55 protein-coding genes (1 of these 55 only partly in view) are annotated in these 57671 nt (G+C 47.3%); 25 read left to right on the top strand and 30 right to left on the bottom strand.

The window, feature by feature from the left end; translation table 11 throughout:
• The 6 genes in view from D8Y20_RS03170 to miaB are tightly spaced (at most 24 nt apart) and all read right to left on the bottom strand, a layout consistent with a single transcriptional unit that may run on beyond the window.
• A protein-coding gene (locus D8Y20_RS03170; RefSeq protein WP_121541584.1) for an NAD(P)H-dependent glycerol-3-phosphate dehydrogenase crosses the window boundary here: on the bottom strand, positions 1 to 839 show its 5' portion. Its footprint begins 151 nt before the window's first position; 839 of the gene's 990 nt are visible here — the first part of the coding sequence; it begins with the start codon at positions 837 to 839; the stop codon falls past the left edge of the window.
• Positions 840 to 847: 8 nt separating this feature from the next.
• On the bottom strand, positions 848 to 2341 hold the full coding sequence (gene lnt / locus D8Y20_RS03165) for an apolipoprotein N-acyltransferase (protein WP_236075217.1): 1494 nt from the start codon (positions 2339 to 2341) through the stop codon (positions 848 to 850).
• Positions 2342 to 2346: 5 nt separating this feature from the next.
• Positions 2347 to 3264 (bottom strand): hemolysin family protein, encoded by a 918-nt coding sequence (locus D8Y20_RS03160; RefSeq protein ID WP_121541583.1) that lies wholly within the window; start codon positions 3262 to 3264, stop codon positions 2347 to 2349.
• Positions 3261 to 3740 carry an rRNA maturation RNase YbeY gene (gene ybeY, locus D8Y20_RS03155; protein WP_236075216.1) on the bottom strand — a complete coding sequence of 160 codons (480 nt, stop codon included), beginning with the start codon at positions 3738 to 3740 and terminating at the stop codon, positions 3261 to 3263. Before ybeY ends, D8Y20_RS03160 begins: the two co-directional genes overlap by 4 nt.
• Positions 3718 to 4680: a PhoH family protein gene (locus tag D8Y20_RS03150; protein ID WP_121541582.1), complete on the bottom strand. Its 963-nt coding sequence runs from the start codon at positions 4678 to 4680 to the stop codon at positions 3718 to 3720. The genes ybeY and D8Y20_RS03150 overlap by 23 nt, the downstream gene beginning before the upstream one ends.
• Before the next feature lie 24 nt (positions 4681 to 4704).
• Positions 4705 to 6063, bottom strand: a complete 1359-nt coding sequence (gene miaB, locus D8Y20_RS03145) for a tRNA (N6-isopentenyl adenosine(37)-C2)-methylthiotransferase MiaB (protein WP_121541581.1) — start codon at positions 6061 to 6063, stop codon at positions 4705 to 4707.
• 200 nt (positions 6064 to 6263) lie between these two features.
• Here miaB and D8Y20_RS03140 point away from each other — a divergent pair, with 200 nt between their 5' ends.
• Entirely contained in the window at positions 6264 to 7478 is a 1215-nt protein-coding gene (locus D8Y20_RS03140; protein WP_121541580.1) for an HDOD domain-containing protein, read from the top strand.
• A gap of 11 nt (positions 7479 to 7489) precedes the next feature.
• Here D8Y20_RS03140 and D8Y20_RS03135 read toward each other — a convergent pair whose 3' ends face one another.
• The 5 genes from D8Y20_RS03135 to D8Y20_RS03115 all read right to left on the bottom strand — a co-directional run bounded on the left by D8Y20_RS03135 (position 7490) and on the right by D8Y20_RS03115 (position 15429).
• The gene (locus tag D8Y20_RS03135) at positions 7490 to 8350 is read right to left on the bottom strand and encodes an HDOD domain-containing protein (RefSeq protein WP_121541579.1); all 861 of its coding nucleotides are present in this window, start codon (positions 8348 to 8350) and stop codon (positions 7490 to 7492) included.
• Complete coding sequence (locus D8Y20_RS03130) at positions 8347 to 10257, bottom strand: GspE/PulE family protein (protein ID WP_161957564.1); 1911 nt, start codon at positions 10255 to 10257, stop codon at positions 8347 to 8349. Before D8Y20_RS03130 ends, D8Y20_RS03135 begins: the two co-directional genes overlap by 4 nt.
• Before the next feature lie 52 nt (positions 10258 to 10309).
• Entirely contained in the window at positions 10310 to 13849 is a 3540-nt protein-coding gene (smc, locus tag D8Y20_RS03125) for a chromosome segregation protein SMC (RefSeq protein ID WP_121541577.1), read from the bottom strand.
• A 124-nt stretch (positions 13850 to 13973) separates the two neighbouring features.
• The gene (locus D8Y20_RS03120) at positions 13974 to 14660 is read right to left on the bottom strand and encodes an ABC transporter permease (RefSeq protein ID WP_121541576.1); all 687 of its coding nucleotides are present in this window, start codon (positions 14658 to 14660) and stop codon (positions 13974 to 13976) included.
• A gap of 28 nt (positions 14661 to 14688) precedes the next feature.
• Positions 14689 to 15429 carry a class I SAM-dependent methyltransferase gene (locus D8Y20_RS03115; protein ID WP_121541575.1) on the bottom strand — a complete coding sequence of 247 codons (741 nt, stop codon included), beginning with the start codon at positions 15427 to 15429 and terminating at the stop codon, positions 14689 to 14691.
• A gap of 117 nt (positions 15430 to 15546) precedes the next feature.
• Here D8Y20_RS03115 and D8Y20_RS03110 point away from each other — a divergent pair, with 117 nt between their 5' ends.
• Positions 15547 to 16623: a cyclic nucleotide-binding domain-containing protein gene (locus D8Y20_RS03110; RefSeq protein WP_121541574.1), complete on the top strand. Its 1077-nt coding sequence runs from the start codon at positions 15547 to 15549 to the stop codon at positions 16621 to 16623.
• 32 nt (positions 16624 to 16655) lie between these two features.
• Here the strand turns inward: D8Y20_RS03110 and D8Y20_RS03105 are convergent, their stop codons facing one another.
• The gene (locus D8Y20_RS03105) at positions 16656 to 17627 is read right to left on the bottom strand and encodes an oxidoreductase family protein (protein WP_121541604.1); all 972 of its coding nucleotides are present in this window, start codon (positions 17625 to 17627) and stop codon (positions 16656 to 16658) included.
• Positions 17628 to 17738: 111 nt separating this feature from the next.
• On the opposite strand from D8Y20_RS03105, the gene D8Y20_RS03100 reads away from it, so the two are divergent.
• The gene (locus tag D8Y20_RS03100; RefSeq protein ID WP_121541573.1) at positions 17739 to 18290 is read left to right on the top strand and encodes a hypothetical protein; all 552 of its coding nucleotides are present in this window, start codon (positions 17739 to 17741) and stop codon (positions 18288 to 18290) included.
• Between the two features lie 61 nt (positions 18291 to 18351).
• Here D8Y20_RS03100 and D8Y20_RS03095 read toward each other — a convergent pair whose 3' ends face one another.
• Complete coding sequence (locus tag D8Y20_RS03095; RefSeq protein WP_121541572.1) at positions 18352 to 19185, bottom strand: thymidylate synthase; 834 nt, start codon at positions 19183 to 19185, stop codon at positions 18352 to 18354.
• Positions 19186 to 19284: 99 nt separating this feature from the next.
• Between D8Y20_RS03095 and D8Y20_RS03090 the strand changes: the two genes are divergently transcribed.
• The 6 genes from D8Y20_RS03090 (at position 19285) to nirK (ending at position 25064) form a co-directional block, all read left to right on the top strand.
• Entirely contained in the window at positions 19285 to 19581 is a 297-nt protein-coding gene (locus tag D8Y20_RS03090; RefSeq protein ID WP_121541571.1) for an EF-hand domain-containing protein, read from the top strand.
• A 96-nt stretch (positions 19582 to 19677) separates the two neighbouring features.
• Positions 19678 to 21078: a hypothetical protein gene (locus tag D8Y20_RS03085; protein WP_121541570.1), complete on the top strand. Its 1401-nt coding sequence runs from the start codon at positions 19678 to 19680 to the stop codon at positions 21076 to 21078.
• 365 nt (positions 21079 to 21443) lie between these two features.
• Positions 21444 to 21815 (top strand): hypothetical protein, encoded by a 372-nt coding sequence (locus tag D8Y20_RS03080; protein ID WP_121541569.1) that lies wholly within the window; start codon positions 21444 to 21446, stop codon positions 21813 to 21815.
• Positions 21812 to 22411: a cytochrome c gene (locus tag D8Y20_RS03075; RefSeq protein WP_121541568.1), complete on the top strand. Its 600-nt coding sequence runs from the start codon at positions 21812 to 21814 to the stop codon at positions 22409 to 22411. Before D8Y20_RS03080 ends, D8Y20_RS03075 begins: the two co-directional genes overlap by 4 nt.
• 3 nt (positions 22412 to 22414) lie before the next feature.
• A complete protein-coding gene (locus D8Y20_RS03070; protein WP_121541567.1) occupies positions 22415 to 23842 on the top strand; it encodes a cbb3-type cytochrome c oxidase subunit I in 1428 nt (475 codons plus the stop codon).
• Positions 23843 to 24032: 190 nt separating this feature from the next.
• Positions 24033 to 25064, top strand: a complete 1032-nt coding sequence (nirK, locus tag D8Y20_RS03065; protein WP_370050490.1) for a copper-containing nitrite reductase — start codon at positions 24033 to 24035, stop codon at positions 25062 to 25064.
• A gap of 588 nt (positions 25065 to 25652) precedes the next feature.
• Here nirK and D8Y20_RS03060 read toward each other — a convergent pair.
• The 13 genes from D8Y20_RS03060 to D8Y20_RS03000 form a co-directional block, all read right to left on the bottom strand.
• Complete coding sequence (locus tag D8Y20_RS03060) at positions 25653 to 26369, bottom strand: 1-acyl-sn-glycerol-3-phosphate acyltransferase (RefSeq protein ID WP_121541565.1); 717 nt, start codon at positions 26367 to 26369, stop codon at positions 25653 to 25655.
• Positions 26363 to 26944, bottom strand: a complete 582-nt coding sequence (gmhB, locus tag D8Y20_RS03055) for a D-glycero-beta-D-manno-heptose 1,7-bisphosphate 7-phosphatase (protein WP_121541564.1) — start codon at positions 26942 to 26944, stop codon at positions 26363 to 26365. Before gmhB ends, D8Y20_RS03060 begins: the two co-directional genes overlap by 7 nt.
• A gap of 6 nt (positions 26945 to 26950) precedes the next feature.
• Complete coding sequence (gene trxB, locus D8Y20_RS03050) at positions 26951 to 27886, bottom strand: thioredoxin-disulfide reductase (RefSeq protein ID WP_121541563.1); 936 nt, start codon at positions 27884 to 27886, stop codon at positions 26951 to 26953.
• Positions 27887 to 28093: 207 nt separating this feature from the next.
• Positions 28094 to 29455 carry a magnesium transporter gene (gene mgtE, locus D8Y20_RS03045; protein WP_121541562.1) on the bottom strand — a complete coding sequence of 454 codons (1362 nt, stop codon included), beginning with the start codon at positions 29453 to 29455 and terminating at the stop codon, positions 28094 to 28096.
• Positions 29456 to 29561: 106 nt separating this feature from the next.
• The gene (gene arsC, locus D8Y20_RS03040) at positions 29562 to 29972 is read right to left on the bottom strand and encodes an arsenate reductase (thioredoxin) (RefSeq protein WP_121541561.1); all 411 of its coding nucleotides are present in this window, start codon (positions 29970 to 29972) and stop codon (positions 29562 to 29564) included.
• A gap of 169 nt (positions 29973 to 30141) precedes the next feature.
• A complete protein-coding gene (gene atpC / locus D8Y20_RS03035; protein WP_161957563.1) occupies positions 30142 to 30576 on the bottom strand; it encodes an ATP synthase F1 subunit epsilon in 435 nt (144 codons plus the stop codon).
• Between the two features lie 87 nt (positions 30577 to 30663).
• A complete protein-coding gene (locus tag D8Y20_RS03030) occupies positions 30664 to 30894 on the bottom strand; it encodes a thioredoxin family protein (protein ID WP_121541559.1) in 231 nt (76 codons plus the stop codon).
• A gap of 57 nt (positions 30895 to 30951) precedes the next feature.
• Complete coding sequence (locus tag D8Y20_RS03025; protein WP_236075215.1) at positions 30952 to 32028, bottom strand: permease; 1077 nt, start codon at positions 32026 to 32028, stop codon at positions 30952 to 30954.
• 165 nt (positions 32029 to 32193) lie between these two features.
• Positions 32194 to 32742, bottom strand: coding sequence for an RNA polymerase sigma factor SigZ (gene sigZ, locus D8Y20_RS03020; RefSeq protein ID WP_121541558.1), 549 nt, complete (start codon positions 32740 to 32742; stop codon positions 32194 to 32196).
• Positions 32743 to 33957 (bottom strand): organoarsenical effux MFS transporter ArsJ, encoded by a 1215-nt coding sequence (gene arsJ, locus D8Y20_RS03015; RefSeq protein WP_121541557.1) that lies wholly within the window; start codon positions 33955 to 33957, stop codon positions 32743 to 32745.
• Between the two features lie 33 nt (positions 33958 to 33990).
• On the bottom strand, positions 33991 to 34998 hold the full coding sequence (locus D8Y20_RS03010) for an ArsJ-associated glyceraldehyde-3-phosphate dehydrogenase (protein ID WP_121541556.1): 1008 nt from the start codon (positions 34996 to 34998) through the stop codon (positions 33991 to 33993).
• 169 nt (positions 34999 to 35167) lie between these two features.
• The gene (arsB, locus tag D8Y20_RS03005; protein WP_201265508.1) at positions 35168 to 36220 is read right to left on the bottom strand and encodes an ACR3 family arsenite efflux transporter; all 1053 of its coding nucleotides are present in this window, start codon (positions 36218 to 36220) and stop codon (positions 35168 to 35170) included.
• 72 nt (positions 36221 to 36292) lie between these two features.
• Positions 36293 to 36613 carry a metalloregulator ArsR/SmtB family transcription factor gene (locus D8Y20_RS03000; protein ID WP_121541555.1) on the bottom strand — a complete coding sequence of 107 codons (321 nt, stop codon included), beginning with the start codon at positions 36611 to 36613 and terminating at the stop codon, positions 36293 to 36295.
• A gap of 203 nt (positions 36614 to 36816) precedes the next feature.
• Here D8Y20_RS03000 and D8Y20_RS02995 point away from each other — a divergent pair, with 203 nt between their 5' ends.
• The 7 genes from D8Y20_RS02995 (at position 36817) to D8Y20_RS02965 (ending at position 45286) form a co-directional block, all read left to right on the top strand.
• On the top strand, positions 36817 to 37656 hold the full coding sequence (locus D8Y20_RS02995; RefSeq protein ID WP_121541554.1) for a metal-dependent phosphohydrolase: 840 nt from the start codon (positions 36817 to 36819) through the stop codon (positions 37654 to 37656).
• Between the two features lie 315 nt (positions 37657 to 37971).
• Complete coding sequence (locus tag D8Y20_RS02990; RefSeq protein WP_121541553.1) at positions 37972 to 39933, top strand: PAS domain-containing protein; 1962 nt, start codon at positions 37972 to 37974, stop codon at positions 39931 to 39933.
• Positions 39934 to 39956: 23 nt separating this feature from the next.
• The gene (locus tag D8Y20_RS02985) at positions 39957 to 40532 is read left to right on the top strand and encodes a hypothetical protein (protein ID WP_121541552.1); all 576 of its coding nucleotides are present in this window, start codon (positions 39957 to 39959) and stop codon (positions 40530 to 40532) included.
• A 26-nt stretch (positions 40533 to 40558) separates the two neighbouring features.
• The gene (locus D8Y20_RS02980) at positions 40559 to 43042 is read left to right on the top strand and encodes a hypothetical protein (protein WP_121541551.1); all 2484 of its coding nucleotides are present in this window, start codon (positions 40559 to 40561) and stop codon (positions 43040 to 43042) included.
• Positions 43039 to 43542 (top strand): Rab family GTPase, encoded by a 504-nt coding sequence (locus D8Y20_RS02975; protein ID WP_121541550.1) that lies wholly within the window; start codon positions 43039 to 43041, stop codon positions 43540 to 43542. Before D8Y20_RS02980 ends, D8Y20_RS02975 begins: the two co-directional genes overlap by 4 nt.
• Before the next feature lie 11 nt (positions 43543 to 43553).
• Positions 43554 to 44570, top strand: coding sequence for an adenylate/guanylate cyclase domain-containing protein (locus tag D8Y20_RS02970; RefSeq protein WP_161957562.1), 1017 nt, complete (start codon positions 43554 to 43556; stop codon positions 44568 to 44570).
• Positions 44571 to 44872: 302 nt separating this feature from the next.
• A complete protein-coding gene (locus D8Y20_RS02965) occupies positions 44873 to 45286 on the top strand; it encodes a PilZ domain-containing protein (protein WP_121541548.1) in 414 nt (137 codons plus the stop codon).
• 55 nt (positions 45287 to 45341) lie between these two features.
• On the opposite strand, the gene D8Y20_RS02960 is transcribed toward D8Y20_RS02965, so the two are convergent.
• Both D8Y20_RS02960 and D8Y20_RS02955 read right to left on the bottom strand, forming a co-directional pair.
• Entirely contained in the window at positions 45342 to 45578 is a 237-nt protein-coding gene (locus tag D8Y20_RS02960; protein WP_121541547.1) for a DUF1059 domain-containing protein, read from the bottom strand.
• A 42-nt stretch (positions 45579 to 45620) separates the two neighbouring features.
• Entirely contained in the window at positions 45621 to 46190 is a 570-nt protein-coding gene (locus D8Y20_RS02955) for a heme-binding beta-barrel domain-containing protein (RefSeq protein WP_121541546.1), read from the bottom strand.
• 171 nt (positions 46191 to 46361) lie between these two features.
• Here D8Y20_RS02955 and D8Y20_RS02950 point away from each other — a divergent pair, with 171 nt between their 5' ends.
• The 8 genes from D8Y20_RS02950 (at position 46362) to D8Y20_RS02920 (ending at position 53430) form a co-directional block, all read left to right on the top strand.
• On the top strand, positions 46362 to 46826 hold the full coding sequence (locus D8Y20_RS02950; protein WP_121541545.1) for a MarR family winged helix-turn-helix transcriptional regulator: 465 nt from the start codon (positions 46362 to 46364) through the stop codon (positions 46824 to 46826).
• The gene (locus tag D8Y20_RS02945; RefSeq protein ID WP_121541544.1) at positions 46826 to 47626 is read left to right on the top strand and encodes an outer membrane lipoprotein-sorting protein; all 801 of its coding nucleotides are present in this window, start codon (positions 46826 to 46828) and stop codon (positions 47624 to 47626) included. Before D8Y20_RS02950 ends, D8Y20_RS02945 begins: the two co-directional genes overlap by 1 nt.
• A 26-nt stretch (positions 47627 to 47652) precedes the next feature.
• Positions 47653 to 49959, top strand: coding sequence for an RND family transporter (locus D8Y20_RS02940; protein WP_121541543.1), 2307 nt, complete (start codon positions 47653 to 47655; stop codon positions 49957 to 49959).
• Positions 49956 to 51242, top strand: a complete 1287-nt coding sequence (locus D8Y20_RS02935) for a DUF1302 family protein (protein ID WP_201265507.1) — start codon at positions 49956 to 49958, stop codon at positions 51240 to 51242. The genes D8Y20_RS02940 and D8Y20_RS02935 overlap by 4 nt, the downstream gene beginning before the upstream one ends.
• A gap of 120 nt (positions 51243 to 51362) precedes the next feature.
• Positions 51363 to 52220: a cytochrome c gene (locus D8Y20_RS02930; protein ID WP_121541542.1), complete on the top strand. Its 858-nt coding sequence runs from the start codon at positions 51363 to 51365 to the stop codon at positions 52218 to 52220.
• Positions 52221 to 52239: 19 nt separating this feature from the next.
• Positions 52240 to 52410 carry a hypothetical protein gene (locus tag D8Y20_RS13575; protein WP_153232652.1) on the top strand — a complete coding sequence of 57 codons (171 nt, stop codon included), beginning with the start codon at positions 52240 to 52242 and terminating at the stop codon, positions 52408 to 52410.
• Between the two features lie 90 nt (positions 52411 to 52500).
• A complete protein-coding gene (locus tag D8Y20_RS02925) occupies positions 52501 to 52989 on the top strand; it encodes a DsrE/DsrF/DrsH-like family protein (RefSeq protein ID WP_121541541.1) in 489 nt (162 codons plus the stop codon).
• A gap of 219 nt (positions 52990 to 53208) precedes the next feature.
• Entirely contained in the window at positions 53209 to 53430 is a 222-nt protein-coding gene (locus D8Y20_RS02920) for a sulfurtransferase TusA family protein (RefSeq protein WP_121541540.1), read from the top strand.
• A gap of 31 nt (positions 53431 to 53461) precedes the next feature.
• Here the strand turns inward: D8Y20_RS02920 and D8Y20_RS02915 are convergent, their stop codons facing one another.
• Together D8Y20_RS02915 and D8Y20_RS02910 are read right to left on the bottom strand one after the other, a co-directional pair.
• On the bottom strand, positions 53462 to 54004 hold the full coding sequence (locus D8Y20_RS02915) for a response regulator transcription factor (RefSeq protein ID WP_201265506.1): 543 nt from the start codon (positions 54002 to 54004) through the stop codon (positions 53462 to 53464).
• Positions 54001 to 55269, bottom strand: coding sequence for an ATP-binding protein (locus tag D8Y20_RS02910; RefSeq protein WP_236075214.1), 1269 nt, complete (start codon positions 55267 to 55269; stop codon positions 54001 to 54003). The genes D8Y20_RS02915 and D8Y20_RS02910 overlap by 4 nt, the downstream gene beginning before the upstream one ends.
• Positions 55270 to 55457: 188 nt before the next feature.
• On the opposite strand from D8Y20_RS02910, the gene D8Y20_RS02905 reads away from it, so the two are divergent.
• On the top strand, positions 55458 to 57653 hold the full coding sequence (locus D8Y20_RS02905; RefSeq protein ID WP_121541539.1) for a TonB-dependent siderophore receptor: 2196 nt from the start codon (positions 55458 to 55460) through the stop codon (positions 57651 to 57653).
• Positions 57654 to 57671: the final 18 nt, after the last annotated feature.

Genomic DNA, 57671 nt, shown 5'->3' with positions numbered 1-57671 from the left:
CCTTCAACCACCTGACCAATTTCAATTTTAGCTTCATCAATCGTTTTTCCTGTTGCAATGGCCATACCGAAGCGTCGGTTACGTGACAGGCTTCCAGTGCATGTGAGCACCAGATCTCCCAGACCTGATAGCCCCATCAGAGTTTCAGTGCGGCCACCGCAAGCCTCGGTCAAACGGGCAATTTCTGCTAAACCACGGGTAACGGCTGCTGCGACAGCATTATGACCAAAACCCAATCCATCAGCCATACCTGCGGCGATTGCAATAACATTTTTCAGTGCGCCACCCATGGCAACCCCGATCACATCATCACTGAGATAAACACGGAAATTGGTATCATCAAAAAAGGTGGCGGCCTGTTGAGCCAACGCAAGTGTTTCAGCAGCCATGGTGATAGCTGTAGGCTGATTTTGTGCGACTTCCATCGCAAAGGAGGGGCCGGACAAAATGGCGATACGTGAACGATCTATATATTGGGCCAGCATTTCATCATTGCGGGTCATATGATCTGGATGCAAACCCTTACAGGCAGCTATAACCGGATAATTTCCATCGGCTAACTGGGGCAAATAATCATCAACGGCGATGCACGGCAAGGCATAAATACAGGCATCGATATCGGCAATAGCAGTTTCTAGGGATGAAGTGAGTTGAATGTTATCGGGTAAGCTTATACCGGGCAGATAATCGCTGTTTTCCCGCGTTTGGTTAATCTGGGTAACCTGATCCTGTTCGCGTGTGTATAGACGAACCTGACGCTTTCCGGAACGAGCCAGAACCAGAGCCAATGCGGTTCCCCAGGAGCCTGCCCCCAGCACACATACATGTTCTCCTCTCATCTCTTCTCCTATCGCTCGCGATTGATGATTGCTGGCATGAGCAGCAGCATTAAGACAATGAGCAATGGCCAGTCACCCCAGCGTACATAAGGTGTGATCATATTGGAACTGACAAATGAACCTTGCAACACTGCCGCAGTCCACCACGGCAGTTGATGGCTGACTACGCCATTGGGTTCAATAATGGCGGTAACGCCGGTATTGGCTGCACGCAGCACATAGCGTCCTGTCTCCACGGCCCGCATGCGGGCTGCCTGAAAGTGCTGCCATGCGGCCGGTGTTTTTGCATACCATGCATCATTGGTCACATTCACAAGCACTTCTGCCCCAGCCAACACCCGGCCTCTGGCTTCTTCAGGAAATAGCGACTCATAACAGATCAAAGAGCCGTAGGAGATACCACGCACCTGCACTACACCGAGATCATCAGCCGCTTTGAAATCTGCAATCTCCGGTACCAGGGTATGTAAAAAAGGAATCCATGCCGGCACATATTCACCGAAAGGCACAAGATGGTGTTTGCCGACAAAGGATTGTTCGGGCACCGCTGGATCATGGGCAAACAAACCGTTTTGAGCGGCATTCCCCCCCATTAATTTTAGACCACCATATAACAGAGGTGTATGCCAAGTTTGCATCTGTTCGTTTAACCACTGATTCCAACCCGGAGCACGTTCCAAGAAGAAAGGGATAGCGGCTTCTGGCCAGATAATGAGATCCACTGCCTCTGCGACACCAGCAGAGAGTGAGCCATATCGATGCATGGTTTCGCCGACAAATGCCGCATCCCACTTTTGATCCTGCGGAATATTACCTTGCACCAGCGCTACCGAATGTTGCTTACCTTGTGCGACTGGAGGAGTGGGAGCCAATGCAAAGAGCAGTAGCGTGATACTCAAACCGACTGCTCCAATACGCTGATTGCGCTTGTTATCACATTTTTCAGCTGGATCTGATCCAGACTGCGGGATGAGCAAGACAATGGATGCAGCCAACATGGCAGGAATGAGCGCTAATCCATACACGCCGAACCAGGAGGCCCAGCCAATGGCTGGCGTATCAAGCAGCAGGTTACCAAGCGCTGTCCACGGCAGTCCTGTGAGCAAATGTCCTCTTAGCCACTCTTCAAGCACTGCTATGGCTGGAAACACCAACAACAGCCAGCCTCCTTTTTTAGCAATACGCCACGTTAACCAGCTCCATAACATGGGAAATAATGCCAATACGGCACCAAGTAGCAGCACGCAAAAAGCAGCAGCTATCCAGGGAATATTTCCATAAGTGTGCAAGGTTGGAGCGACCCACCATGCTCCACATGCAAACCAGCCTAAACCAAAGGAGAAGCCTGCAATCAGCGGGCATTCTCCCCGCCGGATAAGCCACAACCAACCGGTAAGGGCAGGAATTGCCAACCATGCGTGATCGAACGGCGAGAAAGAGAATGGCATAAGCGCGCCAAACAGGAATGATACAAACGCGTAAAACCTCTTGCTCTCAAACATGATCGTTATGCTTTTGTATCTAGATCGGATTGGCGCGCTGTTGTGATGACCTGATCAGCTTTGAACCGATAAGAATCAGTGCTCTTCGTGTTGAGCTCCTTAGCACTACTCTTGGTCAGCTGTTGAATACGCAGTTTACTGATGCGGCGTGGATCTGCTTCGATGATTTGAATCTGCAAGCCTCGCACTTTGAGCTGTTCTCCAACCTTGGGTATTCGGCCAAGATGAGCGGTCAGCCACCCACCGACGGTATCATAGTCTCCCTGTGGCAGTTGTATGCCCAGTGCTTCAGCCAACTCTTCGATGTGCATACGTGCCAGCACCATATAACTGCCATCGGCAAGCGTCTCCAGTTCACTTTCTTCATCTTCACCATCTTCACCAATTTCACCGATAATTTCGACAAGCAAATCAGCCAGTGAAATAAGCCCTGCCGTGCCTCCATATTCGTCCAGTACGATAGCAATCCGGCATGAGTGTTGACGCATTTCAGACAGTAGCCCGGATACCTGTTCAAGCTCAAGGACACGCAAACAGGGGCGCAGGAGTGTTGCCAGGGCTGGCGCTTCACCACTGAGGCGAGCTTTGACCACATCCTGAACATGCACAACGCCCAATACGTGATCAATATCGCCATCCATCACCGGTAAACGGCTGATGCCATGTGTAAGCATCACCTGTTCGATATCTGCAAGGCTATCCTGAGCTTCAACCGCATGGATTTCTGAGCGAGGCACCATCACTTCCCGCACACGTGTATCATGGAACTCGATCAGTTGCTCCAGCATGCTACGTTGCGCATCAGACTGCACCGCTTCGGCGCGCCCCAATACAGCCAACAACTCTTGTTCATCGCGTCCGGGACGAATGTGATCAATGATCTGTTTGCGTATGTGTTTCATCCAGCCTTGAATAACACTCATAGCTGTTCCGCATCCATCGGATAGGGATCATACAAACCCAAGTTATGCATAGCTTGTTGCTCAAGATTTTGCATCTTTTGCGCATCATCATCATCAATATGATCAAAACCAAGCAGGTGTAGAGTGGCATGAATGATCAGATGCCGGATATGATCGGCTTCCGGTAATTTTAAGCGTGCTGCTTCAAGCAGAATAAACGGCACCGCCAGTGCAATATCTCCCAATGATTCAGATGTATCGCAAGGGGGCTCCTGCATCGGAAAGGACAGTACATCGGTAACCTTATCTTTACCGCGCCACTGCTTATTCATGCTTTGTATGCTCTGATCACTGGTAAAACGAACACATAAATCGATCTGTTCTGTATCCACACCGGCACTTTCACAGGCTACACGCACAGCTTTATCCATGTCAGCAGGAGGTTCGAAAGCGATATCTTCATCAATGACAATATCAATCATGGCTAGGGTCATCATCACGGTCTTCATAGGCATTGACGATTTTTTCGACCAGTCGATGACGTACCACATCGCTACTACTCAGGCGGCACAGACCAATATCACTGACATGTTCGAGTACCTGCAGGGCATGTAAAAGCCCACTTTTTTGATGTCTCGGCAGATCCACTTGGGTGATATCGCCAGTCACGACCATTTTTGAACCAAAACCCAAACGTGTGAGAAACATCTTCATCTGTTCGCGCGTTGTATTTTGCGCTTCATCCAGTATCACAAAGGCATCATTGAGGGTACGGCCGCGCATATAGGCCAATGGAGCCACTTCAATGCGACTTTGCTCGATCAACGCTTGCATCTTCTCTACACCCAGCATATCAGCCATCGCATCATAAAGCGGGCGTAGATAGGGATCGACTTTTTGCTGCATGTCTCCAGGCAAAAATCCCAAACGCTCACCGGCCTCTACCGCAGGGCGGGTGAGAATGATGCGTTCCACCTGATTGGTGTTCATCGCGGCGACTGCCGCAGCTACGGCCAGATAGGTTTTACCGGAACCGGCAGGGCCTACAGCCAGCGTCAGCGTTTTTTGCTGAATAGCTTTTAAATAACTGCGCTGGTTGACTGTTTTCCCACGGATACGCCGCCGACCTGCAATGAGTACATCAGCATGTATTGCATCACTGCTGTCCTCTGCTGTATCCGCATCGTTATCGCGCAGGACGCCTTCCACATCAACATCGGTAAGTTCACATGCTTCCCTGGACAGCTGTTGTTGCAGCCTGTGCATGGCTTGTCTGGCAGCGCCAGGGCGGTCGCCTTCAATTTTCCAATTGCCCGGCTGACCGATAAAGCGCACCTGAAAAAATTGCTCTACCCGGCTCAGAACCCAGTTGTCTGCGCCGCATAGATTACGTAAAGAAACTGTATCAAGCGTATCAAGACGCAGAGAGATAGTCATATATAAAAGCCTGTTGAGATAGCGTTATTCACCCGTAAGAACCAACTCGCCACGTAGCGACTGGCCGTATGCTTCTGTGATGCGCACGGGCATGATTTGACCTATTTGGCGTGGATTACCCTTGAAATGCACAATTTTGAAATCTGATGTCCGACCTTGCATATCGCCTTCATCACGGCTGTTTTTTTCCACCAACACATCCACGGTTTTACCCACGGAAGACTCCATCGCACTGCGTGTTTGTTCCCGCATCAGGGTAAACAGCTGTTGCAAGCGCGCATCTTTCACTTCGGTGGGCACATCATCTGCTGATTTGCCAGCCGGCGTACCGGGGCGAGGGCTATATTTGAAGCAATAGGCCGTGTCATATCCAACACGTCGTATCAGATCGAGAGTCGCCTCAAAATCAGCATCGGTTTCTCCCGGATATCCAACAATGAAATCTGATGATAAAGCCAGATCAGGACAATGTTGGCGCAATTCATCAATAATGCGAAAATAATGTTCACGATCATGTCCGCGATGCATCGCTTTTAGTATTTGATCTGAGCCGCTTTGAACGGGCAGGTGCAGATATGGCATCAATTGCGGTATCTCGCCGAATGCAACGCATAACTCTGAAGTCATTTCCATGGGGTGGCTGGTCGAGAAACGCAGGCGTTTCAACCCTTCCAATTCAGCGACAGCATATAGCAGCATGGTAAAATCCCACTCGTCACCATCAGGTCCTATACCGCGATATGCATTGACATTCTGACCTAACAGGCTGATCTCAAGGGCATCACCAGCCAGCAATTGTGTGCACTCTTCTAAAATGTCAGCAACAGGACGAGAGAGTTCAGGTCCACGCGTATAAGGCACCACACAGAAGGTGCAGAATTTGTCACATCCTTCCATGATCGTGACACAATCTACGAAACCATGGCTTTTTGCTTTAGGCAGATGATCAAACTTTTCAATTTCAGGCATATCAACTTCAGTGAGGCAGACACGATCACGACGAATCTCTTTTACCATTTCGGGTAAGCGGTGATAGGTCTGAGGGCCAAACACAATATCTACATATGGTGCACGTTGCTGAATACGTTCACCTTCCTGTTGGCCAACACATCCACCTACACCAATAATCATATCGGGACGTTTATCTTTGAGTTTCTTGTAACGTCCCAGTTCAGAATAGACCTTTTCTTCTGACTTTTCGCGTATTGAACAGGTGTTCATTAAAATAACATCGGCATCGGCAGGTGCGGCGACCAAACGAAGTCCGTATGCTTCTTTCATCATATCGGCCATGCGCGTTGAATCATATTCATTCATTTGGCAGCCGTAAGTTTTGATAAAGAGGGTATCGAGGCTTTTCGGGGTATTGGCTTGTTTACTCATGTGATGGCCAACGCTAAATGGGTATATCGGTGCAAGCAAACCCTGTTGATTCAGACCTATGGCAGAATACTTGCTCAAGTGTCATGAAACGCGATAAAAGCACGACAGAATTAAAATAAAATGAATAAGCTAAATGTAAATGAGGATCACGATTTTTATGCCGGCGTGTATGTTTTCATTTACGATAATTGGAGGTTGATGTGTCCTGGTTGCGTAGTTTTTTCGATAATCTCTTTGGCCGCCAGAGTGAACCTCTTCCAATAGAGAAATCATCTAAAAATAGCAGTAAGGGCAACAAAACAACAACTCCTAAACGTAAGTTTGATAACAATGTTCCCTATAGTGAAGAATCTGTGGCTTATGTGCTCAAGCATAGTGCGCAGCTTAAGCCGGACATGCATCTATATGATTTGAATGCTCCACCTGCGCTGGATAAAACAACACGTGAACATCTGTTAGCACGCATCACTAAAATACCACCCATGCCAGAAATTTGGCACAGAATACAACAGGTTTTGCAGCAAGATGACGCTTCTACCAGTGAACTGGGCCAATGTGTGGCGCAAGATCCGGTGCTGACCGCACATATTTTGAAAATGTGTAACTCAGCAGCCTACGTTGTGCCAGGTGGTGTAGAGATCAGTAATATTCGGCTGGCTATTGCGCGACTTGGATTGGATGAGGCCAGTAGCATTATTTTCCGTGTGCTGGCCCCTGATTTGGGAGCGAGTGAGCAAAGTAAAAGAGAAGTTCGCCATGTCTGGTTCCATAGTCAGGCTATTTCCATATTATCAAGGATATTGGTTGAACCTGCCCGACAGGTAAGCCGCCATGACGCTACCTTGATCGGGATGCTGCATGATATTGGTAAGTTAGTGATCTTGCATATTGAGGATGAGCACACCTTGGATCAACTCAAGGCATTGATTGATCAGGGCATGCCTACGCTCGCTGCTGAGCAAAAAGCGCTGGCTTATACGCATATTGATGCGGGTATGATGCTGGCTCTGCATTGGAAACTACCCGCATTGGTTCGTAATGCGATCTCTTTTCACCATCATCCGACGGTACAGAAAGCCGAGTGTTTACCACAGGATCTCCAGCATACCATGCTGAGTTTGCATACTGCGCACCTGATTTTACAGCATGTGCTTCAACAAGAACTGATGACAGAGGGAGAAGCTGCTGCAGCTTATATTGAAGCAGGCAATGCCGAAACAGACCAAAGTGAAGCAGATATACTGCATGATTCTATCTGGCTATCAGCTCGACGATCCTGTTTGCATGAAACACCGCAGTTTGTACAACAGGAGATGTCTATCCCTCTTGAAAGTGAATCACTGTATAGGCAAATAGTGGCAGAAATCAAACGCTTAAAGTTATCATTCCCCGACCTTTTTGCATCTAAACCGTGATGATGAATGAGTTATGATGAAAGGCTGAAAATGCTCTGCAGTTCTTCAAACCCATCTTCCAGCTCAACTTCAACAGCAGCAAGATGTGTTTCGTTAATGCCAAGCCGTTGCATGGGAGGATAATGCAGGGCATCAACACCTTCCGGGATATCATCAAAGGGTGATTTATAATCACTATCGGCAAGCATGAATTGTACGGCATCAATCAGGTCAATAAGGTTTTCACGTGGGCGGTCATCGGATTCAACGCCGTGATGTGAAGCCAGTGAAATGAATGAATCAGGCATCTCCCAATAGGTGAGCAGACGCCCTCCCATTTCCCTGTGCAATTGGCTCAGAATATGGTGGCTCTCTTCAATATTACAACTGGCGAGCTCTTTGGGTACAGCGCAGACAATGGCTGACACACCGACATCAAATAGCATCCCGGCCATGAAGGCCTCTTCAGGATCAACACTGCCGATCAGTTTAGCCATATGTTGGGCTGCGGTTGCGACCAGCAGTGAATGTTGCGTGCTTTCTCGCAGCAGTGCTTGCAAGCCTTTGTCTTTCACGGCCAGATGCAATTGCGCTGAAATAGCCGTCATTAACTGCAATGTTCGGCGTCCGCCAAGGCGTTGAATGGCCATCGAGAGATTGCGAATTTCATGTGAGCCCGTTTTAAAACGCGCACTGTTGGCAATCCGCAATACAGTAGTGGAAAAGGTGGTATCGTTGCCGATCACGCGCGCGATATCTGCAGCTCCCTTCTCTTCATCTTGAACTATTTTACGTACCTCAATGACGGCTTCCGGTAAAATAGGCAAACGGGCATCACCTTCGCGAAAGCGACGCCGTATTTCTGTAGCCAGTGCAAAGATATCGTGACTCATGTCTCATGCCCCATCAATGTATAAATTTCTTCTACGCTACGATGAGATGGTGAACGCGGTGCAATGCGATACACTTCTTCAGCAGTGGTTAAGCCCAACAATACTTTGTACAAGCCATCTTCCATCAGCGATAAGAGATCGGTGCTATTGCAACTGATCTGGCGCACTTCCTGAGATGATTTATGGGCAATAATGGCTTCGCGGACATCTTCATTGAGCACGAGCAATTCATGCAGCGCCGTACGCCCATGATAGCCTGTGCCATAACACGTTCCGCAACCGGTGCCGCGATAAAAGGTGTGCTCACGCAGGGTGACATCATCAATGCCGATTAAATTGGCAATCCGTTTATTGGGCATATACGCCTGACGACAATCCGGACAGATGGTTCGAATCAGGCGCTGGGCCAAAATACTGACAACGGTGGATGAGATGAGAAATGTTTCCACACCCATATCGATCAATCGCAACAGACCACCGATCGAGTCTTCTGTATGAAATGTGGTTAATACTTTATGCCCTGTCAGTGCCGCTTGCACGGCTACCTGTGCAGACTTTTTATCGCGCACCTCACCGAGCACAATAATGTCCGGATCCTGGCGCACGACTGATTTCAATGATTCATCAAAAGAGCGGCCAGCCGTGTTATCGACTGAACATTGAATAATGCCGGGCACAATATATTCCACCGGATCTTCCACCGTAATGATTTTTGTAGTGGGACGGTTCAGATAATCAATCGCGGCATACAGGGTGGTTGTTTTTCCCGAGCCGGTTGGTCCGGTAATCAGAATAACGCCCGTTGGTACATCGAGCGCTTCATGTTTAAAACGCTCAAGCAAGCCTCTGCTCATACTGATCTGTTCAATACTTTTTAGCCCGCCGCTACTGCGTAAAACACGCATTACGAGGTTCTCACCATAGATAGTCACATAGGTCGAGACACGATAATCGGCCGTAACATGACCAACCTCGCGACTGAATCGACCATCCTGATGGCGGCGGCTATCTGAAATATCCATTTCAGCCAATACCTTGATACGAGCGATGGTACGTTGAGCCAATTCAGGCGGTAGATCCATTTTATGAATCAATACACCATCGAGACGCAAACGAATGCGTGTTTTATCATCCATAGGTTCTATATGAATGTCACTGGCACCCTCGCGAATAGCCGATAGTAAGATGCTATCTACGACCTCTGCGACCTGATCATGTGCTTCACCCTTATTGCCCGCCGCTTCTAGTTTGCCCAGCATGGATAACAGGGCACTTTCAGCCGCAATCGAGATGACGGCTTTTTTTCTGAGTTGGCGCTCTATTTCTTCAATAGCATTATTATTAATGGGGTTGGCCGTAGCAATGGATACCTTGGTTTCGCTGGCCTCATATGGCACAGTCAAATGCATACGCATAAATTTGACGGGGAATTTACGCAACAGTTGTCGGTCTGCGGTATCAATATCGACATGCACCAAGGGCAGGTTTAATTGCTCCGACAGTGCTTGTGCCAATTGCCTGTCATCAATAAGCCCCAGTTCGCGAATCACTTCACCCATCCGTTTGCCAGGTGATACTGCGAGCTTCTGTTCAGCCTGTTGCAATTGCTCTAGCGAGATATAACCAAGTTCACAGATCAATTCACCGATACGGAAGCTTGTGCCATGTTTACGAATCAGTCGGCGCTGGTCACTTTCAGTAAGCATGCCAAGCTCAACGAAAATGGTAGAGAGCAACTTATTGTTGCCCAGTTTGTGCTGAACACGCATAGCTTTTTTAACATCGGTATCGCACAAGACCGATTCAGAAATAAGCATTGCTGCAAAATAGCCACCGGGGCAGGGTGCCAGGGCGTCCATTAAGGCTTGATGTGTTGGGTCGGTGGCGGAATTGTTCTCCTGGCTCATCTTTTCTCCTGGCATACTCGGCAGAGGACTCCAGCAGGATTCATGCCAGTTTCTACGTGTTCGGAGGGAGCTGTTTCAGATCAACTGAAATAATCTTTGAAACGCCGGGTTCAGGCATCGAAATACCAATCAGGCGATCGGCTTTTTGCATACTTATTTTATTATGCGAAATGGATAGAAACTGTACCCGATCAGAGAGCTCTCGCACCATGTCCCCAAAGCGTCCGACATTGGCATCATCGAGTGGCGCATCGACTTCATCGAGTACACAGAAAGGTGCCGGTTTGATTTTGAAAATGGAAAAAACCAGCGCTACTGCAGTCAGTGCTTTTTCACCGCCGGAAAGTAGCCCGACAGCCTGTAATCGTTTACCCGGAGGCTGTGCAATAACCTCTACACCGGCTGTTAAAATATCGTCGCTATCTAGTTTTAATTCGGCCCTGCCACCACCAAACAGCTGAGGAAATGTCTGTTTAAAATTGGCATTGGTTTGTTCAAACAGGTCTTTAAAGCGTTCTTTGGTGGTGCGATCAATGCTGGCAATCGTGTTCTCCAGCGTAGTTAAGCTATCTTCAAGATCAGAAACCTGTGTGCTCAAAAATCCTTCGCGTTGACTGGCTTGTTCAAACTCGTCAATGGCCAACAAATTCACTGGCCCAAAACGATGAATTTGCTCTTCAAGCGTATTGACGCGCTGCATGATTACATCGGCATTTTTACATTGTTCCATTTCAGCAGTGCCACTTGCATCGTCATTCTCATCTGTATGCTCAAGATCGTGTAATAGTTGTTGCGCCGAGGTTTGAAAACGCTGCCGAATCTCACTGTCTGTATCCTCTAGCCGTGCAGCATATTTAGCCTGCTCCACTTCAATATTTTGACGCTGAGTCGCAGTAAGTTGCAACACCTGCTGCGCCTGCCGCTCGCTACGTTCGGACTCATGTAGCAGCTGTTGTAGTGCATGACCTGTGCTGCGCACTGCATTCAGCCTTTGATGGGCGGCATCCACAGCGCTTATAGAACGCGCCAGTTGTTGATCCAGATCACTCCGATTGTGGGCTTGTTTGAGCTCGGCTTCGACCTGCTGTAAGCGTGTGTGATCGGTTTCCATGCGCGATGTCAGGCGCGCCTCTTCCTGAGACAAACGCTCACACTGCTGGCTTAAACTGTCACAGGCCTGTGTAAACAGAGCCAATGCCTGATCTGCTTGTGCCTTGCATTGGCGGGCATGATTGAGCGTTTCATCGGCTTGACTCATAGCCTCCTGTTGCTGGCTTAACACATCCTTAGCCTGTTGCTGTAATGCAGATAGTCGATTGATGTCAGTAGCTTGTGTGAGTTGCTCTTGCCAATATTGATGTTCTTTTTCCTGCTCGGCTACATCAGCCTTCAGACGTTGTTGTTGTTCCTGTAACGAAGATAGCTCGGCTTTTGCGCGCAACACGCCAGCATCAGCATTTTGCACTTGGCTTTGGGCCTGTGTGGATTGCAGATGCGCCTGCTGCCACCTCTCTTGCATCTGTTGCAGTGCTTTTTCAGCGCTTTCAAACTGCTGCTTATGTTGCTTGAGTGTTATTTCTACCTGACTGACTTTGCGCTCAGATGCACGCAATGATCGTTGAGCTGCCAGGCGCCGTGCCGTACGATTACCCGATGGAGGGATAAGCCAGCCGCCCGCTTCCCGACGCCATCCATCCCGGCTCACACAACAGGCATTTGTAGCGCTTTTTCCAATAATGGCATCTTCGATCTTTTCGACCAGCTGAATAGGGGCAAATAACGCGTATAGCGGGTGTGAGACGTCGATACCGATGGCTGTCGCCAGTGATGTTGACTGGCTATCTGTCGTGCTTGTCGATGCATGCTGGCATTGAAACAAAGCGACCGGTTCTGCACTGGCCTGCTTTAAAAGTTGCTGCAGATCAGTAGTGCTTGTGTTGCTTGATAAACATACATCCGCAGAACGGCCGCGCAGAGCTGCTGCAACGGCCGCTTCTAAACCTTCCGGCACATGCAGCACTTCATCCATCCATAGGCAGCCCTTTTCTCTAAAAGCACTGCGCAGATCATCCGATACATCCTGACTTTTACAGCGTTCACGCAGCTCCTGCATGACCCCATTACATGCATACAGCTCTGATTCCTGGCTATGATATAGCTGGGCTGATGCTTCCCTTGCCTGGCGACAACACTCCAGTTCATTTTGCGCTTCATGCAGTGCTAATTCAGCATCCTGCTGTTGCTGATGTGCCGATGTTTGTTGTTGTGCTGACGCCTGTGCATGCCCTTCCTGCATGTTGAGTTGATCGCTCAAGGCACTCTGGCGGGCACTTAACTGAATCTCACGCTGTTGTAGCCTGCTCAGTGCCTGTTCTGCATTGTTGCGCTGTTGTACAGCTTGTTCATTGGCAAGACGCAGACGTTCAAACTCGGCAAGTAAACGATCACGGCGATTACTTTGAGAGCGGTAACGTATGGTGGACGCTTCCACCACTGCCGCAGCGGATCGTTGTTGTGCCAATAGCTCTGCATCGTTTTGTTTGGCGATCTGTTGCTCGATGTCATCACGTTCAGAGGCAATTGCTTGTTGCTGATTTGTGCTTTCCTGCAAGCGCAGTTGCAGAGCTTCTTTGCGTTCAGTGAGTAGCCTTCGTTGTCCTGATGCACGTTCAGCCTGTTGTTGCAAATCAGACCGCTGTTGCTCCGCACTACGCAAAGCATCCTGAACAGCTTGGGCTTCATGTTCATGTGCAACCAACCGATCACGCGCTTCGGCCACGCTCTTTTCACAGGCTGTTAATTGCTGAGCGCTGCTGTTTTCTTCGCTGTTGGCGCTGACAAGTGCTGTTTCAATTTGCTGATAATGCTCTTGCAACGCCCTATAACGCAGAGCAAGGCTGAGCGACTGCAATCGACTGAATTCATACTGTAATGTTTTGAAACGTTCCGCCCGTGAGGCTTGCTGTTTTAAGCTTCGACATTGGCTGCGCACTTCTTCGAGCAGATCCAGCACACGATCAAGATTCTGGCGTGTCTCTTTCATGCGCCGTTCAGCTTCACGGCGACGGGAACGGTATTTCATGACGCCAGCGGCCTCTTCGAATATCACCCGCCTCTCTTCTGGTTTGGCCGTTACCATACGTGCAATCGATCCCTGCTCAACAATGGCATAGGCACGCGTGGAAATGCCGGTATCGAGAAACAGATCTACGATATCTTTGATACGAACCATTTTGCCATTGATGAAGGCATCGGAATTACCATCACGCGTCAGGCGTCGTCGAACACGGATTTCATCGGTGTCGTGATAAGGAGTGGATAAGGAGCCTTTTTCAATATTAAAGGTTAATTCAACATCACAAATGGCAACCGGCGCGCGACTGTCAGAACCCTGAAAAATAAGGTCGTCCATGACGCCCCCGCGCAAATGTCGGGCCGAATGTTCGCCGAGCACCCAGCGCAGAGCATCAACAATATTGGATTTTCCACATCCATTGGGGCCGACAATAGCGGTAATGCCCTGATCCAGCTCAATCCGGGTTGGATCAACGAAGGATTTGAAGCCGGCCAGCTCAATACGCTTTAGTCGCAAGAGCGCCTTATGGTAAAAGAGATGAAATCATTGTGAGCCATTAGCTAATAATCGCAGGAAAACAGCTGTAGTTCAAGGTAAAGAGCGATGGTGAAGCTGGCGGAGCGGATTGCTTCCCGGCTGATCAGGCTTCGCGTTTCTTCAAATGATTCAGACATAAAAAGCTGATAAGGCAGGCGGTAAAACTGGAGGCGGTTATCATGTAGAGCACAGTCAGTTGTGCTGCTGCTGCATCAAAGGCTGTAGCGCCAGCCAGTACCATGCCGACAAAAATGCCGGGCATATGCACAAGCCCAACCAGACGCAAAGTATCAATGTTGGGTATCAGGGCTATTTTCACACCTTCACCGACATCACCGCCTGATTTCATGCGGGTAAACATAATGGACATCGCGTTCATACCGTTGGCTGCAATCATACTGCCGAGCGGTACCAATGTGCGTGTATCATCAGTGATTGAGCCAGTCATGGTTAACCATGGCAGTGTAACCAGACAGGCACAAACCAGGCCGGCACTACAGGCTAGCCATGTACTGATTGCACCATTGTAGTGGCTGGCGCTGTTATGGCCGGCCAGCAGGCAAAAGCCGATAATTAACATCGCTTGTGCCCAATGTGATTGGAGATCAAAAATCCAGTGCAGTACAAATGCAAGCGCAAGTAACTGCAACAGGCCGCGCCCGGACGCGAGCAGCATGCGGCGTGACAGACCAAGCTGTTCACGGTGAGCCCAAAAAGCAACGCCAGCGATTAACAACCATGCCGCAAACAGCTTGATTAAGGTGTCGGTGATGTGGGCATCAATATGCATGCTTACGGCTTACATCTCATCGTCACACCTAGTCGATGATACGCACTGCAACCTGATTGAAACCACGAATTTTACCAATATATTCAATATTCAAGCCGGATTCAGCCAAAAACTCCATCAATGCTTTGTATTCACAATCACCATCGACTGGCATGGATAGATATTCATCGAATAAGATCACTGTGCCCGGTTTAATCAGATGGCCCAGGGATTCGAAAATGGTTTTGGTTGACGAGTAGAGATCACAATCCACATGCATAAAGGCAATCGTCTCATTTTCATGCTGCTTGGCAAATTCAGGTAGGGTCTGATCAAACCAGCCTTTGACCGGGTGAATGTTCGGGCGGATATCAGGGATGTTACCTTCAATACCAAACGTGCCCTTATCTACGCCAACATGCCAATCTTCAGGCAAGCCTTCAAACGAATCGAAGCAATAGAACTGGGTGTTAGGGCTTATGCTGCCCATAATATTCATCGATTTACCTTTGTAGGTGCCAAACTCAAGGTATAAGCCATCAGCCGCAGCTTGATTCAGACCATGTGCGTAATGCTGCATGATAGTGTTAAATTCCGGGCAGTCAGGCATATGTTCTTGCTCAAACTTTGCAAATGCCGTAGCTATTTCGATGGCTTTGATAGAGTCCTTATGTGCCAGACCAAGGATAATCATACGCTGCAGCATTTTACGGAATTTACGTCGAACAGTTTCTTCCGCTTTGATATAAATAAGTTTTGATTCTAAACGAATAGTTTTCATCAATGACATTGAGAACTCCTGAAAAAAGTGGGATTGTGGACGCACTGGTTAATATTTCAATCTTAATTGACAACGTCTATGAAAACAGTTTTCAAAACAGCTAGTTATGATTAGCGTCGGCTAACGATGAATAAAAAAGAGCCTCTAAAGCAAAAGTCGGTATTGTTAAAGGTTTATGCCGATATGGTGAAGCTTCATCCGAATAATGAAGCCCATGTCAGGCAATATGCCGAACTGCTTATGGACATGGGGAAAGAGACAACAGGCCTTGATATGTTGCGGCATTTGCATGCTCTGTTGGTGAAAAGGGGAGACTTGCGTAATGCCGATGCGTTGACCAAACAGTATCCGATGATTGGTCGGGTTTGCGAGCCCCGGCATTGGCAAGAAGATATTCAAAATCTGTTACCATCATTTGTGCGCAGTCGACTCTGGATCAAGCTCAATCAGCAACGCTTACGCGAAGGTCAGCATCTATTCCTCCATGGCGATAAACTGGATACAATTTACCTGCTCTGCGAGGGGGAGTTGGCTGAATATTCAGAAGGTGAAAGCGGGGCTCCAGTTTTACTCAGTTTGATTAAACCGGGTGATGTTGTGGCTGAAAATAAGCTGCTCAATCCGGGCCCACACAAAAGTAATGTAGTGGCCAATAAAAAAAGCATTGTAGTAAGACTGCCGCGCAAAAAAATATTGGAAGCACTGATATCGACACCGGTGCTAAAAAAAGTAATGGCGCGCAAAGTTGAACGTCGTGCCCTGATTCGCATGATTTCAGAAAGCCCTGTTTTACAAATTATTCCATTGGATATGCGTCAGCATTTGGTCGAAGATAGCTATATCAGAGAGTATGCTAAGGGAACCACGATTCATGAAGCGGGCAAAAAATTGAATCATATTGATCTGATTGTTAAGGGTGAAGCGCATTATCAGTTGCAAAATAAAGACGGCGTTGAACACCTGAAAACACTGCGCCCGGGAGCGCTTGTTGGCGAATCAACAGCCATTCATGATACCGGCTGTCCTGCCAATCTGGTTACCAAGACTGGTGTTACCATTGTGCATATTTCCTATGCGGCATTTATTAATGTTACTGAAGCCTATCCCCCACTGCGGAAAAAATTAACAGCTTACACAGCCGCGCAACGCGCCCAATGGATGAGTCGCTTGAATGAACTGCAAACACAGGAAGTGGGTCAATAACGGTAGCATATATTCGATGCATGTGCTACTGATCACAGGCTCTTCAAGACTTCCATCGCGATGCGCTTATTATAATCATTGATCTTCCAATGGGTCGGCATCCAGCCAACCAGAAAGCGGTAAAAGTCTGCTTGGGCGACTGGGAATAGAGACCTCCATTCATGCTCTAATAGATCAACATCGACGCTATGACCGTGTTGGATTATGGCTACCTTCAGAGTGTCAAAATAGTGACTCAACAGAACCTCTTCATATTGCTCATGATCGCGATCAGAAAGGCAGCTACTTAGAAAATAAGCCACATCCTTCATGCCACAGCCACCGCCGACATATTGGAAATCAACGGCAGCAACGCGCTCACCATCCGTGGAGAAGCAGAAGTTGGCAAGCTTAGCATCACCATGAATGATGGTTTTGTAATGACAATTGCTTAGCATGGAATCAATGATTGGCGCCGCATCGCGCAGTGCATCATCATCCATCACCGCCAGTTCATCCGGACGCGTAGCCAGATGCCAGTAACTGCCAACAGGCCAGAGACCGGATGGGTTATCACCCAGAAAAGTCGCATGGAAACTAGCCAGCCAGCTCAGACACAATTGAATGCCATGCAGATCGAGCTGGTTTTGACGGGCAGGAAAACCGGCTGCATCCAGATCTTCCAGAATCATGATATGTTCATCACCATGCGCCTGTGAGGCATAACTGTGCGGAATCCTGCAAGCGTCATCACAACGCTTTGCCCAGTCGTGATACCAGTGCATCTCCACCTCATATGATTTTACTTTACGCTGATGTGCATGATCATTATGCCAGCCGCGCGGATGATTCACGGCAGAGGGAAATTTTACGTGTTTGATGACCACACTTGGTACATCTGCACCTGAGAGTGAATAACGCACGATTTCACCATAACCACTCCAAAGCGATTGAATCACTTCGCCGCGCTCAGTGCTGCTGGCACCACTGGCTTGTATAATCATGTTGTTCCATTGTCTGTTCATGTTGATGCGATTACCTGCCTTTCTCAGTCTGCGTGAATCTGACAGCATAAGCCGTGCTGACTCAAGGCATTCATATCCGCTGCAGCGTAAGCACAAAAGGGGAACGCGCCAATGAAACGAATCATATCCATGTTTTTTGTAAGCTGTATGCTGCTATCGGCATGCTCTCAGCAGCAACATGCAGATGCGAATGATACACAAATGCTACAACTGCAAATGCTATTAACGCAGTCGGCCTCTTTCGCTGTTCTGCCGGGTGATACAGCAAGAAAGTCGGCCCTTGATCTGGCTCGCAGAGGCATGTCAGGCCCTGAAATGAATGCCATGCACCATGGTGGAGGCAGTCAAATGCCGATGATGAAGACAACACATGATCTCGGTGATGCCGTTTTTGAAGTGCTTGAAGCCGCATCACAGGCAGGCAATAAAGATAAAGCCTTACAAAACCAGGTTCTGATTGCTGCACAAGCGGCACTTATGCGATTAAATGGCAAGCTACTTGAAAATGACGTTGGTTTATTCATGCAGAAGCAAGGACAGGGTATGATTGATGTTTCATTCCATGCAGATGCCGATAGTCCTTATGATAAAGCCGCCATCCATTTGTTGGAACTGTTAAATAAAACAGCTACGCATCAGGCCACCCACGCAAACCAGCACTAATCTTCGGGGTCATCAATGTAGCCATAGTTTAGAAAATAGTGCTCGCGTTCAATGATCTGTATCAGATTGCAATCGGGGCACGGATGCCCGGATGGCATTCGTAGTTGCTCAATTCAAAATCATCAATTTTGAAATCGAAAATACTTTTTACATCAGGATTGATCTGCATGGTTGGCAGAGGGAATGTCTCACGCGCCAGCTGGGTTTCTACCTGTTCACTATGATTGGAGTAGAGATGGGCATCACCAAAGGTGTGGACAAAGTCTCCCACTTCAAGGTCGCAGACCTGAGCAATCATCATGGTAAGCAGCGCGTAGGATGCGATATTGAATGGTACACCAAGGAAAATATCGGCACTGCGCTGATAAAGTTGGCAGGATAGTTTGCCATCAGCCACATAAAATTGGAAAAAAGCATGGCATGGGGCCAGCGCCATTTTACCATTGGCTACATTGGCTTGCGGACTGATCGACTCATCCGGTAGATCGGCCACATTCCAGGCCGATACAATCAAACGCCGTGAATTGGGTTTGCTTTTAATCTGTTGAATAAGCTCATCAATTTGATCAATCAGTTGACCATTCGGAGCAGGCCAATTGCGCCACTGAAATCCATATACAGGACCGAGCGAACCATCTTCTGTGGCCCATTCATTCCATATCTTCACACCATTCTCTGTGAGGTATCTGGTGTTAGTATCGCCTTTGAGAAACCAAAGAAGCTCATGGATAATGGATTTTAGATGCACTTTCTTGGTGGTGACTAGCGGAAAACCCTGGGTCAGATCAAAACGGATTTGGTGGCCGAACACAGATTGTGTGCCGGTACCGGTACGGTCGCCCTTTTGTGTGCCGTTGTTGCGCACATGACGCATTAAATCTAGATATGCCTTCATGTTTCCCTCGCCCTGATGAGTTTAATGGTGTGAACAGACTCTAATTTGGATATGATGCCGTCTGCTGTTTGTTACGGCAATTGTGGATGCGAGGTGCGTATGTTTTTTCGATGGTTTGCTACTGTTCTATTGAGTTCTATGGTGTTCGTGATGGCGAGTGCTCCAGCAATGGCTGAGGTGAAATCGAGCACGGATAAAATTGTCGGTGCATTTATGGAGCTCGATGCCGATGCATCTGAATCCATTTCGTTTGAAGAGTATAAAGCCATGGTTGATCAACGGGCCAAGACCCGTTTTAAAGAGATGGATGCCAACAGAGATGGTCAGGTCACCGACGAAGAGTACCGGAGATTCTGGGCAGAAAATAAAGCCCGATGGTATCGCCTGCAGCGCTAGTTTTCTCTGTGATCGGTAAATAACGCGTAACGTGCATTATTTGCGCGTTGCTCATGAGCCTGATCTGTTTACTTTTTCACCAATCAGGAGCCTCACATGATGATTCGCAATAGTTTGATAAGACCTATGATCAGCAAGGGTTTAGCGCTGCTTTTATTGTCACTACTGCTTTCTGCCTGTGTATCTGCGTCCAATAAACAATTTAATCTATCTCAGGATAGTTTAAAACGCGGTGATTATAACAGTGCCTTTAATCATGCAGCACAGTCGCTTGAGCATGAAATCAACAACAAAAAAACGCTGGCGATCTTTCCCGGCATTAGCCAAGCCGCATTCAACTACCATCTCTCCCAAGCCAAAAGTAGTGCTATGAATAAACAATGGGATCAAACCGTGCAGCACTACAATGCGATTGCATCCATGCAGGGTAGAATCGAAGCCATTCAAGTAAGATTGAACGCCTATATTGCGCTTGAGCAAAAAAACAGCGCCAGAGAGATGGATCTGATTCAACCTGTTCTGATGATCACTTCACCGGATGTGAGAGCAGCGAACAGAGGTGCAAAAAAATCAGCCGCAGATGATCATTATCAACGTGCTCTGTCCCTTGCACAATCAAAACAATATCGTGATGCAATAGCTGAATTTAAGCATACAAATTCGTTTATCAGCTGTTATCTGAATGCCTGTATCCTATCAAAGAAATATCAACAGCTAGCCGATAAAGCAGATGCATTGCGCTATTATAATCAGGGACAGACCGCTGCCAGCCACGGTGAATATCGCAATGCACAGCATGCATTTAGTGAATCGATCAAGTATATCCCTGGTTTTCGTGATGCAGATAAACTGGCTGCCCACTATAGGCAGTTAGCTAATATGCAGGATGCAGACGTCCACTATCAACGAGGACTGGCCCAAGCCGAAGCGGGGCATTACCGCCTTGCTGCCAATGCTTTTTCTCGGGCTATCGATTTTGTAACGAACTATAAAAATAGCCAGCAGCTATTTCGTCACTATCAAAGATTAGCGAATGAAGATGATGCAGCAGCGCATTATAATCATGCTTTGAGTCATCTGGATCAGGATGAATTTCTTCTCGCGGCCGCTGAGTTCAGAAGAGCAGATCAATTTGTGCCGGGGTTCAGGGATGCCTTGCAGCAAGCCCGCTGGGCCGATGCTTTTGTTCCTCCTGATCTGTACCAGGTAAAGGAACTGGTGATTCATGAAATTCAGGATCATGGTATGCAGGCGCGCTGGTATGGCAATTACACCCGTAAAGATTTTGTCAGCATGAGCCTTGGCCATGTGGTTGTAAAAGAGGGCCATTTCAAACGCCATCGTGGTGTATGGGTTTATCCCGTCTATATCGAGATGTCTGGAGTGCTGCAGAGTCATGATGGTGTGCGGCGCCCAATCGCTACCTCAACAACGGAACGATTTATACTCCATCGAAATAAACACGGTCAGTGGGAAGCAGAGTTTAGACATCGGTAATATGTAAAAATTAAGCCTGCTTCAGCCTAGGAAAAACCGAGCTATATTGCGACAGAGTGAGTCTCACCTGACTAAGACTTCGAATCACCAACTTTGTTCGTTTCTTTTCCACAAGAGTTATCAAAATAGTACATACACTCTTGATCACCCCTACATCGAAAGCTACGAACACCCAAAGTTATTGATCATCCAGATAGATTAAGCTTTTAAGTAATAGCTCCAATGGTCTGAAGAGCAACTCTCGGCCAAGGTTAGACATGCTATTTAAATCTTAGTAAAGGCAGTCGCTAAGATATCGTATTCTTGCAATACAATTTTCAGGCTCTACAATCCTACGTATTAAAGATGCATTAGGAATACTTGTTATGATTGAGCCTGTTGAACTGCAAGATTTTTTTATCGTTTTTTTCTCGGGAGCAATGATCATTATGACTGGTGCTCTGTATGCGCTTTTTTTTGCTTGGTCCAGACTTCAGGCCAAGCCTTGGCTGATGAGCCTTGCCTACATTTCTTACGCTGCACTTTTTGTCTCAGTGCTCACACTTGCAGCAGCAGCCCACCTTTATGGCTTCTGGTGGTGGCTAGTTGTCATTATGCTTGTTGGTTACCTATTCGCCCCGCATGGCATTTGGAAGCTATGTGTAGGTACGCACAGCACCCATCAAGGTGATAATCCACCGATACCACTCAGTTCAGAACAAACCCCAAACAAAATAGCAGAGGAGAAAGGCATATGAATAACATAACACCTTGGTGGTCCAGTGAATCCTACTGGAAGAAAATGGCTATATGGGTGACAGCTTTCATGTTTATTGTCCTGATTGGCCTCACTATTGATACCATACCTCAAATTACAGCGGGTAGCGAACGTGTGCCTGCATATTCAGTGATCAACAAACATATTGGTTATGAGTTTAATGATGAACGTAATATCCAAGTGCCAGTGATTGGTGCTGAAGACCCTCTGTTTGGCAAGGTACTTAGTGAAGAAGAAGCCGAAGCACTCGTATCGCATGGCAAAAAGATAACGCAGGGTCGAAATTGCATGGGGTGTCATACGTTGCTAGGTAACGGCTCTTATTTTGCACCAGACCTGACCAAAGCATGGTTGGATCCAGGTTGGAGCTCGGAGCCTGAACGAGAAAACTTGATGATTGAATTCCTAATGGATCCAATAGCCAACGCACGCTCTTTCGGATCAGATCGAATGATGCCCAACCTTGATATAAGCAGAGATGAAGCTAAGGCGGTGATTGCATTCTTGAAATGGATGTCATCCATCGATACCAATGGCTTCCCGTACAATTTCACTGTTATTGATAAGGAGAGCTGAGTAATGAATATCAATCATTTAAATGGTGGCCAGAAACTGGCTGTTAAATATTACATCGTCGCGATGGTGCTCTTTGGCGCACAAATTCTTTTCGGCCTACTCTCTGGTATGCAATACTTATATCCAAAACTTCTTTTTGGCATATTGGACTTTAATGTGACACGTACAGTTCATATCAATGCCATGATCGTTTGGATGCTTTATGGTTTTATAGGCTCCGTTTACTGGCTACTCGAAGAAGAGAGTGAAACCGAGGTTGTCGGGCTCAAGCTTGGTACGCTTGGTTTTTGGGTACTTACTTCTGCTGTAACTGTCGTGGTCTTGGTGTTTCTACTGGTTCAAGGTGGTCCTGGCGACGATTTCACACGCTGGTTTATCAATGAAGGTCGTGAATATATCGAGGCACCACGTTGGGCTGACATTGGTATTGTTGTCTGTATGTTGATATTTTTCTACAACGTATCGGCAACCTTTATGAAGGGAAAGTGGAGCGGAATCTCAGGCGTTCTAACTTTAGACCTTGTTGCATTGGCTGGTATCTATATCGCAGGCATGTTTTACACCCCGAATATTTCAATGGATCAATACTGGTGGTGGTGGGTCATTCACCTTTGGGTTGAGGCGACATGGGAAGTGCTTGTGGGTTGTTTAATGGCTTGGGGCTTGATGAAAGTACTCAAGGTCGATCGTAAAATTGTCACAACATGGCTGTATATTGAAGTTGCATTGATGTTTGGTTCAGGAATTCTCGGTCTTGGGCATCATTACTTCTGGATTGGTACACCTGAATATTGGTTAACCATTGGTGGTTTCTTCTCGGCTCTAGAGCCTGTTCCTTTGGTAGCTATGGTTGTGCATGCTGTTTATGACTCAGGTGTGCGTCATATGAAAGGCAATAATAACCCTGCATTGGCTTGGTTGATTGCACATGCGTTCGGTAATTTCTTTGGTGCCGGTGTGTGGGGCTTTATGCATACACTGCCACAAATCAATCTTTATACGCATGGTACACAGTGGTCAGCGTCACATGGTCACTTAGCCTTTTTTGGTGCGTACGCCACCATTATTATTGCCATGATTTATATTGCTGTGCCCTATATACGTGGGCAAGAAGGCATCGGCTCCAACCTTCCAGATGGTGGTTGGAAATGGAAATGGGCATTAGGCCTACTCAATATGGGAGTGGTAGGTATGACCATTGCTTTGCTTATTTCCGGCTATGAGCAATCCTTTATTGAGCGAGCCGTTGGTGGTTCCACATGGCTTGGGTACTTTACGGCCCAAATTCACCCATGGTTTGTTCAAGGTATGGAATGGCGCATGATCTTTGGCGTGATGACAGCAGCAGGCATTGTTCTACTGCTATGGGATTTACTGACAATTGGTAAGGAACCGGCAAGTAATCAAAAGCTACAAACGAAATCTTCCTGAATGATCTAAAACACTGCAAGGTGTGGGTAATAGCTCATTGCCTTGCAGTGTTTTACATAAGGGGATTTTGAAGCTCTTTGGCTATCCAAAACAGAAGTAGATAGTTGATTTTATATTATAAAAAAGGAGAAACATGATGAATACAAAAATGCCGATCAGGCTATTGGGTGTTGTACTCGCAGCCTTCTTTATGCTTGGCAATGCAGCTTTTGCAAAAGGTGTTGAGGGACTTGAGCGCATTACTCAAACATTGGTAGCGCCGCCATATCTACCAGAGCACGAACAAGCTGTGACGGGTGCGCCTAAGGTTGTGCAGGTAAAAATGGTCATGGAAGAAAAAGAGATCGAGATTGACAAGGGCGTCTTTATTCATGCTTTTACATTCAATGGCAGTGTCCCCGGCCCAATCATTGTTGTGCATGAAAATGATTATGTTGAGCTGACGCTGGTGAACTCGGCAGAGAGCACCCTTAAGCATAATATCGATTTCCACGCCGCAACGGGCGCTCTAGGTGGAGGGGCTCTCACTGTTGTCAAACCGGGTGAAGAGGTGGTATTACGTTTCAAGGCCATCAAGGCTGGGGTGTTTGTGTATCACTGTGCTCCAGGCGGAGTGATGATCCCGTGGCATGTGGTGCATGGCATGAATGGTGCGATCATGGTCCTGCCAAGGGACGGTCTCAAGGATAAAGCTGGCAAACAGATCAAGTACAATAAAGCCTTTTATATCGGTGAACAGGACTACTATATTCCTAAAGATGAAAAAGGTGTATACAAACGTTATAAAAAGCCAATCAACAGCTTTAAAGATGACATGAAAGTAATGAAAACACTGACCCCTACACATGTCGTTTTTAACGGTGTGAAGGGCGCACTGACTGGTAGCAATGGATTGAAAGCAGCCGTCGGTGATACTGTTTTGATTATTCATGAGCAAGCCAATCGTCAATCCTTTCCGCACCTGATTGGCGGTCACGGAGATTATGTCTGGGAGCGTGGAAACTTCTCAGATGCACCCATGACCAACCTGGAAAGCTGGGTGATTGGTGCAGGTTCTGCAGGTGCAGCTATTTATACGTTCAAACAGCCAGGACTTTATGTTTATTTAAGCCATAATCTGATTGAAGCCATTTTATTGGGTGCAGTCGCGCACATCAATGTGTCCGGCGAGTGGAACAATGATTTGATGGAGCAATTGAAAAAACCATCACCCATTAAATAAAACTGATACCACCTGACAATAAAAAGCGGTGGCTGAAAGCTGCCGCTTTTTATGTTTTTGAATAGCGTGGTCGATGTATTCCACCTGTATTATTTGTACAATGGCGAGTACTCTCATTGACTTGAGCAATATGCGAGTTTTACCAAAGCTTGTAGAACGTCGATTGGTGCCATCTACTTTATGGCGTTTTCTACTGGATTGATTGCCTGTTGTTACAATGAAAGTCTAATATTTTTAGACTTGGATTTTTATCACCAATAACTTAGCTATAATCAATTTTCGATGTGCATTAAGGGATTTTGGTCGCTTGTTGCAACAGACAATGCAAGAAGCACCCCCACTTTTCGTGAAACTAAACAGTAGAGTGTGCTCAAAAAAACGCTTTCGCGTTTTTCGAGCGGATTAGACAGGCCAGCGATACCCATAAATGCTGGTCGGTATTTCTTACATTGCGCCCCCGATCTCATCGGTGATGGTCAGCATTAAACTGTGAGCAAGTCTGTCTGCTCCCGGCACACATGCACGCGCATGCGTAAAAGCGACACTGCCGAGATGAACTTTTTTGCTGTTACTTCTGCAAGTTCAGGCTTAACCGCCCAGCTCTCTGGTTGCAGCCTCAATATCTTTTTCCAAACGACCCAATAGATCCTGACGTTTCACAGATGATACTTCTTCAGCTGAAATATAGGGTAAAAAACGGTATGTAATCGTACCTGGATGTTTGATAAAGCCACGCTTTGGCCATACAACACCAGCATTGTGTGCCATTGGCAAAATGCCCGCTGACGCCTTCTGCGCTAGAATCACACCCCCGGGTTGATAATGACCGGTAGTGTTCGCTGCAGCACGTGTACCCTCTGGAAAGATCACTACCCACAAACCCTGATTTAACTTCTCCGTACCATCTTTTATCACCTGTTTAATTGCAGCGCGCGGGTTACCCCTGCGAATGCCAATCGTGCCCATTAGCGCTAAAGCCCAACCAAAAAAAGGAATATAAAACAGTTCGCGTTTGAGTATCCATGTGTATGGCGGCACCAGCATTGGCATAGCCAATGTTTCAGCTGCCGATTGATGTTTGGCCATCACCACACAGGCATGATCGGGCATATGTTCTTTACCCTCTATAACGATGCGAATACCGCACAGTACCTTGAGTAGCCCAGCGATGCTATTTGACCATATTTTGGCCCACATCCATGAGGCCGAAAATCCTAATGGACGCGATAAAATCACCAGCACGGAAAACAGCACGGTAAACAACATGAAACAGATATTAAACAAGGCAGAACGGATTATCAGCATGCCTCAGCATCTCCCATAATCATCGCCACAGCCTCAGCCAAATCGGCATAAGCCTGAATATCTGTTTGCACAAGACGCGATTTCTGCAAAATACTTTCGGCATCGCCATAACCACTCTGCACCAGCATGGCAGTCACACCTGCTGCATGGGCAGCCTCTACATCACGAATAGAATCACCAATAAACAGAGCCTGCTCACGCTGACCATCCAAACCCAACGCAACCAGCGTTTCCAATACCATCCCAGGTTTCGGTTTTCGACAAACACACATCTCATCCGGCCCATGCGGACAATACGAAACATGCGAAATAAACCCGCCCGCCTGCTCAATCGCTAGCATCATTTTGGCATGGATGGCATTAAAACTATCCTGGCTCATCATGCCACGTCCCAATCCTGACTGATTGCTGACAATAGTTACTTTGATACCGGCTTTGTGCAGCCGAGCAATCGCCTCAAGCGCTCCCGGCACAGGCTGCCACTGATCTGCAGACAGAATATAGTCCGGTGAATCAAAATTAATAACACCATCACGATCCAGCAGCACAGCCGCAGGATGTGTAAGAGCTGTCATGCGCGCTTATTCCTGCGCAGCTAACCAGCGCTCAGCATCAAGAGCCGCCTTGCAACCTTCACCCGCTGAAGTTACAGCCTGACGATAAACCGGATCAGCCACATCTCCGGCAGCAAACACACCTTCAACCGAAGTTGTCGTGCTCTTACCAACAGTGTTCAAATAACCGGTTTCATCCATATCCAGTTTTCCAGCCAGGAAATCAGTATTGGGTTTATGACCAATGGCGATAAATACGCCATGCACATCCACATCACGGCTTGAGCCATCCACCGTAGAGTTCAGACGGATACCAGTCACACCTGTTTCATCACCCAGAATGGAGTCGGTGGTGCTGTTCCATGCCACTTCGATATTTTCAGTGGCCAGTAGTTTATCCTGCATAATCGGCTCTGCGCGCAAGGCATCACGGCGATGAATCAGTGTTACTTTATTGCATAAATTAGACAGATAGAGTGCTTCTTCAACAGCAGTATCACCACCACCAACAACGGCCACATCTTTACCACGATAGAAGAAACCATCACATGTCGCGCAGGCAGATACACCGCGCCCGGCAAATTCATCTTCACTTGGCAGACCCAAATATTTAGCGGATGCGCCTGTAGCAATAATCAATGCGTCGCAGGTATATGTGCCATCATCGCCCTTGAGTGTGAACGGGCGTTTGGAGAGATCGGCCTCATTGATGTGATCCCAAATCAATTCCGTACCAAAACGTTCAGCCTGCGCCTTGAAGTCTTCCATCATTTCAGGGCCCTGCACGCCATCTTTATAACCAGGGTAATTATCCACATCGGTCGTAGTCGTCAACTGACCACCAGCCTGTTGCCCCTGAATCACCACAGGTGCCAGATTGGCACGCGCAGCATAAATAGCTGCGGTATAACCGGCAGGGCCGGAACCAAGAATAATTAAACGGTGATGAACAGCTTCAGACATAGGAATCTCCATGGAAAAAATCGGTGATGAAAGCTACCTCCCCGCCCCCGAATCGCAATGACAGAAAAGGCTAATTACCGCAAAGGATGCAAAGGACGCAGGGTAAAACCAAGATTACTGTCTTGGTCTGTATTGATATCGAAGGTGCTCAGCCCTTTCGTGGACAGGCAATAATTCTCTTTTCCTTCGCATCCACCGCGGTGAAAATCAAATAAGAAAGATCGTGGCCAGTCCAAGGAATGAGAAGAAACCAACCACATCGGTGACGGTCGTTAAAATCGTGCCTGAAGCCAAAGCCGGATCGATTTTCAATCGTTGCAGTGTCAGTGGAATCATGGCCCCTGCCAGAGCGGCAGCACAGAGATTAATCAGCATCGCTGCTGCAATAATCCACCCTAGTCGAATACCAAGATCGGGAAACCAGAATGATGCAATCGTGCCGATGATCAGTGCAAAAGCGATGCCCGAGATCAAACCAACCGATGCCTCTTTCACCAGTGTGCGCTTGGCATTAGCAAACGTAACTCGGCCCAAGGCAATACCGCGCACAATGACAGTCAGTGTCTGAGTACCGGCAATCCCGCCCATGCTAGCTACAATCGGCATCAACACCGCCAGCGCTACAATCTGGGCAATGGTTGCTTCAAACTGAGAAATCACAATGGATGCCGCAATGGCAGTCATCAGGTTCACCGCCAACCAGACGCCACGTCGGCGCGCAGTAATGCCGACAGGTTCTGCAAGATCATCCTCATCAGAAAGGCCAACCAGCCGGTACATATCCTCAGTGGCCTCGTCCTGAATCACATCAATCACATCATCGGCGGTAATGCGGCCAACCAGCACACCGGCCTCATCAACAACCGGCAACGCCAACACATCGTATTTATCAAAGATACGAGCGACTTCTTCCTGATCCTGTCCTGCCAGTGCACGTGGAAAATCGTGCTGAGCCAAGGCAGACACAATGGTATCGGCTTCGGCAAACAGCAGTGCATGCAAAGAGAGTACACCGACCAGTTGATCATCATCATTGACGACATATACATAGTTTAAATTTTCAATCTCTCGACCAAAACGCCGCAACACTTGCAGCACCTTCTCTGCCGACCAGTCATCGCGCACCTTGAACAGCTCGGCCTGCATCAAGCCACCGGCGGACTCCTCGTCATGCACCATCAATGGTTCCAGTTCACGACGCTCGGCAGGCTCCAGTCGATCCATTACCTCATCAGCAATATCCTTATCGACTGCCTGCAGAATATCCGCTGCATCATCTGAATTCAGATGTCCGACAACATCCTCGACCTCATCGGCTTTAAAATCGGCCAGCAGATCTTCCTGCATGCCTTCCGGCAGCTCCAGCAGCGCATCACCAAGCAGTTCATCCGGAATAAATTCAATTAGCGCATGGCGTTCACTATCCTTACGACAGGAGAGCAGTAGTTCACCCAATTCCGAGCCATGCATCGTTGCCAGCAGCTCTTCCAAGCGTGCCTCATCCCACTTGACCAGCTGGAGCGCTTCTTCACTACTAAGCAACACTTTTTCATGTTCAATTTTAGCCAACGCTCACCTCCTCGTCAGGATGATTTTCAACGATCGCGACACTACCATAGCCTGACTTCATCATAAACAGAGCCCTGCTCTCAGAGAGCCTGAGCGGAGAACACCATTATGGCTGGAGAAAACAATCAATACGGTGGCGTATTTGATCTCTTACGCGGGAAAACTCAGCCATAATCTCTTTTTCGCTTCCGCTGGCCGCAGCCGGATCATCAAATGGCCAATGCTGTTTTTCACAACTGACCGGAATAATCGGACAGCGCTCATCCGCATTGCCACAAACGGTAATTAACAGATCTATCTCATCCAGCAGAGACACATCTAAGACTTCTGACTGCTGATCACTGATATCTACACCGGCTTCTTTCATCGCTCTAATTGCACGTGGATTTTTACCATGCGCCACAATACCCGCGGAATAGACATCAAAACGATCTCCTCCCAAATGTTTTAACCAACCTTCGGCCATCTGCGACCGACATGCATTGCCCGTACATAAAAACAGAACCTTTTGCCTCATGGAAAAACCTCCCCCTGAATAAACTGATGTGCATGTTGTCGCCGCGCTCATACAACGATTACAAATACGGCAACATCTCGTGATGAGGCCGATTCATAACGCGCAAAATCAAACAAACCATCTCAACCAAATCGCTAATTCCACGCCTCGCCGTAATCAGCAATCGACGCTATGGCTTAATAAGTGAGTGCTTACTATTTCTACGCAACACCTGTAATTTTGCTATTGCCAAATCAAGATCAACCAAAGCCCGACTTGCTTTGTCTTTATCCGGTGAATTTAACATTTCTTTAGCCTGTTTGAGTGCATATTTTGCCTGTGCTTCATCAATATCAGCAGCACGTTCTATCCCGTCTGCAAGAATCGTAATTCTATTAGGCTGAACCTCAATATAACCACCAAAAACTACCATGTTATCCGAATGGCACTCGCTAGATTCAGCATGAACAGGGCAGTCCACACGAATCTCACCGGGTCGAAGTATCGCCAATAATGGTGCATGACCGGGCAAAATTGCAATCTCACCGCCTGCACTTGGGGCAATCACCATACTCGCCCGTCCACGATAGATTTCCCGTTCTACAGTTGTAATAAGAACTTCCATACACTTCATAGGCAAACCATTTTTTCTATTCGTATTTCCATATGCGCTCCTACACTCTAGCCAGACCAGGCACGAACTATCAGTAAACTAAAGCCATGCTTCAACCTCACTACGCAAAGGTACTCCACCAGCATGAACAACTTTTTCATCAATCACAACGGCAGGAGTACGCATTACACCAAAAGCCATGATCTCTCTGAGTTCTTCGATTTTCTCAATTTCGACATCAACACCCTTGCTTTGAGCAATCTCCTGTATGAGTTGCATGGTGTTTTTACAGCTGGCGCAGCCTGTACCCAACACTTTTATATTTTTCATAATCCACTCCTTTTATTTACAACCAGTAAGTCACGCGATGCCGCCTTGCGCTCAGAATTACAGAACTGCATTAAATACGAACCCGACAAGCAAAATGCCACTGGCAACCACTCCAACAAACAGAGCAATCAGACGCATCTTCAATACCTTTCTCAGAATCACCATCTCAGGAAAAGAAAGTGCAATCACACTCATCATAAAGGCCAACACCGTGCCGAGCGCAGCGCCCTTGGCGAGCAGGGCTTCAACAATAGGGATAATGCCGGCGGCATTGGAGTACATTGGCACACCAATCAAAATAGCCGCCGGCACCGACCACCATGACGATTCCTTACCCATCAGTCCGGCCATAAAATCCTGCGGCACATAACCGTGAATACCCGCTCCAATGGCCACACCGATCACCACATAAAACCAGACGCGACCGACGATTTCCCTAACCGACTCAAAGCCGGCCTGCAATCTGTCCGACATAGTTAAACGCTCTGGTTTGTAATCCGGATCGACCTTAGCCATCTCACGTACCCAGTCTTCCAGATACGGTTCCATATTCAGTTTTCCTATCACCCAACCGGCCACAATCGCCACGGACAAACCCAGCGCCAGATAGAGCAGCGCCACCTTCCAGCCGACCAGCGCAAACAACAGGGTTAGCGCCACCTCATTGACCATGGGGGCTGCTATCAAAAATGAAAATGTAATTCCCAGTGGTACGCCTGCCTGCACAAAACCGATAAACAGCGGCACGGCGGAGCAGGAGCAGAATGGTGTAACAATCCCCAGGGAGGCGGCCATCGCATTGCCCACGCCCTCATGCCTGCCGGCCAGCATCGCCCGTGTGCGCTCTGGCGTGAACCATGAATTGATCATACCCATGACCAATACAACAGCCGTGAGCAACATCAGCACCTTGGGAGCTTCATAAATGAGAAATCGTAAACTATCTGCCAGGTGGCCTGCCTGATTTAACGGTAAGACTGCTATGACCGCAGCCGCAAGCCCGGACAGATTGGCATACAAGAACACCCACAACATGGATGCTGTCAAAAGAAACAGCAGCGGATAGCGCGACGGCATGTCCGCCAGTCTATCCAAACTGCGTATTGCTGTTCCTTGTTCAACGATATTCGACATGCTTACCTCGCTCAGTCATCTACCTTAGAAGACGAACGAAGGTTCAAAAGGATGCAGGTGAATATTGTTCGCTCATCAATTCTGGCAGCGGCTCAGAGGAACCGGATTGAAACAATCAGTGTTTATACCCGCTTTTAGTCAATCAGCATCATAGGAAGCGTGGCTTTACTTCACTGGTGATCTGGGCACAAAACAACAGACATTGCCAGCATCGTTCATGCGTACCTGACAATTGGTTTCCAATGTCTGGCGTAACCTGCGCCGTGCTCGCTGTATGCGGGATTTGGCTGCTGGCAGACTGATACCCTTAAGGTCCGAAAAATGTTGTTGGGACATACCATCCAGGTCACAAAGCGTGATGACTTCTCTATCCTCGACAGAGAGTTCCGACAGTACGCGCGGCAGACATTCAGATAACGTATCTACCGCATCAAACTCCGGCTCATCACGCGATAAATCATCAGGCAGTTCTACCTGGTTTCTCTGCATGCGATAACTGTCAATGAGGCTATTGCGGGTCACTCGAAACAACCACGCACGTGCATCTTCAATACGGCAAAATTTTTCCTTTTGCAGCATAGCTTTGAAAAACACCTCTTGTAACAAATCCTCAACGTCCGCTGTATTCTCAAGCCGTTTTAATAACCAGCCACGCAGTTCACCTCGATGCTTGTGCCATGCTCGTATCAAGCAAGGGCGATCTGATGCGCTCATTTATTGAGCCTGCGTTAGAAATCTATTCATACGCTCCAGCTTAACCGATGCCAGCGTTGCTGCCAGCACAAATGCTGCAGACCAATATAGACAACCTTCCAGGCCATGCTGTTGATAGATCAGGCCGGAAAGTACCGTGCCTGCCAAACGCCCACCGGCATTGGCCATATAATAGAAACCAACATTCATGGATACTTTGTCATGATCAGACCACGACACAATCAGATAGGAGTGGGTGGCAGAGTTCATCGCAAATACAATTCCAAATAGCGCCAAACCGACTATCAACACCGCCCCAGCATCCCAGCCCTGCTGTAAAGCCATAGCTATGCCGATAGGCAATAACGATAACATTCCGGCCCAAACCACCAATGTTTTTGCTCCCGGTGCATGGCTCGAGCTAAGCTGAATAATTTTCGGAGCGACTCCCTGTATAAAACCATAACCGATCACCCACAGTGCTAGAAATGCACCCACCTGCGTGAATGTCCAGCCCAATACGGATTGTAGAAATACAGGTAGCCCGACAACAAACCAAATATCCCGTGCCCCGAACAGAAAGAAGCGGGCACCGGATAACCAGTTGATCTGAGGATCCTTTGAAAATACCTGAGAGAATTTTGCTTTCATTTTTGTTTTACCCAGACCGGACGGCAACAACCACCATGTACAAATCAGCGCCAGCAGTAACATGGTCGAGAGCGCAAACAATGCGCCCCTAAACTCCAACCATGCCAGCAGTGCACCGCCAATAAAGAACCCTGCACCTTTGAGTGCATTTTTCGAACCCGTCAAAATTGCGACCCAGCGGAACAGCTTGGCATCGGACTGCACCGGCACAAATAATTTCACACCCGCCTTTGCACTCATCTTGTTCAGGTCTTTGGCAATGCCGGAGAACGCCTGAGCCACCATCACATAAGCTACGGTCAGCCATGCATCCGGCACCGTTAACATTAATAAGACACCTATCTGCATGAGCATACCGATATGCATGCAGCGGTTCAAACCAATGCGTGCCCCCAGCCAGCCACCAACCAGATTCGTGACAATGCCAAAGAACTCATAGAACAGAAACAGCATAGCAATTTGCAGTGGTGAATAACCAAGCCCATGAAAATAGAGCACCACCAGCATGCGGATCGCACCATCGGTGATGGTGAAAGCCCAATAGCCGCCGGTGACGGTTAGATAGTTACGAAAGCCCTGATCCATAAAATAATTACGTCAACCGATCAGTAGCATCAATCAATCAATCAGGGAGCGGGCGACTTTTCTGGCCAACTCCATCATCCGATTCGCATACCCCACTTCATTATCATACCAGATCAGCAATTTCACCTGCGTATCATCAATAACCATGGTTGAAAGCGCATCAACAATGGATGACCTGGCATCATCTTTATAATCAATCGATACCAATGGCAGCTCTTCATAGCCAAGAATACCCTTAAGTTCACCTTCAGATGCTTCTTTAAGCAGGCTGTTAATCTCTTCTGCCGTTGTCGGACGAGGCGCCTCAAATACAAAGTCTGTAACAGATGCATTGAGCTGAGGAACACGTACAGCCAAACCATTCAACTTGCCCGACAGTTCAGGAAATATCTGCGTAATCGCTTTTGCTGAACCAGTGGAAGTAGGAATGAGTGACACACCACAGGCACGGGCACGGCGCAAGTCTTTATGACCTTTATCAATAATCGTCTGGGTATTGGTGATATTATGAATCGTGGTCATACAGCCATGTTTGATGCCGATCTTCTCATGCATCACTTTCACAACAGGTGCCAGACAATTGGTTGTACACGATGCAGCCGTGACCAGATGATGTTCATCTGGGTTATACAGGTGATCATTCACACCCATGACAATATTAAGTGCTCCATCCTTCACAGGCGCTGCAACAACGACCTTTTTCACACCCTGATCAAAATAGGCTTGTAGCAATTCCGGTGTGCGAAACTTTCCGGATGATTCAATGACAATATCACAGCCTGACCAGTCCGTGTCAGCAATATGCTGATTCATGGAGCAAGCAATAGACTGTCCATCAATAACCATATTTCCATCTTCTGCAGAACAGTCGTAGCCCCAGCGGCCATGAACCGAATCAAATTTTAACAAGTGTGCAGAACACTCGGCATCACCGGACACCTCATTGACCTGTACAATATCAAAATCGTCATAATTCCATGCGGCCCTAAAACCAAGGCGCCCCATGCGTCCAAATCCATTAATACCTACTTTAATAGTCATTTCTTCTCCTAATGATCGCTTGCCACGATCAACATACGATTTTCACTGCCTGCTCACATATCAAGCGAGGCACACATTGAACATTTCTTTAGCATCAGGTTTTATTTTACTTTGCGTCACCCTGCGTACTGAAGGTGAATCGCGAAGCGAGAGAAGCCACCCTGGAGTGTTACGGTGAAAGGTTTTGACCCGCTTCTTGCTCATACCAGCCTTTGCTGCAATTAACGATATGCACAACAGATAGCATCACCGGCACCTCGACCAACACGCCAACAACCGTGGCCAATGCCGCTCCAGACTCAAATCCGAACAACGCAATGGCAGCGGCCACGGCCAGTTCGAAGAAATTGGAGGCGCCAATCAGCGCAGAAGGCCCTGCCACCGAATGCGCCACACCAAGTTTGCGATTCAACCAGTAAGCCAGCATGGAATTGAAATAAACCTGAATGGTGATTGGGACTGCCAGCAACATAATCACTAGCGGTTGCGCCAAGATCTGTTCGCCCTGGAAACCGAACAGCAACACCACGGTGACCAGCAGTGCGCCCATCGATACCGGATCCATCATATGCAGGACATCATCCAGTTTACCTTTGGCGAGTAATACCTTGCGGCCGACATAAGCCAGAATTACCGGAATGACGATGTACAACATGACCGACAGAAACAGTGTATCCCATGGAACAGTAATAGAAGCGACACCGAGAAGCAGGCCGACAATCGGCGCAAAGGCGAAAACCATAATCACATCATTGAGCGCTACCTGTGAAAGAGTAAACTGAGGATGGCCATCAACTAGGCGAGACCAGACAAAAACCATGGCCGTGCACGGAGCCGCTGCCAGCAGAATCAGGCCTGCGATATAGGAATCAATCTGCGCTGGGTCCAGCCAATCGACAAACAGAACGCGCAGAAAAACATAGCCGAGCAGTGCCATAGAGAAAGGTTTAACCAGCCAGTTAATACCCACAGTCACAGCGACACCACGCCGATGACCCCATACTTCTCTCAGCGATGAATAATCGATTTTTAGCAACATGGGCAGAATCATGGCCCAGATCAACACAGCAACAGGCAAGTTGATGTGTGCTATTTCCATGCCACCTATTGCATGGAACGGTGATGGCAACAGGTAACCAAGGCCGATACCGGTCACAATACAGAGAAATACCCATAGGGTCAGGTAACGGGCGAACAGACCCAACGGTTTCGATTCAGACATAATATCCTCCTGAGAGGGGGATATTATATCCGCCTATGCGGATATGTAAATAATAAGATGCTTAGTAGATCATCAGCAGATCGACTCATTCAGGTTTTCGAGGTCCTGTTGAAGCTCTTCATCGGCAATAGCACTTTGCCGAATCAACGCTGAAAGGACATCTACATGCGCATTTGCATGCGCCATACAATAATAGACCCATTTACCCCTACGCTCAGCTTGCACCAATCCGGAGCTTCTTAAGGTGTTTAAATGGCGTGACACTGTGCTCTGAGGAAGCGAAAGGGCATCCGTTAAATGACACACGCAAAGCTCATCCCTTTGCGATAGCAGGTGAGTAATTCTCAAACGAACAGGGTCAGCAAGGCCTTTAAACAGGTGAAGTAATTCCATTGCGATAGAATAACGGCTTATCACTCAAATTTCTTCCAATCATTTAAAAATGAGATATGCAGCGTTTTTCAGAGGTGAAGTTATAATCATTAATTATCAGCATCCATGCTAAGCCCAGTAAGCACTTGCTCTAAAAAGAGATGACGACTAAAGTAGAATGTGAATTTGAAATAAATATTCGAACATTGGTCAAGAGGAAGTTTATGTTACTTAGCCCCGAATCCCTTGTTATTGATGCCTTTTGCTCAAGCCTGGAACAGTACTATCATCTAAACTACGGCGACACAGAAGTGCCCTATGGGGAGGTTGCATCCTGGGCAGCACGTCTCTCATTAGAAAATATTGCAAACAGCGACATGCTTTATCATAACCTTGAACATACTGTCATGGTGACCGTTGCCGGCCAATCAATATTGCACGGCAAACAGCTAATTCATGGTGGCATCTCGGCGGAAGATTGGTTGCATTGCACATTGGCCATGATTTTTCATGATATTGGTTATTGTAAAGGTATTTGCCAGGGCGATGCCGACAATTCATTTATTATTTCTGAATCCGGTGAACGTATCGAGTTACCAAAAACAGCCACAGATGCACAGTTAACGCCATACCATGTAGATCGAGGAAAAGTATTTGTACGAGAACGCTTTGGTCGCAATACCCGCAACATAGATGTAGATCGTATTGCCAGATATATAGAGATGACACGCTTTCCCGTCCCCGAAGGTGAGATCGCAGATGACCCTGATGGTTTAGGTGTTCTCGTGCGTGCTGCCGATATGCTTGGTCAACTGGGTGACCCAAGTTATTTAAACAAAATACCCGCACTCTTTTTTGAGTTTGAACAGCTTGGTTGGAATAAAAACTTCGGTTATAAAACACCGTGGGATTTACGCCATAATTATTCAGCTTTTTATTGGAAACAAGCCTACCCACATATCGAACCGGTCATGCCATATTTAAAAGCGACTCAGGATGGCAGACAATGGATTGCCAATCTACACGCACATGTATTCAGTGTTGAACATCTGGAGGCTCCATAGTTATACGTGATATTGAAAAGCAGGGCGGTTCAAGTCTCCATTATAAATCATAAGACGTTGATCACATCCCCCCCTGATTTGTTATCTCTACAGTTGCAAATTAACCCTTATATGCCTATCCTAACCTAGGCTTTTACTATCATAGTGCTTAAGAGTATTCTGGCGGTTGATTATCATGAAAAAATGGAGAGAGGTGGCGCAACACATGAAAGTCAGCACTGAATTGAATGTGCATAACCTGACACTGAACCTCTATTGCAAAATATCTAACACTTCATCTGACAAGATTTTTTCATTGATGAACAGCGTGTGCTAATGCAACATACAACGGCTCGTGAGGCACTGAACCTCTATACGTACATCGTCAATGCTAGTGATGACTTTATGAACATCATCGACAGTAATTATTGTTATGTCGCAGTCAGTGACCCCCTTTGTCAGGCCTTTCAGTGTTCCAGAGAAAGTCTTATCGGCAAGAGTGTTGGGGATATTTGGGGCCATGAACTCTTTGACAACGGCATCCGTTCTCGCCTGGATCAATGCCTTGCAGGTAAGCCGGTTGAGCATGAGTTTGAATTTTGTTTTCCGGACACCGGCTTGCGCTGGTATAGCAGCAGGTTCATCCCTTACCGTGATCTACAAGGCTGCGTAACACATGCTGTAGTAATCAGCCATGATATCACGAACCGCGTCAATAGCCGACAGGCACTCAAAATGAGTAAAGACAGGCTGGAGTTTCTACTGCATTCAGCGCCTGTCATTATCTACAGTCGCGAAGCTGAACAGCCCTGGTCCTTAAACTTTGTAAGTCAAAATATTCGACAACAATTTGGTTATGATGAAAACAGCTTATTGGGTAAGGTCAATACATGGGAAAAACATCTGCATCCAGATGATTGTGCCTTATTAACCGATGCCCTTCATACGCTGTACGAACAGGGGCAGAACAAACTTGAGTATCGCCTGCAAGATGATCGAGGAGTTTGGCACTGGCTTTGTGATGAAATGGTGCTTATCAAAGATGCGCAAGGAAAGCCCAGCGAAATCGTCGGATATTGGGTGGATATTAGCGAACGTATCGAAGCTGAGCAGGAGCGCAAAAAGTTACAAGCCCAGATTGAACACAATCAACGCCTTGAATCTCTGGGCGTCATGGCAAGTGGCATTGCACACGATTTTAATAATATTCTTGCCGCGATCATGGGTAATGCGTCAATGGCCACCATGGATTTACGAAATAACCCTGAGAGCGCAGAGAAATATATCGAGAGAGTCATGCTCTCCAGTGAAAAAGCTGCGGAGCTATGCAAGCAGATGCTGGCATATGCCGGCAAAGGTAGTTTTGATATCAGGCCCATCAACCTCACCAATATGGTGTATGAAACCCATAGACTGCTAGAGGTTTCAATTCCAAAAAATGTGAGCTTAAAACTCGACTTAGACAAGAACCTTCCTTCTGTAGATGCCGATATATCTCAGATGCAACAAATTGTTATGAATCTGGTAATCAATGGCTCCGATGCCATTGCAGAAAGTCAGGGCACCATTCGCATTCAAACCGGTGTTATGCAGGTGGACAGGGAGTATCTATCCAGCACTTACCTGGATGATAACCTACCTGAAGGACGCTACATTTATCTTGATGTAGCTGACAGTGGATGTGGTATGAATAAACAGACACTGACCAGCATCTTTGAACCATTTTTCACAACCAAACCCACTGGCAGGGGGCTGGGCATGAGTGCTGTACTGGGCATTATCCGAAGCCACCGTGGAGCAATAAAAGTTGAGTCCAAAGTAGGGGTGGGCACCACCTTCAGAATAGTGCTTCCGCTCAACATGGATGCACATACAGATCAAACAGATGAAGGTATGGGTAACAAAGAGAAACCACTAGCCCTTGGTACCGTTTTGTTGGTAGATGATGATCCAGATGTACTGTATGCAGAGTCACAGACCCTTGAAAACATGGGGTTTCAGGTGCTAACCGCAGTGGATGGCAAAGATGCTATCGAAGTGTATCGTCAACATGGCAAAAAAATTGCTGTTGTTCTACTGGACATCTCTATGCCGAACATGGGAGGCAAGGCGTGTCTAGCTGAGCTAAAGCGAATCAATCACCAGGTAAAAGTGATTTTCTCTAGTTGTTACAATGAAGCAGACGCTGCTGAATGTGCCTCTGGACTGAGTGGCTTTATACAAAAGCCATACAGAATAGAAGCGCTGAAAAACCTGCTGGAAAAGGTGATAAGTACAGACACGCATGACTCTAAATAAATTGAAATTACCGAGGGAGAGATATGACAACTAAAACCAAAGACCCAGAGAACAATACTGCACCTGCAGAGGATAACCTGGCCGGCGTTGGTAACGTCGATCAAATAAGAGATATTATTTTCGGATCACAAATGCGTGATTATGAGAGTCGTTTTCAGCGCTTGGAAGAACGCCTTTTGAACGAATTAACAACCGTGCGAAATGAGACAAGCACGCGCGTAGATGCACTAGAATCCTATATGCGAAACGAGATGGATGCGCTCAATAGCCGTCAAAGCAAAGAGCGTGATGAGCGTGAATCCGATGACAAAGAATTGAGCGAAGAGCTGAAACAGCTATCCAAAGAGTTGTTGAAAAAACTGAGCCAGTTGGATGACTCCGTTACCAACCAGAATCGTGAGCTTCGCGATCAATTGCTTAATCAGTCTAAATCACTCAGTACCGAGATTCATTCAACCCGAGAACAATTAAACAATGCATTGGTACAAGCAACCAATGAATTGCAGCATAACAAAACGGACCGAGCCTCACTGGCAGAGTTGTTATCGGAAATGGCACTTCGACTGAAAGACGAATTCCCTTTGCCTTCCAGCAAGTAAACCAAAGAGCGAGACTGCATTAGCAGATGTCTGATCAGCGTGTGAAAAACAGCGAAGGAGAAAACGTGCCCAAACCCGGCCTACCGGATCCTAATGGTGACCTGAAACGCCTGAAAGAATTGTTACTGGGTGAAGAGACCAAAAAGATCGACATGTTACAGGAGCATCTGGAGAACCCTGAATTACACGCCGGTGATGTTGGCCGTGTATTACATCAGGCCGCGCAGATGAATCAACAACAGTTACCGGGGGCGCTGGCCGATGCGCTATCTCCTGTTGTCGAATCCTCGCTGTATGCCTCGGTACGTAAAAATCCGGATAGGCTTGGCGATGCACTGTTTCCAGTCATGATGCCGGCCATCCGGAAGTCGATCATCTCAATCATGAGCGGAATGGTACAATCACTGAATCATATGCTTGAAAATTCGTTCAGTTGGCAGGGCTTAAAGTGGCGACTGGAATCAATACAGACAGGCAAATCCTTTGCCGAAATTGTCATGTATCACACCTTGGACTACCGGGTAGAACAGGTATTTCTGATCCATAAAGAAGATGGTTCCATGCTACAACATGTCAGTTTTATGGAAGAAGACTCAGAGAATGCTGATCTGGTTTCAAGTATGCTCACGGCCATTCAGGACTTTGTACGTGATTCATTTCAGGTTGAGGAAAACGATTCCATTGAAAAGCTGAATATTGGCAATATGGTGGTCAATATTGAAGCCGGATCAAAAGCGGTATTAGCGGCTGTTGTGCGCGGCAATGCGCCGACGGCATTTAATGAAACATTACAATTGTGCTGCGAATCCATTCACAAACAGATGGCTGCAGAGCTGAATAATTTTGATGGTGATGCATCCGTGTTTAATGCCGTCCGGCCTGACATGGAATCTTGCCTTATTTCGCAAACGGCAACACCATCATCCAAATCCAACCTCAAGGCTAAACTGGTACTTGCTGCATTGGCGGTTATGCTCGTTAGCTGGACAGGTTTGAGTTGGTATCAGACCGAGCGTGAGAAAAGCCTGATACAAGCGCTGGATGCACTCAGCGGCGTTGTCGTCATCAGAACCTCACATGAGCAAGGCGCTCTACTCATTTCTGGTTTGCGTGACCCTCTCGCAAACAATGCGGATGCATTACTGCATCAATATGGAATGTCCAAAAATGATGTAGTCTTTATGTGGACGCCATATCAATCGCTAGAGCCGAATATTCAGATCAAACGCATCAAACGCCTACTCAAGCCGGATGCAAAGACACAACTTCAACTCGACGGAAGCACATTGATCATCACCGGCATGGCTCACCGAGCATGGCTAAAACAGGCCAATACGCTACTGGCGCTAGCCGGGATTTCCGATATACGCAGCGATACATTGGTGCTTACTGATTCGTCTGATTATTTATTACAAATTGCGACGGAACAACTTCAACCGCCAGAAACAGTTCACTTGAGCATGCGCGATGAAACGCTGATCGCTGTCGGCAAGGCATCACATGCATGGCTGACAAAGGCTGTAACAGCGGTCGGCACCATCGCTGGCATCAAAGCTTTCGATAGTTCAAAAGTGCTGAACATGCAATCGGACAGCTATTTATTAAGCGAATCCATTCGCTTACTTCAGCCACCATCGACTGTTCACCTCAATGTCCAGGATGCTCTACTGGCAGCCACAGGAAAAGCCTCTCAAGCATGGATCAGCAATAGCTCTAAAGCGGCAGTACTTATCCCCGACATCAAGGCTTATGACGACTCAAAATTGGTGGATACCGAATCAAATGCCTATCTCTTGAAGAAAGCGAAACACTTGCTCAAACCACCTGTTTCAGTTCGCCTGAGTATCAAACGCAGCAGGCTGATTGCTAAAGGGGAAGCATCGTCCAAATGGATTAAAAGTGCGCATAAGCACGCGCAACGCATATCAGGAATTAAAGGCTTTGATACACGGCAATTAATTGATACCGGATCTAATGCTTATGTTCTGGCTAAAATAAGACGTAAACTACAGCCGCCAGAGTCAGTGAAATTGAAGTTGCAGAATCGTCAGCTCATCATCAGCGGTATCGCCAACGCCGCTTGGGCGAAACGAGCAGGCAAGCTGACGCTTGGCCTCGATGGGGTAAATTCTGTCTGGATGCGTAAGCTGGTGGTGATAGAGGAAGTGCTCGCCCCCCTAAAGGCTGCGTTGCGTAATACAGAACTGCGCTTTGTTGCCCACAGCAATCAATTCATGGATGGCGAGACCTTAAAAATAAAACGCCTTGCACAGCAGCTGATCAAACAGAGTGATCTATTACGTATCACGCAAGCCCATGTAAAGGTTACCGGTTACTCCAGGCTCTTAGGCGGTCATGCGAGTGCCCTGGCTTTAAGCAGAGCGACAATGGTAAAACGTGAATTCGTCAAGAACGGCTTAGTCAACAGCCAGGTCGAAACGAGTGGTTTGAAGACACGAAAAGAGGGCTGGGCTGCACAGCTAGACCTAATCTGGAGCCCGCTACCATGAGTAGAGTTTTACAAAAAAAAGTATGTTTACTGGGCTCTTTTGCTGTTGGCAAAACCAGTCTGGTCGGTCGTTTCGTCAAGGGGATTTTTTCCGACAAATACCTCTCCACGATGGGCGTTAAAATCGACCGAAAAAGCCTACAGCTCGATGATGTGACCGTGAACATGATGCTATGGGATGTGCATGGAGAAGAATCCAACAAGAAAGTGCCAGCCGCTTATATGCGAGGTTCTGCCGCCTACCTGCTGGTAATCGATGGCACACGTATAGCAAGCGTAGAGGCGGCACGCGAATTACATGCACGCATGAAAGCCGAAGTGGGAGATGTCCCATTTGTAGTATTGTTAAACAAAGTTGATCTTCAGGATGAATGGCAACTTTCAGATACAGATGTGACAGCAATGCATGATGATGGCTGGAAGTGCTATAAGACCAGTGCGCTTAGTGGTGAAAATGTAGAAGAGGCATTTTCATGTCTGGCCCGCCAATTGGCTTCATAACCATGCGAGGCATGCCTGACGAACTGCTGAATTATCTGACAAATATACATATTTATCAGTTATCTCCAGCATGGGCAAAGTTAGATGAGCAATGTCATTCTATTGTCGAGTGCGGCGGAGACTGGAGTAAATATACTGATGACATCTCAGTGCATTCAGGGCTTGTAGTAGAAGATGCATTCCTTTTTCTGTGCGGGCAGAGCTTCGAAGCGGATTTCATGCTGCCTCAAATGGAGTTGCGAGAGAACTATTTCACCAATATTCATTTTATACGTATCGCGAGCACGCCTTGGTTGTTGTTTCTGGATGTCTCTGAGCAGACCCAGCAACAGCAATTGCAGCAGCAAAATGCCAATGAATTAAGTTTAGTGCGCGACCAGCAACGCAGAGTGTTGGATCGCTATGTGGGAGGCGCCGTAGCCGAGCGTAGTATTGAAGGACGCTTAACCTTTGATGCTGCTGGTGAACGTCGCAATATCTCTACCATGTTTATTGACCTGCGTAGCTTTACGATATTCAACCAGAACTATGATCCACAGCATGTGATGGACGTACTTAATCAATATATGGAAAAAATGATTCCCCCAATTCTTGATGAATTCGGTCTGGTGGACAAAATCACTGGTGATGGCGCCATGACCGTATTTGGCGTGCTTAATGATCAAAACAATCCATCAGAGTCCGCATTGCGCGCGGCTCTTCGCATTCAAAGAGAAGTGCTAACAATGAATGATTTACGCCGGGAACAAGGGGATTATATCATGGAAGTAGGCATCGGTATTGGCAGTGGTGAAGCTGTCCTGGGGATTATTGGTGCGAGAGACCGACGTGCTTTTAGCGTTATTGGCCCACATGTGAATTTAGCCGCCAGACTTGAGGGTGCGGCCAGAGGCGGAGAAATTCTGGTGGATGAAACAACATTTCATGCAGTCAAATCTCTGATTAATGATTATGAATGTGTGAATACTGAACTGAAAGGCATCGGTGTCAGTTCGGTTTATAATTTACGTTATTCCAGAGATATTTAAGTCATATGCTGCGGCAATGCAGCTTGTATCGAACTAGATCATTCCCCAAGCCCTTTCGTTAACAGATCCGCGAATCTAAATTTTCTTTTGCTTACAAACCAGTGCTTCCTTAAACAGTTGAATTCCTTTTATTCTAGATAATAGCTGCTTATCACTAATGTACTTCCAGTCATAAAGTAGAGACTTGGATCACATCTTTACACCTACTCGCATGTAAAGTGACCTATAGGATTAAAGAGTAAACACCCTCATTTTAAAAAATTTAAGTGTTTTAACTCACCACCAACAACAGGAGGTTCAGCATGAGAAACGAACGTCGAAACCAAGATAGATATTGTTTTAATCTTGATCTTCACCCAGAAGGTGAACTCTTCCTGTTTGTTGGCGATCAAACCTATGAAGTTTGGAAATTACTAGATATCTCACCCTTTGGAAGCTGTCTATCAGTTGATACCAACATTGAAATAGGTACTCGGGTAGTACTGCACTATCATACCCCAAGCGAAGAAATAGTCGTCTTTGGCACTGTCTCCTGGAGTGATCACGAGAATACCCTGGAGGAAGGGGCTGGTTTCAGGATGGGCGTTGAATTTAACCGCGATACAATGCTCTTGAATGTATCTCTCTTCAAAATAGTTACAGCACCAATGCTAAACTTAAATCCCGTTGCTACTGACATGCAGGGAAACCGCCCGGTTATGGGCTCATTGCTATAGAGCATTCCTTCATACCACGGATATGTTTTTGGCAAACCCAACAGTGTTCAAACAATTAGTCTGTTGGTAGTGCCTCAAATTCCTTGCGTTTAGCTTCCATCCACTCTTTCATGGCCACAGGATTACTCATTAGACGCTTCATTCCATTCATCGCTTCCATGTGTTTCTCATCGCCTATATCGAACATCTCCATGCCATGAGTTCTACTCATTTCTGCTATTTCTCCGAAATTACTGGCACGGAATTCTTTATCGCAAGCTCCACCGAGTTGTTTACATGTCATGGTTTTCATGATTTACAGCCTCCTTTTTTTCAAGCACTCCGTATCAGTTCATCAAGGTAGTGATTCAACCTTCACTAAGATATTTTGATCAGTATGGTGAAACACCATCTCGTTGGAAGGTATCCACAAATGGGTGTCTTCTTTATAACTGAACTGATCATCAGCATGGATAGAGACATCCAGAACATATTTTATTGTCTTATGCGAATCATGTAAAAATTTATTGGATAAAATACCGTATGTTTCAGAACCTATCTCAGCCGATAGATGCAGCGACCGACTATCGGGCTCAGCGTCCCCTCCGGCATTAATCAGCACGCCTCGCGGTACCATAAAACAACGCAACACCTGATTCTGGCCGGCATCCCACAACCAATAACCGACCTCTTCGTGAAAAGCATCTTGCTCGCCCAAACGCCTGGCGGTCATGGCATAACGCAATCCATACAATACTTGAGGCCCATTTTTCACAGGCCCGAGTGGTTCAAAAACAATGCGCTCATGAAAATCCGTCAACAACTCCTGGCCATTCACAATTGAGACATCTAGCCCTTGTCCCCCTTCCCAAATACCCGCTAAACTGTTTAATGGGCCTAATTGCTCAATCATCATTGCATCCATAGAGCCTCCATCTGATAGATCATATCATGCACAATAGCTGAAAATTCAGCAACACCTATGCAATAAACATAGTAATATCCCGCTCAGGTATCAGTTTTTTTATTTAGATGCAGTATACAATAGTTGCATGATACATCTTTAATGCGTAACGTTCGCTATTCAGGAGATTATATGCCCGAACCCGACCAAAATCTTAAGCTCGAACAGGCCATTGGCATGCATGTGAATCGCACCGCCTTCCTAATGTCGGAGGAGATTGCCAGGCGCTTTTCCCAACATGGTTATGCTATCTCGGCTCCGGATTTTGGCATTTTGTATCGCTTAATGGAGCAGGGACCCATGACGCAGGTGGACATTGCCACCGTGATGATGCGTGATAAAACAACCATTACCCGTCGTATAGATACACTGGTAAAAAAAGGACTGGTCGAACGCACACCATGCAAAGAGGATCGCCGCTGTTTCCGCATAAGATTAACCAACAAAGGTGATAGCGCCTTGAAAGTCACCATGCCTCTGGTACACGGTTTTCAACAGGAAGTACTCAGTGACATTTCTGATGAAGAAAAAGCAATCACGATTAAGACACTGGAACATATTTCAGAAACAATCATCACAAAAAAAAGGAGTATCTAATGTATAAATTTTACCTGACATGCTTGAGCCTCACACTACTCATTGCCTCCCCTGTTTATAGTGCCGAACCGACAGGCCTTGAAATCATGCAGCAGGTCGATGCCCGTGATGATGGCGATGATCTGATTCAGCATATGAAGCAGCGCTTAATTGATCGCCGTGGCAATATACGTGAACGAGAAATGGTTTCATTCCGAAAAGATTATGGGCGAGACAGCAAGTCGATCACCTACTTTTTGGCCCCATCGAATGTACGCGATACCGCACTGCTGACATGGGACTATGATGGCATCGAAAAGGATGATGATCAGTGGCTATATCTCCCCGCCTTGAAAAAAGTACGTCGGATCTCATCATCGGATCGTGGTGACTATTTTATGGGTACGGATTTCACCTTTGAAGACATTAAACAAACACCTGAACTGGAAGATTACAACTGGCATCTGACGGGCTCTGAAGCGCTGGATAGCGAGCAGGTCTGGGTTGTTGAAGGAGAACCGAAAACCGATGATCTGAAAAAGAATCTTGGATACTCCAAAACACGATATTACATTCGCAAGGACATCAATATGTATATCCGTGTCGACTACTGGGATCGCAAAGGAAAGGAATTAAAACACCTCCTTTCCGAAGAGATCACGCAGATCAATGGTGTATGGACAGCGATGCGCGCAACGATGACCAATGTGCAGAGCAATCACCGTACCGAAATATCATTCTCTGAGCATCAATATAACACAAACCTCTCTGATCGCGTATTTTCTGAGCGTATGCTCAAACGCGGTTATCGCGGCAATTAAAAGATACACACAAGCAAAGGATTATTATGAAGCAGATATTTAACTGGGTACTCACCCATCCTAAAACGGTAGTGCTGATGTTGTTGTTAACAACAGCGCTGGCAGCCAGTCAGATGCGGAACCTCCATATCGAAACAGATATGGATGCTATGTTACCCAAACATAGTGATGCCTATGTAAACAAACAGGTACTGGAAGAACGTTTCGGCAGCACGGACCTGGTCATTGTAGGCATCATCAATGATAAAAAAGATGGCATATATAACACGCATAGCCTGGCCATTATTCAGGAACTGACAAACTGGATGGAAGAGCAGCCGCTATTCAGAACGCTGGCATTGAATGATCTGCTATCGCTTGACACCATCAAAGATATTCGCGGCTCTGAAGCCGGTCTTGATGTAGAACAATTTATGGATGGGCTGCCTGACAATCAGGAACAGATTGACCACATCAAACAACGTATGCATGCATTTGGTGTGTACGAAGATGTGATTGTTTCAGCCGATGGCAGCGGCACGATCGTGGCGGTCAAACCTATGCCCAATTCACGCAGTCACTATGCTGAGATTTATGACCTGGTGAAGGGCAAGGTCGCTGAAATAGAGGCACGCGGTGGTTCCGAGCGTTTCTTTATCTCTGGTCGTCCGGTCATTGAGGGCGTGTTCGGTGCTTATATGCCAGCAGAAATGAAGCGTATGCAGCCCATCGTGATGGCACTACTACTGCTATTACTCTATCTCTCCTTCCGTACCCCGCGTGGTGTGCTGCTACCCATCGTAGTGGTACTGATGGCGGAGATATGGACGCTGGGAACAATGGCGGCACTGGGCGCACCGATCTATACCATCACCACCATGCTACCGATTCTGATTCTGGCCATCGGTATAGCTGATGCCGTGCACTTTCTCAGTCGCGAACGGCTGCTGGCGCATCATCGGGCTTATGCCCATCGCAAAGAACGCATGGTCGAAGTGATGCATGAGCTATGGAAACCGATGCTGATGACCACCGTCACCACCGGTGCAGGTTTCCTCTCCATGCTCGCCTCAGATCTGCTACCTATTCAGGATTTTGGAATGTATGCGACAATCGGTATCGTCTATGCCCTTTTGATCACCATGTTACTACTACCTGCGGCGTTAATGATCTTACCTGAAAAGGTGAAACATGCAGAACGCAAACCGCTATTTTCCGGTTATGTCGAATGGCTTGGCGGGGCAGTTCTGAAACACCCCAAACGTATATTAAGCTTTTTTGCCATCCTGCTGGTGATCTCAAGCATTGGCCTGATGCGACTGGATGTAAACGCATCGCTGGTGGATCAGTTCAAACCGGGAGATCCATTGCGTCAAGCAGATAAGTTACTGAATGAGCATTTTTCCGGCACCACCAGCCTGGATGTGATGATTGATACAGGGCGTGAAAACGGCTTGCTGGAACCCGTGTTCCTGCAACACCTGATTGACCTGCAAGAGGAGATTGAGAAAGATCCGATGGTCGGCGATACAGGCTCAATCTCAGAGTTTTTACAGACCATGAATCAAGCGCTGCATGCCGATGACCCCGCCTGGCACCGGGTGCCTGAATCCTCCGATATGGCTGCTCAATATCTGTTGCTCTACTCCTTTTCCGGTGCACCCGATGATTTTGAAACCTTTATCACCGGTGATTACCGGCATGCACACGTGCGCATCAATATGAAAACCGATGAAACCAAGGTGGTTACTGCTCTGTTGGAACGCATGCAGATAAAAACCGATCTATGGTTCCCTGCCGATCAAGGTTTCAAAGTGGAGTGGGCCGGCACAGGTTTTACCGTGTCTCGATTGTCTGAAATGATTATTCATGGTCAGGTCGCGTCACTGGCCACCTCCATCATTGCCATCTTCTTACTCTGCTGGTGGATGTTTAAGCGTCTACTCATTGCTGCTATTGCCATGGTTCCGGTCACTCTCGCAGTGACGGTCAACTACGGTATGATGGGCAATGTCGGCATCCCGCTTGATATTGCCACCGCTCTTACCGGGGCGATGGCACTCGGTATCGGCGTCGATTTCGCCATCCATTACCTGCATCGTTATCATGAAGAGTCTGAAGCTGGCAACAGCTATGAAGCGTGTGTGATCAACACCAATCGAAGTGTTGGCCATGCTATTCTTTTTAACAGCTTTGTGGTCATTGGCGGATTCCTGGTGCTGCTAACAGCGGCTCTTTACCCGCAGATGAAACTCGGTGCTTTGATCGCGGCAACGATGGTGGTCTGCTATCTGGCCACCTGTTACCTATTTCCGGTACTGCTTGGGATGGGTAAAAAGAAGATCAAAGTATGAAACAATTCGCCATGCTGATCTGTGCGGCACTGCTGTTTCCATCGGCAGCTGATGCATTCGAATGGACCATGCATGGAGCATTAAAAAACGAGACCGCATATTTCATATCAGGCGATAAACGGCTGGATAAGATGCAAAATCGCCTCGAACTCAAGCCCGAAGCGATTCTCAGTGATCGCTGGGAGTTTCGTGGCAGGGTACTTGGCTGGTATGACGCCGCCATGCAAATCGAACATACCAACAACACGGACCTCACCGTGGGCATTAAAAAGCACTACCGTAGCTACCTTAGAAGCAAAGAGGCGTATCTGCTCTACGGTGGCGACGATTTTGATTTTCGTATTGGTCAGCAGCAGATTATCTGGGGAAAAACAGATGGTCTGCGTATGTTGGATATCGTAAACCCGTTAGATATGCGTGAGTTTATTCTCGATGACTTCCTCGATTCACGCATCGGCCTGTGGTCAGCACGCCTGAACTGGTATGCAAATATAGGTGGCTCTGAACATGAGTTCGAGTTTATTGTCATTCCGGATGCTCGTTCCGCAGATTTGGCTCCCAATGGTTCGCGCTGGGCATTTGCGCTTCCCCCTGTGCCAGCAGGCACCCGGATAGCGATTCAGACTGGCAACAAACCAGGTTGGAAAGCAGCTGATACAGAAGCAGGAATAGCCTGGCGTGCGAATATATCCGGCTGGGATCTATCCCTGAACTGGTTCTATGGCTGGAAAGACACGCCAAGTATGCAGAAAAGCATCATTCCGGGACTCTTAACATTAACGCCTGTGTATCAGCGCATGAATACGGTTGGTGGCTCCTTCTCCAACGCCTTCGGAGCCACCGTTCTGCGTGGAGAACTAGCCGTGAACATTGGCGAAAGCATCAACAGGCTTGGTTTTACGCCCGCCACATCGGTCGGCAAAGATACTACGCTCAACGCATCGCTGGGAATGGATTACAATAAAAACAACTGGCGCATCAGTCCGCAGTTTTTTATTCGCTATCTACCGGGCTGGGACAACACTGTTGCTGAAGATCAGGCATCCGGCTTCTTCAGCCTGATGGTTTCCACCGATTATATGAATGAAAAACTCAAACCCGAAATCATCGGACTCTACGATTGGGCCGATGGCAGCTGGATGCTACGCCCCAAAGCATCTTACGAGTTCAGTGACCAGATTATTGCACGACTCGGCATGGATATATTTGGTGGTTCGAACGGGCTCTTTGGACAATTTGATTCAAATGATCGCGTATATAGTGAACTGGAATACACTTTTTAGAGCTTCTCAGCCCTGTCGGGCTGCGACAATTTGCCACATTGCAGATGCTACTTCGGCAGAGCATCGTAACGGTTTACATTGTCGATGATGCCTGATTTCAAGCGTCAACAAGGAGCCCCCATGCAAAAAATAATCATACTCTCAGTGACCATGTTGTTGGCGAGCAATGCCATTGCCAGCAGCAACGACATGGCAGAAGGCAATCGATTATTTCATGAAAACTGCTTCGTTTGCCACAACGCTGATCTTGATCCACCACAGGCACCGCCAATGTACGGCGTGCAGAAACATTATAAACGGGCAACGGCCAACCGGGATGCCTTTATAGAAAAAGTAACTGCGTTTGCAACGGACCCAAACGAGGACAAAGCTATTCTGAAAATGGCCGTTAAACATCTTGGTGTCATGCCAAATCCGGGTGTAGAAGAAAGTGATGTGCGCAAAATTGCGGCTTATATTCATGATGAAGCATTTGCCAGGCCATGCGGACACATGAAAGCCGCCATGAAAAAGGCCAAAGCCGAAGGCGACCTGAAACATTTCACAAGAATAAAAAAGAATTTTAACCGCAAGTGCGCAAAGCAAACAGTTAAAGCTCCCGCGGCAAAGGCTGCACCAAACTCAGCTACTGCAGGAAGCCTGAAACAGATCATGCAGCAGATTGCTATTGATTACGCTGACTTGGATCAGGCTATCCTGGTTGGAAACTTCGCAACCGCTGCAAAAGCAGCCCACGGCATCGCGATGCATGAAAAGATCGGCTTGGAACAGCGCATGAAAATCAAACAAGCGCTTGGCACAGAGATGCGGAACTTCAAAATGCGTGATGATGCCATTCATGCTCTTGCCATCAAAGCTGAAGCCGCCGCTAAAGCGAAAGATATGCCACTATTACTTCGACATCAGTCGCAGATGCTAAGCGCTTGCATGGCCTGTCACACATCTTACCGCCATAAAGTGATGCGTATTCTGAAGTAAACATACACAGGAGATATCCATGAACGTCATTGCATTCATCACACTGCTGCAAGAGCACCCTATGGTTGGTTTTTTATTAGGACTTATTTTTTTCGTGTTTATGTTCGGCATTAAGAATGGCATTGTATATCTCTATTCTCGCAGTGAGGAAAAGAAAAAGCAGCAAGCCCTGCAACAGGATGATGATTAATTTCACTTTCCGGCCTCGTTCGACGCATCTGTTTATATTTATATCTCATGATAAACTTGCCGACTTATTACAGTCTATTGAGGTAAAATCATGAGCACACCAGTGGATAAAAAGAAAATTTCTATCGTCTGTTTTTCCGGCGATTTCGATAAAATGGTCGCAGCTTTTACAGTTGCTACAGGTGCTGCTGCCACCAACCGTGAAGTCACTATGTTTTTCACCTTTTGGGGCTTGAATGCTCTGAAAAAGAAAAAAGGGCGTGTTGCAACCGGTAACAGCCTGATGGCCAGAGCATTCAACTTTTTAATGGGTGGCATCAACAATCTACCTCTATCCCGCCTGAACTTTTTTGGCGCCAGCCCCATACTGATGACCAAAATGATGAAAGATCATAATGTCGCCACGCTACCTGAACTAGTAGAAGCAGCGCATGCACTCGGCATTCGCATTGTCGCATGTGAAATGGCCATGAAAATTCTGGAAGTTGAGCAAAGCGATATGATTGAAGAAGTGGAAAGTGTTGTCGGTGTTGCCACCTTCCTCAATGAATCAGAAAACTCTCACATCATTTTCATCTAATCCCACTAAAAAATATTTTTTATCGCAATAGTTGAAAGGTATTATTACCCAAACTCTATGTTTGGATGCTATAAAGATTTATGCTGCTATCATACAATGCTTTGTCTTTCCTCTGCGTACCTTTGCGTCCTGAAGGTGAGTGTGTTTTACACATGAGAGGCTCCCCTGGGGGACTGCGGTGAAAGATTTTGAATACCAATTTACTCAAGGAACCATAACATGAAACATTTTCTCGATATTACCCGCGAAACCTGTCCGATGACCTTTGTGAAGGTCAAACTACAACTGGCCAAAATGGACACAGGCGAACAACTGGAAGTGCTACTTAATGCAGGGGAACCGCTGGAAAATGTACCCCGCTCATGTGAAGAGCAGGGCTTTAAAGTACTATCCAATGAACCGACGGATAACGACAAACATCTGTTATTGATCGAAAAATAATCAGCGTTTCCTTAAGGTCTGTTAACAGGCCCTAGTTTTTTACTGGCCGCTTGGCCAGCTTGCGCTGCAAGGTGCGTCGATGCATGCCGAGCTCACGTGCGGCGGCTGAAATATTACCATCACAATCGGCTAACACCTTCTGGATATGTTCCCATTCCAAACGCCTAACTGAGACCCTCTGATCACTCACACCTGCATCAGCATCGCCCGATGCCTTGCCAAATGCCTTCATGATTTCATCCGCATTGGCTGGTTTGGCCAAATAGTGGGTTGCACCCAACTTGATCGCCTCAATCGCCGTCGCAACACTGGCGTAACCGGTCAGCACCACAATACGCATCTCGGCAGAGAAGCCATGCAACAGTTCCACCAACACCAGCCCGGATGCCCCTCCGGGCATGGAGAGATCCACGACTGCATAATCCGGCAATAAGCCTTCATCCAGCAAGATCTTCGCTTGTGCCACGCTATTCGCTGTAGTCACGTCAAACCCACGTTTTTGCATCGCGTTCGCCAACACCTGACAAAAGACAACATCATCATCCACCAATAGCAGATTCGGCAGCGACATCATTCCTGATTCCTCGGTAAAGTCACCCGGGCACAAGCACCGCCCTCTACAGGATTAGAGAGTTCCAGTTTGCCCCCCAAGCGCTCTAGTACGGCTCGACTGAGAAACAGTCCTAATCCACTACCGGAAGTCTTGGTCGATATTTCAGGCTGGCCGGAATGCTCCAGTATATATTGAGGAAACCCCGGCCCCTGATCACCAATTTCCAGCCATAACGCATCATTATTCCATCCGAAGGCAAGCATCAGACCAGTTGGTGATGCATCGGCGGCATTATTCAGCAAATTGTACAGCGCCTGTGTCAACGTAATATCTGCGACCAACTCTGGTGCTGAGCCCTCTGAATGCTGATGTAATCGCATTTCTGCACGCGGACGCATCATCTGCCACTGCGTGCTTACTTCACGCATATAAGCATCAAAGCAAAGACTACGCCCACCTTCCGCACGCAATTGACCTGCACTGGCAGAGAGCTGGGATAAGACCTGTTTACAACGCGCCAATTCTGTTTTGAGCAGTGCTGTTTGCGAAGTAATCTCCGGATGATCGGAAAAATCACACTCTAGCTCATGCGATACCACCGCCATCGTTGCCAATGGGGTTCCCAGTTCATGGGCAGCTCCTGCCGCCATCGCTCCGAGTGCCAGCACGTGGCTGTCACGTTCGGCCACTTCCCGCATCTCGGCCAGCCGCAAATCCCGCTTATGAATACTTTCTGTCATACGCATGATAAAAAAGACAATTAAACCCACACTTAATACAAAACTGAACCACATACCCAACAAGTGCATGTGAAAGCCGGAAGTGGCGGCCGTGGCGCCCATCACAAACAGTGGCTGATAGAAAAAAACCAAGAGCGTATAACTTACCAGAATAACCAATGCCATCGCCATCGCTTGTCGCCTACCCAGAGTAGAACTAACAATAATCAGTGGCAGCAGATATAGGGAGATGAACGGATTGGTATAACCACCAGAAAAATAGAGCAACAAAGTCAGAAATAGCACATCCACCATTAACTGGCAAAAATAATTGCGTTCATTGAGTCCTTTGTTTCGAATCAAAAATAAAAAAGATGCCACATTTACCGCAATATACAGTGTAATAAGCGTCATCAGCTGCGGCAGCGCCAGATCAATGCCATCATAGAACAGAGAAACCAGCACCAATAGCAACTGACACAAAATCAACACAACACGCATCAGTAAAAGGCGCCCCATGTTGGCAGATAAAATACCGACGCCTTCCCTCATTCCAAACAAGCTCATTCTCTCTCCAGTTCATCAGGGTGATAGTGACCATCATCGCTTACAATCATTCACTATCCCGTATCCAGCGCACCCGCTCCGGCAAGTTTACAACAGCCTATAATGAAGACCATGCGACAATTTGCCACATCCCGATAGCCGTCATCCCTCTCTAGTATTCGCAGCAAACACAGGAGATAACTCTAGCCATGCATACCCATTTTCACCCTTCCAGCGCCATCAGCCGATCCAGCTTGACACTTGCAAGTCTGATAATTTTTTCAAGCATTGCTATTGCTGAAGATTCTACCCCTATCATCAATGTAGAAGACACCGCTATTGAGCGCGCCAACACCGTTACCGTCAAACCGCTAGAGCAGGATTATATACCAGCCGATGCCGCTGATACGCTAAAATCTGTACCTGGTGCTAATGTAAACAAGAATGGCCCACTCACAGGCATCGCGCAATATCGCGGTATGTTCGGTTCTCGTATCAACACTCAACTTGACGGGCTGAATGTTGCACCAGCTGGCCCCAACTGGATGGACCCGCCATTAAGTCATCTGCCGACATCACAAATGGAAAGCATCACCGTCATTCGCGGCATTTCTCCGGTCAGTGCCGGTGCAGAAAGCATTGGTGGCAGCATCAATGCCAAAACAGCAAAACAGCCTTACTCTGAAGTAGGTGAGGCCCGCCCGCACGGCAGTTTCACATCTGGCTACGAAAGCAACAACAACGCCTACAGCGTCGGTGGCCAGCTCGGCGGCAGTTCAGCTAGTGATCGCCTGCAACTCAATGGTAATCTCGATAAAGGGCAAGCCATGCAAGCAGGTAATGGTCTGGATATTTTACCCACACAATACCAACGCCGCACCTTCGGCGCTGATTATGGCCATCGCTTTTCTGCCGGTGAGTTCAGCCTCGGCTATAACAATGAGCGTGTTGATAACTCCGGTTCCCCGGCGCTGCCAATGGATATTATTTATGTCAAAGGCAATGCATTCTCGGCCGCTTTTAACAGTGATCGCGCTAGCAATGGCATCCAGTGGTTCGCCGATGCCCACTACATGGATACAGATCATAATATGGATAATTATTCCCTGCGTACACCGCCTGCCATGCTTGGCATGGGGGGACGACTCATGCAACGCTTCGCGCTCACCAATGCCAAAGATATTGGCTATAAATTGCATGCCATCATACCTGTGAATAGTGGCTCTATTACAGTTGGCACAGATGGCTGGCTGGCCAAACATCAAGCCGATGTGTTCGATCCGACCAATGCGGCCTTCAGCCTGCAAAACTATAATAACGTAAAACGTAACCGTTTCAGCCTCTTTACCGAATGGAAGGGGTCACTAAGCGACAGCCTGGAAATTCAAACAGGTGTGCGTTACAGCCGTGTAAATATGAGTTCAGGGACCGTAAGCACCAGCGGCTTTGCCGGCATGATGGCAACAGCCATTAATACCCTGGCCACCAATTTCAATGCCAGCCAGCGCAGTCAGAATGATAATCTGATTGATATCTCCCTGCTGCTCACACAAACCGTCAATGACAATCTTAAAGTGACATTCGGTGCCGCCAGAAAACAGCGTGCTCCGTCCTATCAAGAGCGTTATCTCTGGTCTCCGCTGGAATCCACGGCAGGCCTAGCTGACAAACGCACTTATGTCGGTGATGTGAACCTGAATCCGGAAACATCCTATAATGTTGATCTTGGTCTGGAGTGGAAATCTGATGCCATCTATTTCACCCCACGTCTGTTTTTCAAACGTGTGAATAATTATATTCAAGGCACCGCTTCAACAACAGGGCCGGCTTATAATTTCCGTGTGATGCAGGGCAATATGCTCAAAGGGGCAGGCTTCTGTACCGCCAATCCACTGGATCCTTTCTGTGTGCCGCTACAATTTTCCAATGTGGATGCTGACATGTATGGTGCCGATGCAGGTTTCGGAGCCAATATCACTGACCATATTTCCGTCGATGGCACCATCAGTTATGTGCGTGGTAAACGCCGTGATATCACGGATAACCTGTACAGAATTGCACCGCTCAACTCTACCATTGGCCTGAGTTATTATGGTGATGCTGACTGGTCCGTTACAGCCGAAGGAAATTTCTTCGGGAAGCAGGATAAGGTTTCAAGCACCAATGCAGAAAGTAAAACAGCCGGTTATAGCCTGTTTAATCTGCATGGCCGTTATGCGCTTAGCCGGAACATGGCCATCAGTGCAGGGGTAAACAATGTACTCGATCGCTTCTATCAGGATCACCTGAGTGGTTATAACAGAATTACCACCGATGCAGCAGGTAGGGCTTCTGCCGTTGCCACCGGCACACGCCTTCCCGGTGAAGGTAGAAACTTCTTCGTTCAGGCACATGCTACGTTCTAAAACGAACATAGCCTGCCC

The sequence above is a fragment of the Mariprofundus sp. EBB-1 genome (assembly GCF_003665155.1).
GTDB lineage: Bacteria > Pseudomonadota > Zetaproteobacteria > Mariprofundales > Mariprofundaceae > Mariprofundus.
Note: the sequence above shows the minus strand (reverse complement) of the source record. Positions and strands in the feature narration are given on the sequence as shown.

Excerpts from the sequence above, each read along its gene's own strand:
- D8Y20_RS02940 (WP_121541543.1), top strand. The coding sequence starts at position 47,653 with ATGAAGCAGATATTTAACTGGGTACTCACCCATCCTAAAACGGTAGTG.
- D8Y20_RS03075 (WP_121541568.1), top strand. The coding sequence starts at position 21,812 with ATGAATAACATAACACCTTGGTGGTCCAGTGAATCCTACTGGAAGAAA.
- D8Y20_RS02915 (WP_201265506.1), bottom strand. The coding sequence starts at position 54,004 with ATGATGTCGCTGCCGAATCTGCTATTGGTGGATGATGATGTTGTCTTT.
- D8Y20_RS03100 (WP_121541573.1), top strand. The coding sequence starts at position 17,739 with ATGAAACGAATCATATCCATGTTTTTTGTAAGCTGTATGCTGCTATCG.
- gmhB (WP_121541564.1), bottom strand. The coding sequence starts at position 26,944 with ATGACAGCTCTTACACATCCTGCGGCTGTGCTGCTGGATCGTGATGGT.
- D8Y20_RS03010 (WP_121541556.1), bottom strand. The coding sequence starts at position 34,998 with ATGACTATTAAAGTAGGTATTAATGGATTTGGACGCATGGGGCGCCTT.
- D8Y20_RS02965 (WP_121541548.1), top strand. The coding sequence starts at position 44,873 with ATGAGAAACGAACGTCGAAACCAAGATAGATATTGTTTTAATCTTGAT.
- D8Y20_RS03030 (WP_121541559.1), bottom strand. The coding sequence starts at position 30,894 with ATGAAAAATATAAAAGTGTTGGGTACAGGCTGCGCCAGCTGTAAAAAC.
- D8Y20_RS02930 (WP_121541542.1), top strand. The coding sequence starts at position 51,363 with ATGCAAAAAATAATCATACTCTCAGTGACCATGTTGTTGGCGAGCAAT.
- D8Y20_RS03130 (WP_161957564.1), bottom strand. The coding sequence starts at position 10,257 with ATGAGCCAGGAGAACAATTCCGCCACCGACCCAACACATCAAGCCTTA.
- D8Y20_RS02950 (WP_121541545.1), top strand. The coding sequence starts at position 46,362 with ATGCCCGAACCCGACCAAAATCTTAAGCTCGAACAGGCCATTGGCATG.
- D8Y20_RS02975 (WP_121541550.1), top strand. The coding sequence starts at position 43,039 with ATGAGTAGAGTTTTACAAAAAAAAGTATGTTTACTGGGCTCTTTTGCT.
- D8Y20_RS03135 (WP_121541579.1), bottom strand. The coding sequence starts at position 8,350 with ATGAGTCACGATATCTTTGCACTGGCTACAGAAATACGGCGTCGCTTT.
- D8Y20_RS02945 (WP_121541544.1), top strand. The coding sequence starts at position 46,826 with ATGTATAAATTTTACCTGACATGCTTGAGCCTCACACTACTCATTGCC.
- D8Y20_RS02980 (WP_121541551.1), top strand. The coding sequence starts at position 40,559 with ATGTCTGATCAGCGTGTGAAAAACAGCGAAGGAGAAAACGTGCCCAAA.
- D8Y20_RS03115 (WP_121541575.1), bottom strand. The coding sequence starts at position 15,429 with ATGTCATTGATGAAAACTATTCGTTTAGAATCAAAACTTATTTATATC.
- D8Y20_RS02960 (WP_121541547.1), bottom strand. The coding sequence starts at position 45,578 with ATGAAAACCATGACATGTAAACAACTCGGTGGAGCTTGCGATAAAGAA.
- D8Y20_RS02970 (WP_161957562.1), top strand. The coding sequence starts at position 43,554 with ATGCCTGACGAACTGCTGAATTATCTGACAAATATACATATTTATCAG.
- D8Y20_RS03080 (WP_121541569.1), top strand. The coding sequence starts at position 21,444 with ATGATTGAGCCTGTTGAACTGCAAGATTTTTTTATCGTTTTTTTCTCG.
- D8Y20_RS03000 (WP_121541555.1), bottom strand. The coding sequence starts at position 36,613 with ATGGAATTACTTCACCTGTTTAAAGGCCTTGCTGACCCTGTTCGTTTG.
- D8Y20_RS02910 (WP_236075214.1), bottom strand. The coding sequence starts at position 55,269 with ATGAGCTTGTTTGGAATGAGGGAAGGCGTCGGTATTTTATCTGCCAAC.
- atpC (WP_161957563.1), bottom strand. The coding sequence starts at position 30,576 with ATGGAAGTTCTTATTACAACTGTAGAACGGGAAATCTATCGTGGACGG.
- arsB (WP_201265508.1), bottom strand. The coding sequence starts at position 36,220 with ATGTCTGAATCGAAACCGTTGGGTCTGTTCGCCCGTTACCTGACCCTA.
- D8Y20_RS03110 (WP_121541574.1), top strand. The coding sequence starts at position 15,547 with ATGAATAAAAAAGAGCCTCTAAAGCAAAAGTCGGTATTGTTAAAGGTT.
- lnt (WP_236075217.1), bottom strand. The coding sequence starts at position 2,341 with ATGTTTGAGAGCAAGAGGTTTTACGCGTTTGTATCATTCCTGTTTGGC.
- D8Y20_RS03105 (WP_121541604.1), bottom strand. The coding sequence starts at position 17,627 with ATGAACAGACAATGGAACAACATGATTATACAAGCCAGTGGTGCCAGC.
- D8Y20_RS03070 (WP_121541567.1), top strand. The coding sequence starts at position 22,415 with ATGAATATCAATCATTTAAATGGTGGCCAGAAACTGGCTGTTAAATAT.
- nirK (WP_370050490.1), top strand. The coding sequence starts at position 24,033 with ATGCTTGGCAATGCAGCTTTTGCAAAAGGTGTTGAGGGACTTGAGCGC.
- miaB (WP_121541581.1), bottom strand. The coding sequence starts at position 6,063 with ATGAGTAAACAAGCCAATACCCCGAAAAGCCTCGATACCCTCTTTATC.
- D8Y20_RS02995 (WP_121541554.1), top strand. The coding sequence starts at position 36,817 with ATGTTACTTAGCCCCGAATCCCTTGTTATTGATGCCTTTTGCTCAAGC.
- D8Y20_RS02905 (WP_121541539.1), top strand. The coding sequence starts at position 55,458 with ATGCATACCCATTTTCACCCTTCCAGCGCCATCAGCCGATCCAGCTTG.
- D8Y20_RS02985 (WP_121541552.1), top strand. The coding sequence starts at position 39,957 with ATGACAACTAAAACCAAAGACCCAGAGAACAATACTGCACCTGCAGAG.
- D8Y20_RS02925 (WP_121541541.1), top strand. The coding sequence starts at position 52,501 with ATGAGCACACCAGTGGATAAAAAGAAAATTTCTATCGTCTGTTTTTCC.
- arsC (WP_121541561.1), bottom strand. The coding sequence starts at position 29,972 with ATGAGGCAAAAGGTTCTGTTTTTATGTACGGGCAATGCATGTCGGTCG.
- arsJ (WP_121541557.1), bottom strand. The coding sequence starts at position 33,957 with ATGGATCAGGGCTTTCGTAACTATCTAACCGTCACCGGCGGCTATTGG.
- D8Y20_RS13575 (WP_153232652.1), top strand. The coding sequence starts at position 52,240 with ATGAACGTCATTGCATTCATCACACTGCTGCAAGAGCACCCTATGGTT.
- D8Y20_RS03060 (WP_121541565.1), bottom strand. The coding sequence starts at position 26,369 with ATGCTGATAATCCGTTCTGCCTTGTTTAATATCTGTTTCATGTTGTTT.
- D8Y20_RS03160 (WP_121541583.1), bottom strand. The coding sequence starts at position 3,264 with ATGAGTGTTATTCAAGGCTGGATGAAACACATACGCAAACAGATCATT.
- D8Y20_RS03085 (WP_121541570.1), top strand. The coding sequence starts at position 19,678 with ATGATGATTCGCAATAGTTTGATAAGACCTATGATCAGCAAGGGTTTA.
- D8Y20_RS02990 (WP_121541553.1), top strand. The coding sequence starts at position 37,972 with ATGCAACATACAACGGCTCGTGAGGCACTGAACCTCTATACGTACATC.
- trxB (WP_121541563.1), bottom strand. The coding sequence starts at position 27,886 with ATGTCTGAAGCTGTTCATCACCGTTTAATTATTCTTGGTTCCGGCCCT.
- D8Y20_RS02935 (WP_201265507.1), top strand. The coding sequence starts at position 49,956 with ATGAAACAATTCGCCATGCTGATCTGTGCGGCACTGCTGTTTCCATCG.
- sigZ (WP_121541558.1), bottom strand. The coding sequence starts at position 32,742 with ATGAGCGCATCAGATCGCCCTTGCTTGATACGAGCATGGCACAAGCAT.
- D8Y20_RS03150 (WP_121541582.1), bottom strand. The coding sequence starts at position 4,680 with ATGACTATCTCTCTGCGTCTTGATACGCTTGATACAGTTTCTTTACGT.
- ybeY (WP_236075216.1), bottom strand. The coding sequence starts at position 3,740 with ATGATGACCCTAGCCATGATTGATATTGTCATTGATGAAGATATCGCT.
- D8Y20_RS03120 (WP_121541576.1), bottom strand. The coding sequence starts at position 14,660 with ATGCATATTGATGCCCACATCACCGACACCTTAATCAAGCTGTTTGCG.
- D8Y20_RS02955 (WP_121541546.1), bottom strand. The coding sequence starts at position 46,190 with ATGGATGCAATGATGATTGAGCAATTAGGCCCATTAAACAGTTTAGCG.
- D8Y20_RS03095 (WP_121541572.1), bottom strand. The coding sequence starts at position 19,185 with ATGAAGGCATATCTAGATTTAATGCGTCATGTGCGCAACAACGGCACA.
- D8Y20_RS02920 (WP_121541540.1), top strand. The coding sequence starts at position 53,209 with ATGAAACATTTTCTCGATATTACCCGCGAAACCTGTCCGATGACCTTT.
- D8Y20_RS03090 (WP_121541571.1), top strand. The coding sequence starts at position 19,285 with ATGTTTTTTCGATGGTTTGCTACTGTTCTATTGAGTTCTATGGTGTTC.
- D8Y20_RS03025 (WP_236075215.1), bottom strand. The coding sequence starts at position 32,028 with ATGTCGAATATCGTTGAACAAGGAACAGCAATACGCAGTTTGGATAGA.